The organism is Aquimarina pacifica (genome assembly GCF_000520955.1).
Classification (GTDB): domain Bacteria; phylum Bacteroidota; class Bacteroidia; order Flavobacteriales; family Flavobacteriaceae; genus Aquimarina; species Aquimarina pacifica.
In genome coordinates this window covers 1-57,671 of the sequence record NZ_JACC01000037.1, presented here as the reverse complement: position 1 = coordinate 57,671, position 57,671 = coordinate 1, and the positions used below count along the sequence as shown (strand labels likewise).

52 protein-coding genes and 3 tRNA genes (1 of these 55 running past the window's edge) are annotated in these 57,671 nt (G+C 33.1%); 36 read left to right on the top strand and 19 right to left on the bottom strand.

From position 1 onward, the window contains the following. The 3 genes from DZ60_RS0116860 to DZ60_RS0116850 form a co-directional block, all read right to left on the bottom strand. On the bottom strand, positions 1–968 hold the 5' portion of the coding sequence (locus DZ60_RS0116860) for an FMN-binding glutamate synthase family protein (RefSeq protein WP_025743203.1). Its footprint begins 616 nt before the window's first position; the window shows 968 of its 1,584 coding nt (coding positions 1–968); it begins with the start codon at positions 966–968; the stop codon falls past the left edge of the window. Positions 969–980: 12 nt separating this feature from the next. Next, positions 981–2,267: an amidohydrolase gene (locus DZ60_RS0116855; protein WP_025743202.1), complete on the bottom strand. Its 1,287-nt coding sequence runs from the start codon at positions 2,265–2,267 to the stop codon at positions 981–983. Positions 2,268–2,629: 362 nt separating this feature from the next. Then, positions 2,630–2,917, bottom strand: a complete 288-nt coding sequence (locus DZ60_RS0116850; protein ID WP_025743201.1) for a hypothetical protein — start codon at positions 2,915–2,917, stop codon at positions 2,630–2,632. Between the two features lie 347 nt (positions 2,918–3,264). Here DZ60_RS0116850 and DZ60_RS0116845 point away from each other — a divergent pair, with 347 nt between their 5' ends. Both DZ60_RS0116845 and DZ60_RS0116840 read left to right on the top strand, forming a co-directional pair. Further along, a complete protein-coding gene (locus tag DZ60_RS0116845) occupies positions 3,265–5,598 on the top strand; it encodes an ATP-dependent helicase (RefSeq protein ID WP_025743200.1) in 2,334 nt (777 codons plus the stop codon). A gap of 137 nt (positions 5,599–5,735) precedes the next feature. Further along, on the top strand, positions 5,736–6,359 hold the full coding sequence (locus DZ60_RS0116840; RefSeq protein WP_025743199.1) for an L-threonylcarbamoyladenylate synthase: 624 nt from the start codon (positions 5,736–5,738) through the stop codon (positions 6,357–6,359). Between the two features lie 46 nt (positions 6,360–6,405). Here DZ60_RS0116840 and DZ60_RS0116835 read toward each other — a convergent pair whose 3' ends face one another. The 3 genes from DZ60_RS0116835 to DZ60_RS0116825 are packed head-to-tail and all read right to left on the bottom strand — an operon-like array spanning position 6,406 to position 9,559. Further along, positions 6,406–7,176 (bottom strand): LytR/AlgR family response regulator transcription factor, encoded by a 771-nt coding sequence (locus tag DZ60_RS0116835; RefSeq protein ID WP_025743198.1) that lies wholly within the window; start codon positions 7,174–7,176, stop codon positions 6,406–6,408. 13 nt (positions 7,177–7,189) lie between these two features. Further along, on the bottom strand, positions 7,190–8,971 hold the full coding sequence (locus DZ60_RS0116830; RefSeq protein ID WP_025743197.1) for a tetratricopeptide repeat-containing sensor histidine kinase: 1,782 nt from the start codon (positions 8,969–8,971) through the stop codon (positions 7,190–7,192). 15 nt (positions 8,972–8,986) lie between these two features. After that, a complete protein-coding gene (locus tag DZ60_RS0116825) occupies positions 8,987–9,559 on the bottom strand; it encodes a hypothetical protein (RefSeq protein ID WP_025743196.1) in 573 nt (190 codons plus the stop codon). A 564-nt stretch (positions 9,560–10,123) separates the two neighbouring features. Here DZ60_RS0116825 and DZ60_RS0116820 point away from each other — a divergent pair. Together DZ60_RS0116820 and DZ60_RS0116815 are read left to right on the top strand one after the other, a co-directional pair. Then, entirely contained in the window at positions 10,124–10,840 is a 717-nt protein-coding gene (locus DZ60_RS0116820; RefSeq protein WP_025743195.1) for a hypothetical protein, read from the top strand. A gap of 204 nt (positions 10,841–11,044) precedes the next feature. Further along, positions 11,045–11,911 (top strand): trypsin-like serine peptidase, encoded by an 867-nt coding sequence (locus DZ60_RS0116815; protein WP_025743194.1) that lies wholly within the window; start codon positions 11,045–11,047, stop codon positions 11,909–11,911. 169 nt (positions 11,912–12,080) lie between these two features. Here DZ60_RS0116815 and DZ60_RS0116810 read toward each other — a convergent pair whose 3' ends face one another. Continuing rightward, positions 12,081–12,953: an AraC family transcriptional regulator gene (locus DZ60_RS0116810; protein ID WP_025743193.1), complete on the bottom strand. Its 873-nt coding sequence runs from the start codon at positions 12,951–12,953 to the stop codon at positions 12,081–12,083. A 236-nt stretch (positions 12,954–13,189) separates the two neighbouring features. Here DZ60_RS0116810 and DZ60_RS0116805 point away from each other — a divergent pair, with 236 nt between their 5' ends. Beyond that, a complete protein-coding gene (locus tag DZ60_RS0116805) occupies positions 13,190–13,777 on the top strand; it encodes a T9SS type A sorting domain-containing protein (protein WP_025743192.1) in 588 nt (195 codons plus the stop codon). A 108-nt stretch (positions 13,778–13,885) separates the two neighbouring features. Here the strand turns inward: DZ60_RS0116805 and DZ60_RS0116800 are convergent, their stop codons facing one another. From DZ60_RS0116800 to DZ60_RS0116780, 5 genes are read right to left on the bottom strand one after another with little or no spacing between them, the layout of a single operon-like run. After that, positions 13,886–14,995, bottom strand: coding sequence for an anhydro-N-acetylmuramic acid kinase (locus tag DZ60_RS0116800; RefSeq protein ID WP_025743191.1), 1,110 nt, complete (start codon positions 14,993–14,995; stop codon positions 13,886–13,888). Positions 14,996–14,997: 2 nt separating this feature from the next. Continuing rightward, positions 14,998–16,605 (bottom strand): glycoside hydrolase family 3 protein, encoded by a 1,608-nt coding sequence (locus tag DZ60_RS0116795; RefSeq protein WP_241448754.1) that lies wholly within the window; start codon positions 16,603–16,605, stop codon positions 14,998–15,000. Further along, positions 16,602–17,879 carry an MFS transporter gene (locus DZ60_RS0116790; protein WP_025743189.1) on the bottom strand — a complete coding sequence of 426 codons (1,278 nt, stop codon included), beginning with the start codon at positions 17,877–17,879 and terminating at the stop codon, positions 16,602–16,604. Before DZ60_RS0116790 ends, DZ60_RS0116795 begins: the two co-directional genes overlap by 4 nt. A 31-nt stretch (positions 17,880–17,910) precedes the next feature. Continuing rightward, the gene (locus tag DZ60_RS23290) at positions 17,911–18,384 is read right to left on the bottom strand and encodes a c-type cytochrome (protein ID WP_025743188.1); all 474 of its coding nucleotides are present in this window, start codon (positions 18,382–18,384) and stop codon (positions 17,911–17,913) included. Next, positions 18,381–19,502 (bottom strand): PQQ-dependent sugar dehydrogenase, encoded by a 1,122-nt coding sequence (locus DZ60_RS0116780; RefSeq protein WP_025743187.1) that lies wholly within the window; start codon positions 19,500–19,502, stop codon positions 18,381–18,383. The genes DZ60_RS23290 and DZ60_RS0116780 overlap by 4 nt, the downstream gene beginning before the upstream one ends. 182 nt (positions 19,503–19,684) lie before the next feature. Here DZ60_RS0116780 and DZ60_RS25305 point away from each other — a divergent pair, with 182 nt between their 5' ends. The 25 genes from DZ60_RS25305 (at position 19,685) to DZ60_RS25440 (ending at position 47,174) form a co-directional block, all read left to right on the top strand. Beyond that, positions 19,685–19,858 (top strand): hypothetical protein, encoded by a 174-nt coding sequence (locus DZ60_RS25305; RefSeq protein WP_161634439.1) that lies wholly within the window; start codon positions 19,685–19,687, stop codon positions 19,856–19,858. Between the two features lie 235 nt (positions 19,859–20,093). Beyond that, positions 20,094–20,261, top strand: coding sequence for a hypothetical protein (locus tag DZ60_RS25300; protein ID WP_161634438.1), 168 nt, complete (start codon positions 20,094–20,096; stop codon positions 20,259–20,261). Between the two features lie 100 nt (positions 20,262–20,361). After that, positions 20,362–22,473 (top strand): tetratricopeptide repeat-containing sensor histidine kinase, encoded by a 2,112-nt coding sequence (locus DZ60_RS0116765; protein WP_161634437.1) that lies wholly within the window; start codon positions 20,362–20,364, stop codon positions 22,471–22,473. Next, positions 22,460–23,110, top strand: a complete 651-nt coding sequence (locus tag DZ60_RS0116760; RefSeq protein ID WP_025743185.1) for a response regulator transcription factor — start codon at positions 22,460–22,462, stop codon at positions 23,108–23,110. Before DZ60_RS0116765 ends, DZ60_RS0116760 begins: the two co-directional genes overlap by 14 nt. A 623-nt stretch (positions 23,111–23,733) precedes the next feature. Next, positions 23,734–24,690, top strand: a complete 957-nt coding sequence (locus tag DZ60_RS0116750; RefSeq protein ID WP_025743184.1) for a caspase family protein — start codon at positions 23,734–23,736, stop codon at positions 24,688–24,690. A gap of 46 nt (positions 24,691–24,736) precedes the next feature. Then, positions 24,737–25,849 (top strand): toll/interleukin-1 receptor domain-containing protein, encoded by a 1,113-nt coding sequence (locus DZ60_RS0116745; RefSeq protein ID WP_025743183.1) that lies wholly within the window; start codon positions 24,737–24,739, stop codon positions 25,847–25,849. Further along, positions 25,846–26,199, top strand: coding sequence for a DUF6804 family protein (locus DZ60_RS0116740; protein ID WP_025743182.1), 354 nt, complete (start codon positions 25,846–25,848; stop codon positions 26,197–26,199). Before DZ60_RS0116745 ends, DZ60_RS0116740 begins: the two co-directional genes overlap by 4 nt. A 50-nt stretch (positions 26,200–26,249) precedes the next feature. Further along, entirely contained in the window at positions 26,250–27,509 is a 1,260-nt protein-coding gene (locus DZ60_RS0116735) for a hypothetical protein (RefSeq protein ID WP_025743181.1), read from the top strand. A 10-nt stretch (positions 27,510–27,519) separates the two neighbouring features. Then, positions 27,520–28,422 (top strand): hypothetical protein, encoded by a 903-nt coding sequence (locus DZ60_RS0116730; protein ID WP_025743180.1) that lies wholly within the window; start codon positions 27,520–27,522, stop codon positions 28,420–28,422. Positions 28,423–28,451: 29 nt separating this feature from the next. Beyond that, positions 28,452–29,876 (top strand): ion transporter, encoded by a 1,425-nt coding sequence (locus DZ60_RS0116725; protein ID WP_025743179.1) that lies wholly within the window; start codon positions 28,452–28,454, stop codon positions 29,874–29,876. Positions 29,877–30,201: 325 nt separating this feature from the next. Further along, positions 30,202–30,549, top strand: a complete 348-nt coding sequence (locus DZ60_RS0116720; protein WP_025743178.1) for a YegP family protein — start codon at positions 30,202–30,204, stop codon at positions 30,547–30,549. Positions 30,550–30,728: 179 nt separating this feature from the next. Then, on the top strand, positions 30,729–30,971 hold the full coding sequence (locus DZ60_RS0116715) for a DUF4236 domain-containing protein (protein WP_025743177.1): 243 nt from the start codon (positions 30,729–30,731) through the stop codon (positions 30,969–30,971). 20 nt (positions 30,972–30,991) lie between these two features. Beyond that, on the top strand, positions 30,992–31,339 hold the full coding sequence (locus tag DZ60_RS0116710; protein WP_025743176.1) for an excalibur calcium-binding domain-containing protein: 348 nt from the start codon (positions 30,992–30,994) through the stop codon (positions 31,337–31,339). 218 nt (positions 31,340–31,557) lie between these two features. Next, positions 31,558–33,330, top strand: a complete 1,773-nt coding sequence (locus DZ60_RS0116700) for a GmrSD restriction endonuclease domain-containing protein (protein WP_025743174.1) — start codon at positions 31,558–31,560, stop codon at positions 33,328–33,330. Positions 33,331–33,467: 137 nt separating this feature from the next. After that, positions 33,468–34,451, top strand: a complete 984-nt coding sequence (locus tag DZ60_RS0116695) for a tetratricopeptide repeat protein (protein WP_152537463.1) — start codon at positions 33,468–33,470, stop codon at positions 34,449–34,451. Between the two features lie 45 nt (positions 34,452–34,496). Then, positions 34,497–35,291, top strand: coding sequence for a hypothetical protein (locus tag DZ60_RS0116690; RefSeq protein ID WP_051477675.1), 795 nt, complete (start codon positions 34,497–34,499; stop codon positions 35,289–35,291). Then, positions 35,288–35,650: a hypothetical protein gene (locus DZ60_RS0116685; RefSeq protein ID WP_025743171.1), complete on the top strand. Its 363-nt coding sequence runs from the start codon at positions 35,288–35,290 to the stop codon at positions 35,648–35,650. Before DZ60_RS0116690 ends, DZ60_RS0116685 begins: the two co-directional genes overlap by 4 nt. 284 nt (positions 35,651–35,934) lie before the next feature. Then, entirely contained in the window at positions 35,935–36,762 is an 828-nt protein-coding gene (locus DZ60_RS0116680; RefSeq protein ID WP_025743170.1) for a PD-(D/E)XK nuclease domain-containing protein, read from the top strand. Beyond that, entirely contained in the window at positions 36,759–37,880 is a 1,122-nt protein-coding gene (locus DZ60_RS0116675) for a hypothetical protein (RefSeq protein ID WP_025743169.1), read from the top strand. The genes DZ60_RS0116680 and DZ60_RS0116675 overlap by 4 nt, the downstream gene beginning before the upstream one ends. A 383-nt stretch (positions 37,881–38,263) precedes the next feature. Beyond that, positions 38,264–38,755 carry a hypothetical protein gene (locus tag DZ60_RS0116670; protein WP_152537462.1) on the top strand — a complete coding sequence of 164 codons (492 nt, stop codon included), beginning with the start codon at positions 38,264–38,266 and terminating at the stop codon, positions 38,753–38,755. Between the two features lie 255 nt (positions 38,756–39,010). Further along, positions 39,011–39,466 (top strand): hypothetical protein, encoded by a 456-nt coding sequence (locus DZ60_RS0116665; RefSeq protein ID WP_025743167.1) that lies wholly within the window; start codon positions 39,011–39,013, stop codon positions 39,464–39,466. Positions 39,467–39,537: 71 nt separating this feature from the next. After that, positions 39,538–45,795 carry an FG-GAP-like repeat-containing protein gene (locus tag DZ60_RS0116660; RefSeq protein WP_025743166.1) on the top strand — a complete coding sequence of 2,086 codons (6,258 nt, stop codon included), beginning with the start codon at positions 39,538–39,540 and terminating at the stop codon, positions 45,793–45,795. A gap of 106 nt (positions 45,796–45,901) precedes the next feature. Further along, positions 45,902–46,291: an RDD family protein gene (locus tag DZ60_RS0116655; protein WP_025743165.1), complete on the top strand. Its 390-nt coding sequence runs from the start codon at positions 45,902–45,904 to the stop codon at positions 46,289–46,291. After that, on the top strand, positions 46,284–46,853 hold the full coding sequence (locus tag DZ60_RS0116650; RefSeq protein WP_025743164.1) for a hypothetical protein: 570 nt from the start codon (positions 46,284–46,286) through the stop codon (positions 46,851–46,853). The genes DZ60_RS0116655 and DZ60_RS0116650 overlap by 8 nt, the downstream gene beginning before the upstream one ends. Positions 46,854–46,898: 45 nt before the next feature. Further along, positions 46,899–47,174 carry a hypothetical protein gene (locus DZ60_RS25440; protein WP_025743163.1) on the top strand — a complete coding sequence of 92 codons (276 nt, stop codon included), beginning with the start codon at positions 46,899–46,901 and terminating at the stop codon, positions 47,172–47,174. A 311-nt stretch (positions 47,175–47,485) separates the two neighbouring features. Here the strand turns inward: DZ60_RS25440 and DZ60_RS0116640 are convergent. The 3 genes from DZ60_RS0116640 to DZ60_RS0116630 all read right to left on the bottom strand — a co-directional run bounded on the left by DZ60_RS0116640 (position 47,486) and on the right by DZ60_RS0116630 (position 47,782). Next, a tRNA-Arg gene (locus DZ60_RS0116640) sits at positions 47,486–47,559 on the bottom strand. A 15-nt stretch (positions 47,560–47,574) separates the two neighbouring features. Beyond that, positions 47,575–47,649: transfer RNA gene (locus DZ60_RS0116635), tRNA-Pro, on the bottom strand. A 49-nt stretch (positions 47,650–47,698) separates the two neighbouring features. After that, positions 47,699–47,782, bottom strand: a tRNA-Ser gene (locus DZ60_RS0116630). Between the two features lie 264 nt (positions 47,783–48,046). Here DZ60_RS0116630 and DZ60_RS0116625 point away from each other — a divergent pair. Both DZ60_RS0116625 and DZ60_RS0116620 read left to right on the top strand, forming a co-directional pair. Continuing rightward, complete coding sequence (locus DZ60_RS0116625; RefSeq protein WP_152537461.1) at positions 48,047–49,654, top strand: hypothetical protein; 1,608 nt, start codon at positions 48,047–48,049, stop codon at positions 49,652–49,654. Between the two features lie 199 nt (positions 49,655–49,853). Then, the gene (locus DZ60_RS0116620; protein ID WP_025743161.1) at positions 49,854–50,324 is read left to right on the top strand and encodes a hypothetical protein; all 471 of its coding nucleotides are present in this window, start codon (positions 49,854–49,856) and stop codon (positions 50,322–50,324) included. Between the two features lie 8 nt (positions 50,325–50,332). On the opposite strand, the gene DZ60_RS0116615 is transcribed toward DZ60_RS0116620, so the two are convergent. The 4 genes from DZ60_RS0116615 to DZ60_RS0116600 all read right to left on the bottom strand — a co-directional run bounded on the left by DZ60_RS0116615 (position 50,333) and on the right by DZ60_RS0116600 (position 53,944). Beyond that, positions 50,333–51,535 (bottom strand): THUMP-like domain-containing protein, encoded by a 1,203-nt coding sequence (locus DZ60_RS0116615; protein ID WP_025743160.1) that lies wholly within the window; start codon positions 51,533–51,535, stop codon positions 50,333–50,335. A 40-nt stretch (positions 51,536–51,575) separates the two neighbouring features. Beyond that, positions 51,576–52,664, bottom strand: a complete 1,089-nt coding sequence (locus tag DZ60_RS0116610; protein WP_025743159.1) for an AI-2E family transporter — start codon at positions 52,662–52,664, stop codon at positions 51,576–51,578. Positions 52,665–52,772: 108 nt separating this feature from the next. Then, positions 52,773–53,300 carry a TrmH family RNA methyltransferase gene (locus DZ60_RS0116605; RefSeq protein WP_025743158.1) on the bottom strand — a complete coding sequence of 176 codons (528 nt, stop codon included), beginning with the start codon at positions 53,298–53,300 and terminating at the stop codon, positions 52,773–52,775. Continuing rightward, positions 53,300–53,944 (bottom strand): DUF4159 domain-containing protein, encoded by a 645-nt coding sequence (locus DZ60_RS0116600; protein ID WP_025743157.1) that lies wholly within the window; start codon positions 53,942–53,944, stop codon positions 53,300–53,302. Before DZ60_RS0116600 ends, DZ60_RS0116605 begins: the two co-directional genes overlap by 1 nt. A 40-nt stretch (positions 53,945–53,984) precedes the next feature. On the opposite strand from DZ60_RS0116600, the gene DZ60_RS0116595 reads away from it, so the two are divergent. The 4 genes from DZ60_RS0116595 to DZ60_RS0116580 all read left to right on the top strand — a co-directional run bounded on the left by DZ60_RS0116595 (position 53,985) and on the right by DZ60_RS0116580 (position 57,618). Next, positions 53,985–54,713, top strand: a complete 729-nt coding sequence (locus DZ60_RS0116595; RefSeq protein ID WP_025743156.1) for a DUF1223 domain-containing protein — start codon at positions 53,985–53,987, stop codon at positions 54,711–54,713. A gap of 135 nt (positions 54,714–54,848) precedes the next feature. Continuing rightward, positions 54,849–56,075, top strand: coding sequence for an alpha/beta hydrolase-fold protein (locus DZ60_RS0116590; RefSeq protein ID WP_025743155.1), 1,227 nt, complete (start codon positions 54,849–54,851; stop codon positions 56,073–56,075). 212 nt (positions 56,076–56,287) lie between these two features. Further along, the gene (locus tag DZ60_RS0116585; protein WP_025743154.1) at positions 56,288–57,013 is read left to right on the top strand and encodes an SMI1/KNR4 family protein; all 726 of its coding nucleotides are present in this window, start codon (positions 56,288–56,290) and stop codon (positions 57,011–57,013) included. 98 nt (positions 57,014–57,111) lie between these two features. Then, a complete protein-coding gene (locus DZ60_RS0116580) occupies positions 57,112–57,618 on the top strand; it encodes a hypothetical protein (RefSeq protein ID WP_025743153.1) in 507 nt (168 codons plus the stop codon). The last annotated feature ends 53 nt before the right edge of the window (positions 57,619–57,671 follow it).

The following is a 57,671-nucleotide window of genomic DNA, read 5'->3' as shown; positions in this document are numbered from 1 at the left end:
TTCGTTTTTACCATGAGTTCTGCTAGTAGCTCCCACTGTTCTGTTTTCCCAATAGCCGCTTTGATACCTACGGGTAATCCGGTTTCGTTGGCAATATCTTCTATAAATTTTAAAAGTTCAGGAACAGTGCTAAAAGCTGTGTGCGTAGATGGAGAAAGTACATCTTTACCGATTTCGACACCTCTTATTTTTGCAATTTCTGGAGTAATCTTTGCTCCCGGTAATACACCTCCCTTACCTGGTTTTGCTCCTTGCGACAGTTTAATTTCTATGGCTTTAACAAAAGGATTTTGGGCAACTAGTTCTTTTAATTTTGTCATAGAAAAGTCACCATTTTCGTCTCGCACACCAAAATAACCAGTACCAAAATGAAAAATAACATCACCACCGTTACTGTGATAAGGAGATAGTCCTCCTTCTCCGGTATTATGATATGCATTTGATTTCTGGATCCCGACATTTAATGATTCTATGGCTCTTGCAGATAGCGAACCAAAACTCATTGCAGATACATTGATTATAGAACCTGGGCGATATGGTTTTTGACGTTTATTATAAAGTCCCATGACTTTTGCACAAGGAAGAAAATTTTTGTCTTTCTTATTAGGATGTTCAGACTTTAGTTTGAATGGAATGAGGCAATTTTTAATAAAAATATGCTGATGCAAGTAAATATCACAATCCGTCCCAAATCCTTCATAATTATTTTCATTTTTTGAAGAAGCATAGACCCAGCCTCTTTCAATTCTATTAAAAGGTAATTCTTCTCTGTTATTTGCTACAAAATATTGACGTATTTCGGGACCAATACTTTCGAACATATATCTAAGATGACCAACGATAGGAAAGTTATGACTAATTGTATGTTTATTGTTAAAAAAAACATCTCGTATAGCTATGGCAAGTAAAATAATAAGTACCCACATCCACCAAGATATAGCACCGAGAAAATCAAAAATAGTATTCATGGTTATTATATGTTATTGGGCATTCAGATAATCAATAGCTAGTTGGGACATTACTTTTACTCCTAAAAGCAAGCCACTTTCGTCTATATAGAATTCTGGAGTATGGTGCGAAGTAGTCGTCATTGCTTCTGGTGATTTTCCTCCTAGAAAGAAATAGAACCCAGGAACCACTTCTTGGAAATATGAAAAATCTTCTCCTCCTGTGGTTGCTTTTGATAAAATTACATTGTCTTTTCCTGCAATGCCCTGAATGGTAGGTAACATTTTTTGTACCAAATCCGGATCATTATATGTGATTGAAGTATTGTTTTGAAATTCTATTGTTGCTGTACCACCATAAGCTTCGGCTATGGCAGGAACCATTTCTCGCATTCGTTTTATCACCAAGGATTTCATTTCGGGATCTAAGGTTCGAACCGTACCGATCATTTCTGCACTTTCAGGAATAATATTGAAACGTACTCCACTTGTTATTTTGCCAACAGTAATTACTGCAGCTTCATTTACCAAGGGAGCTTCTCTACTGATAATAGTTTGTAACCCATCTATAATCTTTGCAGAAATAAGAATAGGATCTACTCCTGACCATGGAGCCGATCCATGAGTTTGCTTTCCTTTGACATTGATAACAAAACGTTCTACCGCTGCCATGGTTCCGCCTGGTTTATAACGAATTTTACCTACTTCGGTTCCTGAATTGATATGCAAACCAAAAATAGCATCGACATCTGGATTTTTTAGCACCCCTTCTTTGATCATTAATTTTGCTCCGCCTTCTTCTCCTGGAGGAGGGCCTTCTTCTGCAGGTTGAAAAATAAACTTGACAGTTCCATTAATTTTATCTTTATGCTTAGTAAGAATTTCGGCAACACCCATTAATATTGAAATATGGGTATCATGACCACAAGCATGGCTTACACCAACCTCTGTGTCAAGGAATGTTGTTTTAACAACCGACTTAAAGGGGATGTCAGTTCTCTCTGTTACAGGTAACGCATCTATATCTGCTCTAAGTGCAACTGTCTTTCCTTCTTTGTTTCCTTTAAGAATGGCAACAACTCCTGTTTTTGCAACGTTTTCAGTAACTTCTAACCCCAATTCTTTGAGGTGTTTAGCAATTTTTTTTGCAGTTTCAAATTCTCGATTAGAAAGTTCTGGGTTTTGATGAAAGTCTCTTCTCCACTCAATTACTTTGGTTTCTATTTTTTCGGATGAAGATTTAATTTCTGGATCAATTTTTTGAGAATAAATAGTGCAAAAAGTAAGCAATAATACAGATAAAATGATATGTGATTTCATATAGTAAGGCTATTATTTTTAGAAACTAAATTCAGTACCTAATCAAAGATATTTCTTTCGTTTCGAATAATGATAAATAAAATTATGTAAAAAAAGGGAGATAATACCATTTCTAATACGAAATCAAGGTATGAAATAGTTTCTTTTAGGTCTACATAGGGATATAAGGTAGATCTATTTTGAGTATATAATTTGATCCTGTTGTTTAGAAAAGTAGTATTAAAGATGATTTTGATTCAATCTTTTACACTTAGATAGGGACTAAAGAAAAAGGCGTATTCTGAAGGTAGAACACGCCAATTACAAAATTAAAAATCAACATATGCATAGTATAAATACTAAGACAATATTATAGTTGCAAACTAAAAAATACTTATAATTCTTTCTAAGGGTATAATAGTAGATTGCTTTAGTATAACTTCTTTGTCGGTTATTCCCCAAATAGTAGTTTCAACTTTTTTAAAGCCGCTATCATCTACAAAAATTATTCTTACTTTTTGATGTTCTAAATTACCAAGAGACAGAGCTCTTTGTAGTTCTAAGAACCGATCTATTTGATCCTTTTTTTTATCAAGCACGTCTTTTTTGGGGAACTTAAGAAATTTAATTTGTTCTTTTTGGATGATCTGCACATTCTTTTCTGGGGCCATAATGTCAAGTTTATTTATTTTTGGGGAAACAGGTTTTTCTCTGTATAATTGCTAATATAGTGTTTTTTAACGTGTAATTATGTATTTAATCTATTTTTTAACATAATAAATTGAAGATGTAGGAATTTTGTTAATATGCTAATTACTCGTTTTACAGTTTTTGTAAGCTAGTTTGTTAGGGTAATTATTATTCTGTTTTTTTTGGTTTTTTGCGCAATGTTATAGAGAAGAATGGTAGTATGTTTCTATAAAAGAAATAGTTAATAATTGGTTTAAAAGTATATAGACAATCATTTCCTAAAGCGTCTTTCTTTGCTTAAATTTCGAACGTATAAAAGAATGAAGATTTGGAAGAATATTTAGCAGGGTTAAATGATGCACAACGCGCTCCCGTTTTGCAAAAGGATGGTCCGATGATTGTGATTGCTGGTGCAGGTTCTGGAAAAACAAGGGTGCTGACCTTTCGTATTGCTTATTTAATGAATCAGGGAGTTGATGCTTTTAATATATTGTCTTTGACGTTTACCAACAAAGCTGCTCGTGAAATGAAAAAACGAATCGCAGGTATTGTTGGGGCAAGTGAAGCAAAGAATCTGTGGATGGGTACATTTCATTCTATTTTTGCTAAGATTTTAAGATTCGAGGCAGACAAGCTAGGATATCCTTCTAATTTTACAATATATGATACTCAAGACTCCCAGCGATTAATTGCTTCAATAATTAAAGAAATGGGGCTTGACAAGGATATCTATAAATATAAACAGGTATATTCTCGTATTTCTTCTTATAAGAATAGTCTTATTACTGTAAAGGCTTATTTTCAGAATGCAGAACTAGTCGAAGCAGATGCTATGGCAAAAAGGCCTAGATTAGGAGAGATTTATCAGCACTATGTTGACCGATGTTTTAAAGCTGGAGCAATGGATTTTGACGATTTGTTATTAAAAACAAATGAATTACTTAATCGTTTTCCCGAGGTTCTTGCGAAATATCAAAATCGATTTAGATACATATTGGTTGATGAGTATCAGGATACAAACCATTCTCAATATCTTATTGTTCGTGCACTTTCTGATAAGTTTCAAAATATTTGTGTTGTAGGGGATGATGCGCAAAGTATTTATGCTTTTAGAGGAGCAAATATTAATAATATTCTCAATTTCCAGAAAGACTATGACAATGTTCAGCAATATCGATTAGAACAAAATTATAGATCTACAAAAAATATTGTAGAAGCCGCAAACTCTATTATAGATAAAAATAAAACCAAACTAGACAAAGTGGTTTGGACCGCAAATGATGACGGACCAAAGATTTTGGTAAATAGATTGTTGACAGATGGAGATGAAGGTAGATATGTGGCAAGTTCAATTTTTGAAAATCAAATGCAATATCAACTTACTAATGGTGAGTTCGCAATATTGTATAGAACAAATGCGCAATCAAGAGCAATAGAAGATGCTCTACGAAAAAGAGATATAAAGTACAGAATTTATGGTGGATTGTCTTTTTATCAGAGAAAAGAAATTAAAGATGTACTAGCATATTTGCGATTGATTATAAATCCTAAAGATGAAGAAGCACTCAAAAGAGTAATTAATTATCCCGCAAGAGGTATTGGTGCAACAACTGTAGATAAATTGGTAGTTGCGGCAAATCATTATGATCGATCTATTTTTGAAGTAATTCAAAACTTAGATAGAATTAATCTAAAGATTAATAGTGGGACCAAGACACGATTAGAAAACTTTGTAATGATGATTAAAAGTTTTCAGGTGGCCAATCAAAGTTCTGATGCTTTTGTGCTTTCAGAATTGGTAGCAAAAAAAACAGGGTTACTTCAGGAATTAAAAAAAGATGGTACACCAGAAGGGATTGCTCGGATAGAAAATATAGAAGAGTTACTTAACGGAATAAGAGACTTCGTAGAGGGGCAGAAAGAAATAGCAGATGCAAAGGGATCTCTGGTAGAATTTCTTGAAGATGTAGCATTGGCAACAGACCTAGATCAAGATACAGGTGATGATGATAGAGTAGCCTTAATGACCATTCATTTGGCTAAGGGATTAGAGTTTCCGTACGTATATATAGTAGGAATGGAAGAAGATCTTTTTCCTTCAGGGATGAGTATGAATACGAGAAGTGAATTAGAAGAAGAGCGTCGTCTATTTTATGTAGCACTTACACGAGCAGAGAAACAAGCGTATTTGACCTACACACAATCTCGATATCGATGGGGGAAATTGGTCGATGCAGAACCTAGTAGGTTTATAGAAGAGATTGATGATAAATACTTAGAATATATAACACCAGTAGATACCTATCGTTATAAACCATTGGTTGATTCTGATATTTTTGGAGAGGTTGATAAGAGTAAATTACGACTTAAGAAACCAATAACTGGATCGCCACCATTGGCTCATAAACCTACCGAAGAGCAATTACGAAAATTAAGAAAGTTGCGACCCGCAAGTACCGGAAGTGCTGCAAAAGCTACAGGTGCAAATTTGTTTGATAATGACTTAATTCCGGGTACTATAGTAGAGCATATGAGATTTGGTAAAGGAAAGGTTCTACAGATCGAAGGAGTAGGGCAGGATAAGAAAGCAGAGATTAACTTTGAAATAGGAGGGATCAAAAAATTGCTTCTTCGTTTTGCAAAATTGAAAATAATAGGGTAGGAGTATTTGGTAGGATTTTTATTCTGAAGTTAAGTGATTAGAATATATAGAAACGGTACCATTTATGGTAAGAATATAATTAATTTACATAAGAGAGGGTACACTAAAAGTAATAGCTATCACTAAATGAGGATATCATGGCAGAATTTATAAAATTATACGATGAAAATCCGAATCCACGAGAAGTAAGAAGGGTGGTAGATTGTCTCCGTAACGGTGGATTAATTATCTATCCTACAGATACAGTATACGGATTGGGATGTGATATCACCAATAACAGGTCTTTAGAAAGAATTGCCCAGATTAAAGGGGTAAAGCTAGCTAAGGCTAACTTCTCTTTTATCTGCAAGGATTTAAGTAACCTTTCTGATTATGTAAAACAAATAGATAATGCGACCTTCAAATTACTTAAAAGAACACTACCAGGACCTTATACTTTTATTCTTCCCGGAAATAATAATTTGCCAACTGTTTTTAAAAAAAGGAAAACCGTAGGGATCAGAGTTCCTGACAATAGTATCTGCACAGCTATTGTAGAAGAATTGGGGAATCCGATTGTATCTACATCAATTCATGATGAAGATGAGGTGATAGAATACACAACGGACCCAGAATTGATTCTAGAAAAATGGGACCACCTAGTAGATATTGTTATAGATGGGGGCTATGGAGATAATATACCTTCTACAGTTATTGATCTTACAACCAATGGAGAGCCAGTATTGATTAGAGAAGGTAAAGGAACTTTGGATATTATTTAACTTTTATTTTATGAGTGCTTTGACTTCATACATAAAGGTGCTGATGTTAAATAGAATGAAATAAGTCAAACACTTTACTTTTATATGTTTTACTAACAGGGATTTTTCTATCTCCTATAAAAAGCATATTTCCTTCAAAACCGCGAATTAATTCAATATTTACCACATAGCTTCTATGTACTCTTAAAAACTGATGAACAGGAAGATGAGCTTCTATCTTTTTTAATACCATAGCGTACATAAATTGTTCTGATTTTGTATGCACAATACAATAATTATCATCTGCTTTTAGAAACTGAATTTCTTTTAGAGGTACTCTCTCAAAATGGTGATTTTTTTTGAGAAAAAGACTATCCTCAATGGGGTGTCCTGTTTGTAGTACTTTTTTTGCCTCTGTACTAGGGTATAAATTTTTCTTTTGATTTTTGTTTTTGAAATTAGACAAAGCCAATTGCATTGCAATACTTACCTGGCGATCATTAAAGGGTTTTAAAATATAACCGTAAGGATTAGTGACTTTTGCACGTTCTATAAATTGAGTGTTTGCATGGGATGTCAGAAAAATAAATGGGATTTGGTATTTTTTATTAATTATTTGGGCAAGTTCAATACCATCAAGCTCTCCGTTAAGTACAATATCTATTAAAATGATGTCTATATTGGGGTTCGTTGTGATCCCTTGTAATGCCTTTATTGCAGAAGGAGCAACTCCTATAACTTCGTAATTGATATCGGTAAGTCTATTTGCAATATCCTTTGCTATTAGTATTTCATCTTCAACGATAAAAACGTTTATTTTTTCTTTTTGATTTGTCATGATTTAGCCTCAATTAAACGATTTTCATATTCATTTCCCAATGTGTGCCACAATTGCTTTTTACTTTTTTTATAGTACCTTCAAGTTGCTCTATTAATGAGAAAATAAGTTTAATGCCAAAAGAGTCTTTTTGGGTGTTGCCTTTTTCAAACCCTATTCCATTATCGATTATCTGTACATCTAGAAGGTCTTTTTTTTGCTGTATTGTTAATTGAAGAACGGGGTGTTCAATATTTTTGTAAGCATATTTTAGAGAGTTGATCGTAAGTTCATTTATTATTAACGCAATAGGAATTGCCATATCGATATTTACGCTTATTTTTTCAATTTTTAGGATAGGGTTAAATGTAGCACCATATCCGTGAAAAAGTCCTAAAACTAATTCTTCTATATAGTCTTTTAGAATAATCCGGGTGTTGTGATCTTCTTGATAAAGTTTTCTATGTACTAGAGATAGTGCATCAACTCTGTGCCTACCAGAAAGAAGAGCTTCTTTAGAATGCCCAGATAGTTCGCGACTTTGTAGATTGAGCAGACTTGAAATCATCTGTAGATTGTTTTTTATTCTGTGATTGAGTTCTTTGAGAAGTAATGCCTTTTCTTGTTCTCGCTTAGTAATTATAGATTTTTGCTTGGATAAAGTTCTATTTACTTTTCTTATTTTCTTATTTGCTTTTGTTAAGAGATATGCAAATACTAAAACAATAGAGGTGACGATAAACAAAATGATAACCCATATTTTTTGTTTCTTATTCATAGAGTTTAATAATCCAATTTCTGATTCTCGCTTTTCAATTTCGTAGTTCGTTTTTAACTGTTCTATTTCTTGAATGTTTTCTTTGTTTAGAAGACTGTCCTGGTATACTTGATATATTTTATTATACTTTAATGCTTGTTTATACTTTTGCTGTGATTCATAAAACTTAGAGAGCAAAGCACTGAAGTCTCTTATTTGCTCTTTTAACCCTTCACGATTAGCGATGGTGAGTGCTTCTAAAAACTTTGTTTCAGCCTCATCCCATTTTTTTTCTTTTCTGTGCACTTCACCTAGTTCTGCTATATATACAGAAGTTGCGTACAAATCATTTAGTGGTGTAAGAATTTCGATGCTTTTGGTTAATTTTTCTTTAGCAGAAGTTAACTCGTTTTGAGTAGAATACACCATCCCTATATTACCTTGTGTATATCCTTCTATAAAATCATTTTTTAGTACTTTATTAAGTCTTAATGTTTCTGTAAACCAATACGCTGCACTATCTAGTTTTCCGAATAAACGATAGGCTTCTGCCAGATTATGAACGACACTTATATGATGCGTACTATAAATGTTTTTGCTATAGACATTTTTAGACTTTTTAAGGTATGTAATTCCTTTTTTATAATCTTTATAACTAAGAGAATTATTGGCTAACTGCGAATATGTGGCTCCTATTTTATCTATGGCATTCAGTGATTCGTAAATTTGTAATGCTTGTAGCGAAGCGCTAAATGATTGTTTGTTATTTCCTAGTTTGTGTTCTAGGTTACTAATTTCCTCTAGTGCCTCAGCTTGTAGAATTGGTTTTTTTATTTCTTTAGCCAATTGCATTGATTTTTTTGCATACTTAAGAGCTATATACAAATCATGATGATAAAGAGCAATATTTTTAAAGGTTTGTATTTGTTCTACAGTAGATAACTCTTTACTTTCACTTCGTTTAAGAAGACTGTCTATCTTTTTTGTGTATTGAGAAAAAGCGAGGGAGTGGCATACTAAAAAAGATAGAAACAATAATTTGTTTACTAAAAAATTCATAGGGTATTATTCTTTTTATGTAAGCTGATTAGAACTAATGTGTAATAAAGGATCAATGGTGAAATAGTACGTACGATCACTATACCCATGGTCTTCATTAATTCTAATTTTCATAGAAAATAAAATACTATAGGCTACATAAAGATTGGGAAGCTTATTATTGGTAGCCATAATGGTTTCATTTTTTTTTGTAGGAGAAATATACAAGGTGCTATCCGGGGCAGCATATAGGTTACCGATCTCAAAATTAAAAACCTCCTGCCAAAAATCAATTTCTATGATTTTCCTGTCATTAAATTTTCTACCAACATTTATAGCCTTTAGACAAATTAGATTAGGATTAAAATTTTTATCGTTGTTTTCAGATTTGTCTAATTCTAATTCTATTTTAATTTGGGTTTTACTAAGGAGAACAGGTAGTTTATTATCCATGAAATTTACAAAATCATCAATGACTATGGGGCTGTAAGGTGTGCCCAAACCTAAATAAGAAGATTGTACAGCATTTTTAATGTCTTCTAAATTAACGCTAATAAAACTCTCAATATCAGGCATTCCCAAAGTTTGTAATTGGAATTTAATTCGCATAATGTTTTTGATTAATATTTGATTAGTCTGTTAGGGGAGGGTGTACATGATAAAAGTACAATTTTTTCAATTAAAAAGTAGGTAGTGTTTTGCTATTCTTAACATAATAAAATGACTAGGTATTTCTATTTATCATGAAACATATTTGTCCTTAGATATATGTTTTTATAACAAGACGTGACAGTTGTTTTTCTTTTTTAAAACGGTATAGCTGTCAATTATACGGTGGTTTTTAATAAATATTGAAAGTTTATTAAAAACCAATACGGGTAAACACCTTACTCAGCAATATAAAACATTCACTCAGTAAATTAGTTCGTTCACTCATTTTTTTTCTTTCTCTCTAGATAACATAGCACCTTTGGTATATAATTATTTCACAAGCTTATTTATTAGGGATCTGTACTAGTGTTTTACTTGATATCTAAGACAAGATTGTGAGTGATATAGGGATTTGGCCGAATTCTAAATTAAAAAAGTCTTATAAAAAACATAAGCATTGGGGGAATCTGAAAAGCCAACTAAAATAGAGTAGGAACAAATTAATAATTAAAACAATTTATTATGGCAACTATATTTAAAATAGATTTTGACCTTACTTCGCAAGAACAAATAGATATTCTAGATTATTTACAAGCAAATAATTATAAGTTATTAGGATATAAAGGAGCATCGGGACCAGCTCAAGTGACAGAAGGTGTACCTGTATGGTTTGCAGAACCATTCATCGAAATGTTTGGAAACGTAGAGATTGATTATGAACCACTTTACAAAGTGTATGTTTATAATAAAGCGACTATAGGAGCCTACACAACCATCCAAATGCAGGCATTATCACCAGAAGTTCCTTTAGGAACCGCAGTAACCTTTAATGCAGATGGTAGTTGGTCAACGATACCTGATGGTGCGCCAGATGGTATTATTACACTACTTAATAACAGACCAGCAGGTACTGATAATATAACCGTAGGGTTGGCCTCAAAGGTAAACGGCGAATTTGCACCTTTTTGTGCTTTTACAGCAACACCTCAAGGATCTATTAGTATGGAACCTAATGAGACAGTATTATTATTTGCCGCACAAGATGATTTGGTTTCAGGATCAGTGGTAGGGAATACTACCGCCCCGGGTTGTACATTTGATTTTAACGCTTCAAGTACTCAATATGATTTACAATTACTTCCTAGTACTTTTGGTATTGATAATGCTCCAGGCGGAAGACCTGTTACTGTAACTGACTCTGGAACAGATTTAACGAAGCTGTTAACAACAGTTTCATAATATTTATTGACAGCAATAAACATCTGTGAGTAACCCGATTTATGTATTTAAATTGATATTTCTGACTGATTTTTTAGAGTTAATCAACCTTTCTAATCTCTTGTCAAATTCATAAATCGGGTTTAAAATACTAATCAATTGATATGTTCAATTGCGGGTGTTCCTTTAGAATTTATATTATAATATTTTAAAATTAAAGAAAACATGATTAAGACATCTTTTTATACGAACAAAAAAAAATCAGGCAAAAACGAAATAGAAGAATATTGGACAAAAGAGAGACGAGAAAAGGCAATACCAAAACCATCTCCAACCTTGCCAGATGATTTTAAAGAACCAGATTTTGATACTTCAAAAATCACAACTATCATAGAAGCTAATACATCTATTACTGACAATGATATTTATAAGGCAATAGATGTACCTATAGCAGTACCTGTAGAATATCCACAAAATTATCCTAACAGATGTAATGGTAAATTATATTTTACATGGAAGGGAGAGAATTATGTAGGTTCGGCAGGATCTGTATTTCTAGAAGTTCTTTTGACTGCAGCGCACAACATTTATGATGAAGGAGAGTGGTCAGATAATTTTCTTTATTTTCCTGGATATCCAGAATATACAGGTGTTCAGGTTAGCTGGGGGTGGTCTAAGGTTGCTATATTCGATGAGTGGAAAGATAATACTAATTTTGCGTATGATTACGCAATGATCCGCACCGACTCACCTATGACAAGTATAGGTACGATGCCCACAATATTAAATCTTCCTCCGCAGAATAGAACTTGGACCGCAATAGGGTACCCTGCAATATCTCCTTATTCGGGAGAACAAATGTATAAAACCACAGGAAGTTATGTGTCTGGGAGTACTATTATAACTATGAATAATAATGATATGACCCAAGGTTCAAGTGGCGGAAATTGGATTACCACTGTGAGTAGTGTAAACTATGTGAATGGTGTTCAAAGCACAAGAGGAAGTCAACCCAGCTATGCTAATTCTCCATATCTTAATCAAGAAGAGTATGATGCACTTCTTGATCGATTAAAAGAGTCTAGTGAATAATTTAAAGCAATTATATAAACAGATTGACCCCCAAGACTAGACTGATAATGCTAAAAGCTTCAAGAAATTGAAGCTTTTTTGTATTAGAATATATGTAACTAGAATAGAAGTTCTTTGGGATATCTGTTATATGCATGTTCTTTACTTACTAAAATGTATCAGGATATAGTTACGAAACAATATAATTCAACTCATTTCTATATTTACTAGGAGTTCTACCAGCAAATTGTTTAAATAACTTATTAAAATGAGAAAAATTACTAAAACCACTTTCATAACATATATCCGTAATACTGGTTTGTTTTTCATGAAGTAATTTTGCCGCGTGTACCAATCTATATTCGTTTACGAATTGTGTAAAAGTTTTACCTGTTATTTTTTTAAAGTATCTACAAAACCCGGGAACTGTCATACTAACCCTATCAGCTATTTCCTGAAGAGGAATTGGGCGTGTAAATTCTTGTTGTACAAAGTTAAAAATTAAATTAATCCTATTATTATCCTGCAATTCGGTTTCCATAACGAAACCTTCGGCATTTAGAATGGTATAATCTTTTGTTTTTTCCATTTCTTTTAGCACTTCTAGAATACCAATTAATTTTTCAAAAGGGTCTTTATTCTCCAAAGACTCTATTTGGGCTCCTATTCTTCTTTTTGTATCTCTATGAAAAGTAATTCCTTTTTTTGCTCGGTTTATAAGTGTACCGATAGTATTCATTTCAGGAATATCAAAAAAATCAGGGCCTAAGAAATCTGGCATCATTTGTATTACTGTTTCACGACTGTTTCCGGTCATACCATCAGTAAATCCACAATGCGGAAGGTTAGAACCAATGAGCATTAGAGCTCCTTTTCTATAATAAGACATATGACTTCCTATTTGTATTTTTCCGGTTCCCCCATTTACATACACAATTTCTAACTCCGGATGATAGTGCCATACAGGCGCTTTATTTCTATTTTCTTTTGAAAATGTTTGATAATTCATAGAACTACCAAACTCGGGTATAATTTTTTCTAAAGATGGTTTTGTGCTTTTCATAGAATATGGTATTACAAAGGTAATTTTACTACTAATCTTCTATTATTATTGTTAATTTATTGTCAAACTAAATAGAATAATGTGTTAAATTAATTTAACAAGATGTTTAAATAGTTTTATGGGGTTAATATAGCATATATATGTGTAAATTCTGTTGTATTTCTGTAATTATTTCTACGCTACATTTGTACCATCAAAAACATTAAAACCTAAAAGAATTTAAAAATTTAAAAGTTATGAAAAGAGTAATGAAACTTAGTTTAATAATATGCGCTATATTATTAAGCACCGTTACGAGAGCATCAGATGTTTTATCTGTGAAAATTGAGAACTCTTCTACCATTAATGTTACATTGTCGAATACTCTGAAAGGTCAAAAGTTGGCTCTTAAAGATTATTCTGGAATTACATTGTTTGATGTAACACTAAAGGCAATGCCTTCGTATAGAAGATTTTTTGATTTTAAGAGTATCAAAGATGGAATATACTTTATTGAATCAGAAACAGAGTATGATGTAAAAATTACTCCGGTAGTTAAAAACAATCATGGTGTTTCGTTAATAGACAATTCGACAGTAACTATTTTTAAGCCTGCATTACTTCTTAAGGGAGAAACTCTTAAAGTTGCAATGACAAGAGTAGAAAAAAGTCCATTAATTGTATCAATTTATGATAATAATGGAGCTTTGATTTTTGACGAGAAAGTAGAAGTAGGAGAACCGATTTTCAAAAGAACTTACAATCTTGCTGATTTGCCAAAAGGAGCATACGATGTTCATTTTAGCACCAATGACAGAGTATTTATAAAAGAAATAACACTCTAATTACAGTAATTAACAAAATACCGGTTGCCCCCTGAATATATTTTAATGAAAAAGAAAAAAGGACTGCTCGCAAGGGCAGTCTTTTTTATTTGTAAAGTGCTACCTTCATTATGCAATGGTAGTTTCCTTATTTTGTGGCATATATATAACTCCTGATGAAGAGTCTTTTTTTGCTCCTGTTACGGATCGTAAACAATTTATTTCATTACGATCTCTACATACTCCCATAAAAGCGAAAATTAGTGCTTCTTTAAAATCGATATGTTCTATTGACGGAATAACTACGGTTGAGGTACCAATTAATTTTTGTTGAAGTACCTCTATTAGAAAATCATTTTTTGCTCCACCACCAGTAATTAGTAAAGAAGTATTTGTTTTTCTTGTTTGCTTGATTGTATTTGTAATTTGATTAGCAATATGATGTACAGCGGTATGCAAAAGGTTTTCTGCAGTATCTTGAGATGTATTTATGATCGGCAGTATTGTGTCAGAAAACCATTCGTATCCCAAAGACTTAGGAAATGGCATTCTGTAATAGGGTAAATTATCTAGTGTGCTAAGCAAGGTTTTGTTGAGAGTTCCGGTTTTTGCAATCTTTCCTTGATCATCATATGTTTTACCTATTTTAGAGCATATGTAATTCAATAGCATATTAGCGGGAGAAATATCGTAAGCTATTCTTCTATTTTGATTGTCGAAAGAGATGTTACTAATACCTCCTAAATTAAGGCAAAAGTCGTAGTGTCCAAAAAGTTGCTGATCTCCTATTGGCACAAGAGGTGCACCTTGACCACCCAAGGCTACGTCATTGGTTCTAAAATCACAAATTACTTTATGATCACATGCATTGGCCAAATGTTGCCCTGATCCGATCTGCAGTGTAACGCCTATGTTTGGTTGATGAAAAACAGTGTGCCCGTGACTTGCAATAAAATCTAAGGTGGTGATTGCATTGTTTTGGATGAATTTTTTTACTTGATCCCCCAACCAGCTTCCGTATGTATTGTGTAACTTTAATAAGGTTACCGAATCAAGGTGGATAGCATTTTTAAGTTCATTTTGATATGCTATTGAGTATTCAATGCTTGTGGCTTTAATAATCTCAAAGGACCAGGCATCTTTATCGTTTATGAATCTGCAATAAGCAATATCTAACCCGTCAAGAGAAGTTCCTGACATTAGGCCGATTACATGATATTGATGCTTTGTTGTATTCATATTTATATTTGTGTTGAAAGATGTACCGGAGTCATCCCGACTGCTTGGTGTTGTCCTAAAAAATGTTGTGCTGCAACATTTTGAAATGTTTCAAAATCTTGATACCCCAAAACTATATTATCAATGTTCTTTGTTTCAAAAACCCTTATAGAATAAGGATTACCAAATACATAAAGCAATACATTTTTGGTTTTACCTATTTCAGAAAGTATGTTTTTTATTGATGAGGTAATACCAAATTGATTAATAGGTTTTATTTCTGGCGGAAATAAGGCTATTAGCACGTTATTGGTATGAGGTATTGATGAGGCACTTTGATCATAGGGGATCGTCAGAAATTGTTTGTTTTTTTTAATTTCCTCTAGAAATATGCAGGTTTCAGCATTTCCAATCATTATGGCTTCAAAAGGTTCTCTCATAAATTTTTTAAAACCTTCTAAGTTTAATTTGTAATGAGTCAGTGCACCTTTAGCAATATTTTGGTTAAGGGATGTGGTCTTGTCAAAGGTATACGTCGGGGTTGTCGATGGTTGTGTATTCGTTACTATATTTTGTTTTAGATGTTGGATTCTCAGTAAGCTTTCTTCAATTTGATGATCGGTCGCGTTTTTTTCGATCATGGCTATTCCTTCTTCTACATGTTCTGCAAAGCATAATATATCATTACCGGCATCAAAAGCTCGCCATTCTAGTTCTCCTTTTTTGGGATACAGTTTAGAGACACTATGCATATTTAATGCATCAGAAATTACAACACCATCAAAACCTAGTTCATTTCTCAGTAGATCTTTGATAACTTCTCTTGATAATGTGGCAGATATATGTTTTCCTTTAGTTAATGCGGGTACTGCCAAATGTCCTATTAGAATACTATCGATGCCTTCTACTATTGCTTTTCTAAAGGGGTATAATTCCTGATCTAATAATTCTTGTTTAGACTTGGTTAGTACAGGAAGCCCTAAGTGAGAATCTACTTCGGTATCTCCGTGACCCGGAAAATGTTTAAAACACCCTAGAATACCAGAAGCTTTTAACCCTTTGTAATATGTCAAAGATTTCTGGGTAATATGCTCTTTATCTTCGCCAAAAGAGCGGTATCCGATTACAGGATTATTAGGGTTTGTATTTATATCTGCAACTGGAGCCAAATTGAGATGGATCCCTATAGTTGCGAGGTCGTTCCCGGTTTGTTTTCCGACTTCAAAAATGAGTTGCGATTCGGTTTCGGGTACTGCACCTAATGTTATGGGGTATGGGTATTGAGGAGTGTTTTCTACCCGCATGGCAAGTCCCCATTCTGCATCAATACTTATCAGCAATGGGGTCGGTGCGATATCTTGATAATGTCGTATGAGTTCTGATAATCGTTTTGCGCTATGCTTATTATGTTCTATTTTTTTCTTTCCCTCAAAATTTGTAGCTGTACTTGCTCGACTATGAAAAAATGTAAGTCCACCAATTGAATGATTTTTTATAAGTAATTCTAGTTTTTTTATTTCGGTATCACTGTCGTTAATAAATGCTGCCGGAGAGAAAAACTGACCTATTTTTTCGGTTTTAGAAAGATCTAATAGATTCATGGTATTGCTATGAGAATTTTGTCCCATCATTCTTCTTTACTTTTATCTTTTTTGCCATAATCATCAGGATATTGCAGATATCTACTAAGAATAATAGCGGGAATTGCGGCAATTGCTACCCAGATAAAAAAACCAGTATATCCTATCTCCTCTTGAATAAAACCGCTGATCATACCTGGTAACATCATCCCTAAGGCCATGAATCCAGTAGCTATTGCATAATGAGATGTTTTAGATATTCCTTCGGCCACATAAATTAGAAACATTAGAAAAGCCGCAAATCCAAACCCATACCCAAATTGTTCAATAATTACAACGATCGTAGCAAACGTAATAGAGGTAGGTTGCCAGAAAGCGAGCAAGATATAGAATAGATTAGGAAGGTTGAGTGCCAGAATCATTGGGAGCATCCATTTTTTTAATCCCTGAACAGAAATAGCAATTCCTCCCAAAATGCCTCCTATGGTTAACGCAATAACTCCAAAAGTACCATAAATTGTACCTACTTGAGTTGTAGATAATGCTAGCCCTCCGGTTTCTGGAGTATCCAGTAAAAAGGGAGCAGCCATTTTTACCAATTGGGATTCGCCTAGACGATAGAGTAAAATAAAGGCGATTATCAGACCTATTTGTTTTTTCTGAAAAAAGGTAGCAAATACTTCAAAAAAACGAATAGATTTTGATGGGGTATGTGTCCGTTCTTCTACTTTTGGTGTTACAAGCAAGTTGATCGCAGTCAGCGTAATCATTAATAAAGCTGTACATATCATTGTTAGTGACCAAGCCTTTTGGTTGTCTCCATAGTATGTTTCTAGAAAACCTGCAAGTACAACAATTAGTCCTTGCCCAGTAATCATTGCCAAGCGATAAAATGTACTTCGAACTCCTAAGAAAAAGGACTGTTTCTTTTCTGACAGCGCAATTAAGTAATGTCCATCAGAGGCAATATCATTTGTAGCAGAGGCAAAGGCAGCAATCCAGAAACAGGCTAGACTTACTATAAAAAAATTGTTGGTAGGAATAGAAAAGCCCACTCCCAAAAACACAATCCCAATAAGAAGTTGCATGTACAAGAACCATTTGCGTTTTGTTCCTTTGATATCGACTATGGGGCTCCACAAAGGTTTTATTACCCAAGGTAAATATAGCCAACTTGTATACAGCCCAATATCAGCGTTACTAACACCTAATTTTTTGTACATAATAACAGAAAGGGTGATAATAATTACGTAGGGCAACCCTTCTGTAAAATACAGGGTAGGTACCCACGCCCATGCGTTTTTGTCGGTATTTGGTTTTGTCATGTATTATTCTTTAGGAGAAAAGGTTGGTGTACTACTTATTCGTTTTTTTTATAGCCGCTACTTCTTCTGTAGTAACCATCTTTTTTTGTGTATTTCCCCAAGAGTTCATAATATAATTCATGATATCTGCAATCTCTTCGTCTTCGAGACCTAAGGGAGTCATTGTATTGTTGTAGGTTTCTCCGTTTACTTTTATGGGGCCTTTAATCCCGAATTTGATAGCGTGTATAGTTTCTTCTTTTTTGTTGGTCAGCCAATCAGACCCTGCCAATGGCGGAAATACTTTTGGAGTTCCTTTTCCGTTGGTCATATGGCATTGCATACAGAAATCGGTATAGAGTTCAGCTCCTCTTGAGATACTTTTTGATAATGTCGTTTCCTGAGGTTTCTTGATCGTACAAATTGTATAGCGCTGTTTTGATTTTTTATGCTGTGCCAGTACAGTAATCGTAACGATAAGAAGTAATGCTACAGGGAGTACAATTTTTCTAGAGGGTGTTCTCATTTGGTTTTTGGGATTATTTTTACAATTCCAATATTTTCTATAGCTACATATATGAAGCCATCTGGCCCTTGCCTTACATTACGCACACGTCCCATGCCATCTACTATCTTTTGTCTTCGGGTTACTTGGTTATCGGTCAATTCTAATAATTCAAGGTATTGAAATTTTAGAGAGCCTACCAATAGATCATTTTTCCAATCTGGGTAAAGATCACTGGTTACAAAATCCATTCCGCTAGGTGCAATAGAAGGGACCCAATAATATACGGGTTGTTGCATTCCTTTTTTGTGGGTGATATCGGTAATGGATGTTCCACTGTAATTTATACCATAGGTTATGACTGGCCAGCCATAATTTGCTCCTTTTTTGATGGCATTAATCTCATCACCACCTTTTGGTCCGTGTTCATGCACCCAAATGGTTCCGTCAGGGTGTATTGCCATTCCTTGCGGATTGCGATGGCCATAAGAAAAAATTCCTTTTTTTGCTCCATTTTTTGATACAAAAGGATTATCGTCGGGAATACTACCATCATCATTAAGACGGTATATTTTACCACCATCTTTATTTATGTTCTGCGGGTTCACATCTCTATCTCCTCGATCACCAATCGAAAAATAAAGGTATCCCTCATTATCAAACTCTATTCGCGATCCAAAATGATGACCACGTGTTGAATTAGGTACGCCCTTATACAGTTCCTCTATTTGGGTAAGTGCATTACCCTTTAGTTTTGCTCTAATTAAGGCTGTGTTGCCTCCTTTTTCTTCACCTTCTTGAGAGGAATAGGTAATGTATAACCAGCCGTTCTCTTTGTAGTTTGGATGCACTTCGATATCTAACAATCCTCCTTGATACCGATTGTATACCTCGGGGGTGTTACCAATGGTTGTTTTATTTCCGTTTTTAAAATGGATCAACGTTCCACTTTTTTCGGTAATAAGCATACTTCCGTCTGGTAACCAGGTCATTCCCCATGGGATTTGTAAGTCAGGAACTACTACTTCTGTGGTATAGTTTTTAGGATCTTCTTCGATCGCAATATCATTAATTTTTTCTTGTGCACAGGATACCATGGTAAGAAAAGAAAAAGTGATTGTAAAAATAAAATGTTTCATCGGATAGCCTTTGTTTTCGAAAAATACAAAGAAATGTGCACAAACAAAATAAATTATGATGTTGCTTTAGAGTATACCAGTTTTCTTTACTGTATAGGTATTGAAATAACAATCTCGATTACCCCATATTTTATACAATTCTATCATATAATAATGGAATAAAAAGCTATAGCTATTAAATTTTGGGAACTAATACAGATTTTGAACTTTATATAAAAAGTTTGATTGATTATAACCTAAAAGAAGGAATCGATTCTGATTCGGAAAAAGAATACGAAGAATCTATAATTGAAGAAATAGTAAAATGCTCTGATATAAATGATGGGTTGATTATTAACTTAACTCTACTTCTTTAACTTTTCATACAAAAGGAATAACTTTAGCTGTACTAGTATATATTATAGTACATTATATATGTATCCCGATGCTCCTTTTAGAGCTACGTTTTTATATCAGTACATCCATTTTTTGATAGCCTCTCCATAAAATATCCATAGAATTGTGGATGCAATACACTGATTTCTTAGGATTGTTATAAAGGCTTATTTCATAGACATTTGTACTATTATTAATTTTCAAAAACAGTATATTATGAAAAACCAAAATCAATTCCCGGTAACCGATGAATTAAATGAGTTACTAATGCAAAACAAATCTATGACAGATACAGACAAAGACACACCAAAACCAGATGGACAAGGAACCCCAAGTGGTTCAGATGACGATAAAGATGAAGATGAAAAACCATATAAAGAGTAGGGGAATACCTTTGTTAAACGCAAAAGGCTTTCTTTATCTTTGGTGGTTAAAGAAAGCCTTCTACCCCAATCTTTCTTATGTCTTTAATCCTAACTCTGAAATGAAAAAAAAATCAATTTATTTACTGTTGATTTGTTATATATTCTATAGTGCTATTGCGCTTGGTCAGTCTCCTTATCAAGTTGATAGTATAAATTCTATTTTATCTGGGCAAAATGGTGCGGTATTGGCCAACAACTTAAATGAATTATCTTGGCAATACAGGAAAGTAAATGATTCTTTGGCTATGGTGTATGCACAAAAAGCAGAAAAAATAGCGGATTTTATACAAGATACCTTAGAGTTAGCAACGAGCTATATCCGACAAGGAACTTTACTATTAAATAATAAAAAATACAAAGAGACTGAGGTTAAGCTTAAGAAAGCACTCCAATTAGAACAACTGTCAGAAAATATCTCTGGTATAGCAAGAGCTAAAAACCAATTAGGTAAATTGTACAAGAAAAAAGGAGATTATGAGAAAGCACTACAGTACTATCAAGAGGCTTTAGACATCCATAAAACAAATGGAAATCAGGAGAAACTAGCTAGAGTATATAACAATATGGCAAGCCTATATGAAACTATGGATATGGCCAGACAAGCCATAAACTATTATCATAAAAGTATTGATGTGCGTGAAAACCTTGGTGATATACATCAACTTCTTAATTCCTATTATAATTTGGGGAATTTTTATAACCAATTAGGGATGTATCAAAATGCTTTAATGATGCTAGAGAAGAGTAAAAAATTATGTCATCAAAAAAAAGATGTTGTAAAACTTTCTTCGGTTTTTTTAGACATAGGATTTGCTTATCAATATCTACAACAAATAGATTCTGCCCGGGTATATTATGAAAAAAGTAGAGTCTTACACGAAAAATTAAATCTAAAAGGAAAATACAATGTTTATAATAGCTTAGGATTGGTATACTCAGAACAAGGAAATTTTGAAACAGCCAAAAACCTTTTTGACAAAAGTATCAACGCGGCTTTAAAAAGCAATGAACAAGAAAAACTTCTCCGTCCTTATTTTAATCTAGGGAATCTTTTTAGAAAAATGGACCAATCCCAAAAAGCATTAGCATATCATCAAAAAGCTCTTGCTTTATCTCGCCAATTTAAGGACAACCAGATGCGATTGAAAATTCTCATAAGTATAGCAGAAGTTTATGAACAACTGGGGAACTATAAAGAAGCTTCTTTGTATAACGAATCCCATATCGTATTAAGAGATAGCATGGATATACAAACACTTTCTATTGTAGATCTAGAAATTTCTAGAGAAAAAAGAAAAACATTAGAGTATCAAAATCAACTGATTAAAAACAAAAGTGAACAAAAAAATTTAATTATTATAGGTTTAATATCTGGTTGTATCTTATTATCAATATTATTTTTTATGTTTTTCCGAACTTATCGTCTCAAAAAAAGAAATGAAATTGTTCTACAAAACGAAAAGATTAACCAGTCCAAAATTGAGGAATTGCTAAAAAATCAGGAGCTCAAATCGATTCATGCGATGATCAATGGACAAGAAAAGGAAAGAAAACGTATTGCTCAGGATTTACATGACCGACTGGGTAGTATGCTTTCTGTAGTAAAAATTCATTATAAATCTGTAGAAGAAGATCTCGAAAAACTCAAAACAGATTCGAAATCCCAATATGAAAAAGCAAATCAACTATTAGACGAGGCATGCGTAGCAGTTCGAGAAATTTCGCATGATATGGTATCGGGAGTACTAACCAAATTTGGGCTTATCCCAGCATTGCAAGAACTAACAACCAATGTAGAGAATGCCTCTCAACTAAAAATAGAACTTATTAGTTTTGGTTTTGATCATCGGGTAAACAATGAGATCGAAATCAATATCTACAGAATCCTGCAGGAACTTATCGGTAATATTCTTAAACACGCCAGAGCAGAAGAAATTAGTATTCAGCTGCTTAAAAAAGAAGATTCGATTGCCATTACTGTAATTGATGATGGGATTGGCTTTGACCCCGATTATATCCAAAATTTTTCGGGGATGGGTATCAAAGGAATTCGCTCCAGGATTGAGAATATGAAAGGAAATTTGGACTTCGACTCTGGTAAAGGTAATGGTACCACAGTTACAATGTATATCCCGATTAATCGAGAAACGAAACACTATGACACTCTCTAAAAATATTCATGTATTGATAGTTGATGATCATCAAATTGTAATTGATGGCATACGAGCTTTGCTCAAAGGAAACCCACAGGTACATATTGCCGGAGAAGCTTTGCATGGACAAGACGCACTAAAAGTTTTAGTCTCTAAACCTGTAGATATTATTATTCTTGATATCAAAATGCCAATAATGGATGGTGTTGAACTTACTAGAATCGTCAAAGAAAAATACCCTACAATCAAAGTACTTATTCTCACGATGTATGACACCCCAGAATTTGTAAGACAAGCTATAGAGATTGATGCAGATGGCTATATTCTCAAAAACCGAGGAGCAGAAGAACTTGATGCTGCGCTAGAGGCATTAACAAATGATAAAGAATATTTTGGAGATGAAGCCAATAAAACCCTAAGAGCAGGAGTACGAAAAAGGCAAAACATGCAATATCAAGAAATTCCTATAACCAAAAGAGAGCTAGAAGTACTTCGATTAATCGCAGAGGGGAAAACAACTCCACAAATCGCAGATCAACTTTGTATTGCAAACAGTACTGTAGAAACCCACAAACGCAATTTGATTGAAAAGACCGGGGTAGAAAATGCAACAAAAGGGCTTATGAAGTTTGCGATCAAAAACGGATATGTATAATCTTGAAAATGATGTTAGCTCTAGAAAGTTTTCCAACTTTATTAAAAAAAAAGGTCAATCAGAATATAAATTACTTGATCAATAAGTAGTTTTCGTTTTGCTAGCTATACACACGTTATAAAATAGAAAACGTAATTACATGAAGTTAGAAGACTTTCCTCATATATGAATCATATAACTTAGTTACTCTAAACGTAGATGATAATCCTTATTTCTTGACTAATCATACAATCAACCTAGCTGATAATTAATGCCATTTTGTTAAGCAACCAACCTATTACATTAGATTAATAAATAAGATTTATTCAATAAGATATGTCATAAATTTTTATTGAAATGAAAATGTATAATTTCTGAACAGAACTATGTGCCGACATTATAACAATCCCTCTATAATTAATCGAATAACTGTTGCCAAAAACAAATCTCCCCAATTTTGAGGATAAAATCCCCACAATACTAAGGTTTTATAAACAATTATATCTCCTCAACTTTGTGAATAGTATTAGTTAATGTGTTTATAAACAAAACTTTAATCCAAAGGAACTGAGGTTGGTTTTATCATAGAAATGAGAGAATTCATTCTCTTTTTTAGTTCCTAAAAACAATTAAAATTCGTACCAATGAGAAGAGCATTAATCGTAGGCATTAATCATTATCGTAGCGCTCCGCTAAAAGGTTGTATCAATGATGCAAAAAAAATGCAAGAAGTTCTAGCAACCCATGTTGATCAATCTCCCAACTTTGATTGTAAACTGCTAATAAGCAAAGAAGACGGAGCATCCCCTATTACCACAGGAAAGTTAAAAAAGACCATTTTTGAATTATTTAGTCACGAGGCAGAAATTGCGATACTTTATTTTTCTGGGCATGGAGCCAGCAATGCAGTTGGGAGTTATTTGGTAACTCAAGATGCAACTTCATTCAATGAGGGGGTGTCCCTTCAAGAGATAATAACTATTGCCAATGCTTCTAAAACCAAAGAGGCTATCATTATTCTGGATGCATGTCATAGCGGACATATGGGTAATTATAAGGAGTTTGGAAATCGTAAGGCAGTACTTCGGGAGGGGGTTTCTATATTGACTGCTAGTAGAGATACACAGTATGCCATGGAGCGCTCTGGATCTGGTTTGTTTACCACGATACTTTACGAAGCGCTTAAAGGAGGAGCAGCTGATCTTCAGGGTAATATTACCGTTGCTGGGGTCTATTATTATACAGAACAATTATTAAACTCATGGGAGCAACGCCCCATTTTCAAAAGTCATATTGATCAAATGACACCACTGCGCTACAGCCGTCCCAAAGTCCCTTTAGCAATCCTAAGAAAATTACCCACGTACTTTGAGGAAAGGGATCAGCCACTAGGACTAAATCCTTTGTTTGAAGCTAGTCTTAAACCCAGAGATGAAGTTTATGAGGGGATTATGGCAGATCTCAGAGTATTTCACATCAATGGGTTGCTGCGCCCCGTGGGTACATCTTTTATGTACGACGCAGCACGAGATAGTAAAATGTGTAAACTTACTGCACTTGGTATGTTTTATTGGGATTTAGTCTCCAAAAAACGAATTTGAAAAATAAGGATATCTCCCTATTAACCTTTTAAAAAAAATCGAATTCATGAAAATTATCCAATATAGATATCAATTGATAAGTATTGTCGCAGGAATAGGTGTTTCGCAAACATTGTATTATTCTATAAAATCTACCAATGGATATACTGGAGCTCCTGCTATAACCAGTGCATTAAAAGACTTAGGTTTTAATATCAATATGGAATTAGGAATAAAATCATTAATCACTATTGGTATTCTGGCATTTATTATCTCTGAATACTTAATTCTCAATTATCACAAAAACAGGATTGAAGATGGTATTGCGCGAAAGAAGTTAAAAAATGTTAGGCACGTATTGGAATATATTGAAACGGCTAGTATCCCGGTACCTTTAAAAATGAAACTAAAAACAAATTTTATGACTACACAACCACTGGCACAAGAAATCTCGTTATACCTCTTTGCCAAATATGAGCCAAACGAGATTAGAGAAAAACTAAACCGCTATCGTATCAAGGTACCTGAAGATACATTGATCAAACGTTCCTTGATCACCAAGATACTGAACAAACAGAACATGGCAACCTTGCAAAATATACAACGTACCGAAAAAGTTGGAGTATCAATTATGCCACCAGAACCAGTTGTAGCATCACCAAAAAAAATCTTTATTAGCCATTCTAATAAAGATTTGGTATATGTTCAAGAAGTAATCTTAATTCTAGAGACTATTGGAATCAAGAGTGAGCATATATTTTGTAGTTCCTATGAAGGATATGGAAACCCTTTGGGTTCTGATTATTTAAGCCGATTAAAGCAGGAACTACAAGGTAACACTTTGGTATTGTTTATATTGTCTCAAAACTTTTTTGGGAGCAAAATGGGACTGTGTGAAATGGGGGCTACCTGGATTCTTACGCAGGATCAAATACCACTCTATATTCCTCCATTTAGGCCAGATGATGTAAAAGGTGTCTTTCCTACTATTGAAGGAATGTTTATCAATAAAAAGGAAAGATTTATTCAATTACGAGAACGACTAGAAAAAGAATTTAGCATCGAAAAAAAAGTTACACTCCTTAAATGGAATAGGCAAATAGAAAGTTCCTTGAAAAATATAAATCTTGCTATTGCTAATAACCTATCAGACCACACTTCAGAAAAAAAGACATCATGATACTAAAATACAGTTCATTATTATGTGTTTGTATGCTTTTTATTGGGGTGTTTCCATTACCGATAGAGTACTATACTCTGCTCAGAATTATGGTTACACTAGGTGCAATTCTGGCAAGCATTACATATAGTTCACAAAAAGAATATCTATGGCTGGCAGTATTTTTAATCATAGGAATACTATTCAACCCTTTTTTTCCCGTATACATGTATCAAAAATTAGATTGGATCTGGATTGATTTACTGGTAGCATTACTTTTTTTGATTGATTTTTTTCCAAAAAAGGGCAAAAAGGAAACATTAGATTCCAAGATTACCACCAAAGTCTACGACAGGGATAAAATATACTAATCTTTTTATCTATAAAAATACTTCAAACGTCTAACCGTAAAACAATATTTATGAAAATATTCAATAAACTCTTTCCTAGTGAACGAGAAATAATCCCTTCAGAAAATAGAACAGACACTATTACCATAGAAAAAGAGAATCAGCTTACGTTAGCCTATACAGATTCTAAAAGTTGTGAAGGCAGAATACAAAACCTAAAATCTTCTCTAGAAGCACTTTATGAAAAATATTTCACTCATGTGAAAAATGATGGTTATGAACAAGATAAGTTAAAACAACCTTATCAAACGGAACAAGAAACACTAAAAGAGAAAATTACGCAAAAGGATGAAGCAATTCATGCAACGCAAAAGAAAATAGAAAATACCCAATTAGAACTCCAAGAGTTACATCAAAAAGGAATAAGTACGATAGACAAATCAATGATTTGGGAAGAAACCAATTCGCAATCCAATATCAAATTATGGATTGGGATGTTTTTTTTAATTCCGTTAAGCTTTTATATTTTTATTTTCTATATATCCACTTCTTATTCTGCTTTTTTTAAAGTTTTTGATCCGCAGATTAGTCTTTTTAACAGTGTTTTTGAGGCAAATGCATTAAGTAAAGCTATGGATGATGGTCCACTCGAAGCGGGATTCGTTTTTTTGATTCCATTTGTTTTCTTTTCGCTTGGTTACTTGATCCATATGTTCTGGAGTCAAAAAAGAACACTGAGCTATATCAAAGTTATTGGATTATTGGTTCTTACTTTTTCCTTTGATGCTATTCTGGCCTACCTTATTGATAAAAAAGAATACGATTTTAATAAAACACCTTTATCACCAGAGTTCACAATTATGCACGCCATACAAGATCCTACATTTTGGCTGATCATCTTTGCTGGTTTTGTATCCTATTTGGTTTGGGGACTTGTTTTTGATATGGTGATGATCGAAAATTCAAAACGAGATATATTACAATTTTTTAGGAAAAACCTTAAGGAAAAAATTAAGCAGAAAAAGAAAGAAGTAGCGGCTATCAAAATTCAGCTAGAAGATCATGAGAAGGAAAAATCAGAATTTGATATTCGTGTCAAAGAGCTACAAGCTATTATAGAAGGATTTATTCTTCCTATTCAAAACTATAAAATGTTTTCTTCTTCTTATCTCAAAGGATGGCAAAAATATATTGCCGCAGAGTTACCGTTAGGGCAGGATGAAAAAACAAAACTATTACTCGATTGTCAAACTACTTATCAAGCTCATATTAAGGGTTTGGATTTAGAATCTGACGATTATCAAAACAAAGTTTTTACAAAAACATTATAATTCTATACTTATGAAGCCTTTAATTTTTAATACTCTTTTATACTTTATCCTGTTTACATCTTGTAAAACCGATGTTTTGACTTCTGCAACAATTCAAAACACCGAATTGCATTACGAATCGCAGCATTTCTCGCTTACAAAAAGCAATGATAGTTTGAATATTAGTATTCTATTAGATGTATCGGATAGGATAAACAAACCTTATCAAATTCAAAATGACCTTGCGCATATTCAAACAATAGCACAAATTTTTGAACATCACGTATTGAGTAAGAAAACGATACTACTCAATGATCATCTCCAACTATTTTTTGAACCTAATCCCTCACCGGAAATAGCTAATAAAGTTGCTTCACAATTAAAAGTTTCTGTTACCAGAATGACAATAGATTCGATTAAAACTATTTCAGAGAAGTATACAAGATTACCACCGATAGCATATAAAAGTGCGCAGCAAAACCCAGAAACGCAGAAAGGTGCTGATATCTGGCGTTTTTTTAAAGATAAAGTCTACGATTATTGCATAGAAAAACATCATAGAAATATATTGATTATTCTTACTGACGGATACCTATTTCACAAAGATGTGAATTATAGAAAAGGAAATAGAACCACTCGTATTAATCAGAAATTACTTAAAGCCCCCATTCTTAATAGACCAAACTGGAAAGATGAGGTAGAAAAAAACAATATGGGCATCCTTTGGGAGGGTCAATCCACTTTACAAAACCTAGAAGTCCTCATATTAGGTATCGATAAGCATAACACTACAAACCCGCATGCTGAGGATATTATCAAATATTATTGGGAACAATGGTTTAGAGAAATGGGGATTCAAAAATTCAAAATAAAAAGCTCTGATACTCCAGTTCATCTAGAAAAAGTGATATACGATTTTATACACAACGCCTAGATAATCACTAACAATAATATCGTACCGTTATGAAAGCTTTTTTATCCTATTGGTTATCTGATGATGACAATCCAAAAAAATATCTATTTGAGCTTTTTCTAGTCGGTATTGTTTTGATATCATTACTATTATTGTTTTTAGACAATATCCTAGACCCCTTGCCAAACTGGCTTGATATTTTGGATAATAGTATCGTTGTTATTTTTGTACTAGAATATTTGGCCAGATTTTATTTGTGTAGTGATTTTCGCTACGAGTGCAAAACAAGTGGATTATGGTTCGCTTTGCACCAAAAACTAAAATGGATGTGCCGGTGGTCTTCTATCATTGATTTTCTGGCTATAATTCCAGAAATCCAATATTTTAAAGTGATTAGAACGTTCAAGTATTTAAGGGTTATACGTGTCATTCGAGTTTTTAAAGCATTTAGTACCATAAGAGATATTCATAAATTACTGATCATTCTGCGAGGAATGCGAGAAGAGAATCGTGTTTTTTATGTCTTTTTTGGTGTTACCACTGGCTTATTATTACTTACAGCATTAGGGTTATACCTATCAGAACATACCACAGGAAATATAACTTTTGCTTCCTATACCGATAGTTTAGTCTATGCATTAAAGACAGTAGAACTACTAGATGATACCCCAACAACAGTATTTGGCAAACTACTCTCTGGCATACTCTTACTTTTTAATATTGCCGTATTTGGCTTTTTTGTTTCAATCATTTCAAATAAAATTAAACTTATTATGGATATTATTACCTCAGGAAAAATTCAAAAACTTAATCTGATTAATCATACGATCATTTGTGGATATACCAAGTCTTCACAAAATGTTATTGATGACTTATTGCAAAACAAACAAAATCACAATCAAATTGTGCTAATCACGACCAAAGCAGTAAAAGATATTTCTGGATTGATCTATATGAATGCTGATTATACGGCAAGTCAAAACCTAGAAAAAGTGAATGTAAAAAAGGCACAACAAGTTATTGTTTTTGCAGAAGCCAAACCTACAGATACTACTCGCGATACAGATTTAAGAACAGTAATGACTATATTCCAAATCGAAAAAATGGCACCTCAAGTTCATACTATTGCAGAAATTAATGATTCAGAGAATGCAGAAATTATTAAAGACAAAATTAACGGTGATGAAATTATTTATAAGGAATTGATTGATGCTAGAATTATTAGTAATTGTATCAAAACTCCTCATATATCATCTTTGTTTTATGCTCTTTTTGACCATCAGGAAACTCACTTAAAAAGTACTTCTCTGTCCAGATTTAATATCGATCAACCTACAGATATAAAAACCTTAAAGAAACTATTTATAGATATTGATAAAACTTTTTTGGGCATAATAGATGCTCAAAATAAAGCATATCTGTCTCCCAGAAATACAGTTGTTGTTGATTCTGATTATCGTTTAATTTATATATAAATTAGATATTTTCTTCTTAGGTTTTTAACATATAAGATGTGGGGATTGATCTAAAAAAGTTTTTGGTCTATATCATCAAAAAACAAAAAAGATCATTCAGAAAATCATTGGCTCCCCGAACTTTTGTCAACAATTTTTTTGTTGACTTTTTTGTTTTTTGACAAATCATTTTACCCTAGCATAGAGATAAAAAATTGTATAGAAAGATTCGTTTAAAAATCCCCAATATTGTGGAGTAAATATCCAGAATTTTACCCATTGTGCTGTAGTATGATATATCCGAATTTTGTATTAAATCTTAGTTATTAATTTAATTCTAAACACCATGGGTAATCCAAAATTTAAAATCGAAGATAGTCGTAATCTTCAGTACTATTTTAATCTATATGCTGCTAATGGTCAAGTAATTTTGACCAGTGAGATGTATACAACAAAGCAAGCATGTAAAAACGGAATAAATTCTGTGAAAATTAATGCAGAATTTGATTCTCGTTATGAACGAAAGCGATCCAAAGATGAACAATATTATTTTGTGCTAAAAGCAGGTAACGGAGAGCCTATAGGAAAAAGTGAGTTGTATACAACTCAACATAATTGCGAAAACGGGATTGCATCTGTAAAGAAAAATGCTCCAATAGCCAAAGTTGTAGATACTACGGGGATTGTGTCATAATTGAAGTCTTTGCCCTTTTATGTATTAAACCATTGGGTCACTTCAATTAGATTAATATTTTAATTAGGTGACTCGATTTGGTTTAGCAGATATATGATGATCATTAGAATACAGGGCTTCATTTTATACAATTTTCTCCCAATTCAATACAAACAGTATACCTTAACAATAATACAACCATGTCATTTAAATTTTACAAAAGAATCAAACTAAGTAAAGGGTTAGGCATTAATATTAGTAAATCTGGTATATCTACCAGCTACAGAAATAAATTTGGCTCTATTGGATCCAAGGGGTACTCTCTTAAAACCGGAATTCCTGGATTATCCTACAGGAAGTCTTTTGCCAAAAGAAAAGGTTGCTTGTTATGGGTACTCATCCTTATTGGGATTGAAATAAGTGTAATTGTCGTTATCTCATAACTTAATCAACTTAAAACCTTATGAAAAACAAATACAATATTATACTTTTTATCACACTAGTATCTTTTCAGAATTCTTGTACATCTTTTGACGATGTTATTTCTAATGATCCGTCATGCATTGATACCAATTGTTCTGATTATGGTTCTCAGCAAGCTGCCCAAGCCGCATTTGATGCTGACCCCGATTGTCACAATGATTTAGATCGTGATAATGATGGCATTGCATGTGAACAAAATTATTATGAAACGAACACAAGTAATTGCCCAACAACTGCAAATTGCGGTTGCTCTAACAAGAACAAAGATGTATGTATTAGGGACTCTTGCTGTCAATGGATTGTAGGAGATGGTTGTAGATGTAAATAATAATTTAAGATATAAATTATTACCAGTAAACTTATTTCTTATGAGGTATTGTCTTTCTAAGTTTTGTAATAAAGTTTTAATTCTCTTTGCGGATTACCGTAAAGGATTGTTAAAAAGTGTAATTATTTTAGTTGAGTTGAAAACGTTAACAGTAATAGGGGTAACTATATATTGTTGTTGGCACCAATTAGAGAAACACCTGAGACAAAAACAAAAATATGGGAATAATTAAAAAATTAGACATAAGACCTGAAAGTGTTGAATCTATATATCAATACTACAGAAACAAAACACTTTTAGTTAATAGAAAATATCAACGTAAACTAGTTTGGACTGTAGAAGAAAAAGAAAAATTTATTGATAGTATTTATAAAGGCTTACCAATTCCTTTAATTTTAGTTGCATTAACAAAATACAAGGCAAGTGATGTTTATGAAATTATTGATGGAATGCAGCGCTTAAATGCAGTTGTGTCTTTTATCGAAAATGAGGTACACCTTGAAGGTAAATTTTTTAATTTGGAAACTTTAGCTATAACAAAGAATTTAAAAGATACTGGCAAATTAAAGCAAAGAGAGCCAAAAATGTCTATTGAAAATTGTTTGGAAATAACATCATACCAACTTCCTTTTTCAATATCTAAATATGATGACGAAACTGAAATTGAAGAAATATTCAGAAGAATTAATTCTTATGGAAAAACACTTTCTAGTCACGAACTTAGACAAGCTGGTTCTTATGGAATATTTCCCGAAATGGTTAGAGAACTTGCAGAAAACATAAGAAAAGACGTATCGCCTTCTAATAAAATATTATTGGGTAATATGAGAAAAATTAGTCTTAATAATAAAGGAATAAAAACAGGAATTGATTTAAGAACCATATTTTGGTACAATCAATATATATTAACCGAAAATAACCTTAGAGCATCGAGAGATGAAGAACTTATTGCTCATTTATTAATCGCCATCATTTTAGACTATGAAATAAATATTAGCTCAACATCCTTAGATAGAGCTTATGGTTTAAGCGATGATGATTATGAAAATATTGATACACACGCGTTGATTGCAAAATATGGTGGAAAAGAATTCTTAAGTTCTCAATTTGAAGCAATTTTTGTGGAAATACGAAACACTTTAGCAACTGGTAATGATAATTTTAGAGAACTACTCTTCAAAAAAAATAGTAGATATATTAATAATGCATTTCAAACCATATTTTTAGTATTCCATAAATTATTAGTTAAACAAGAACTGAAAATTGATAATTATGCTAATTTAAATAAGGAATTAAGTGGTTTAGGAGACAGGTTAATATCACCAATAGTCGACAATATTAGACACAGAGCAGAAAGAAAAAGATGTATAAATGCTATTTGTGGTGTTATTAATAAACATTTTTCTAAACGAAATGAAACAGACCCAATATTGAGTAATGGAGTCATAAAACTAGAAACATTACTTGCAGCTTCAAAAACAGAAAATACCTCGTATGATTTTAAACAAGGTATTTTCCAAATGGACAAGACAAATAAAGACATAAAGCATAAAATCATTAAAACACTTTGTTCTTTTGTTAACCTTGGTCGTAACGCTGTTGGATACATTGTCATAGGAGTTGCTGATACCTCACATATGTCGACACAATTCGAGAAATATTATAACTCTAAACCTTTGAAGGTTAATGGATTTTACATTACTGGTATTGATGATGAATCTAAAAAGCGCTATAAAAATCTTGATGAATATCGTACAAAGTTGGAACAGTTTATTAAGAATGCTGACATTCAACCTGAATACTATAAAACCCAAATATTAAAGAACATCGACTTATTTAGTTATAATGATAAATCCATTATGATTTTGAAAATTCAAACTGAAAAAGACCCTATTAAATTTGAGGGTAAATTCTATCATAGACAAGGAACATCAACGGAAGAAATTAAGGCTTCCGAAGAAAGAAATTTATGGGAATTGTTTTTAAATTAACTGGTGCCAACAACGTGTATAAAACATAGATATTACAGGATTTCCGAGAGGTTTTTACATATTTACAAAGTACGCTAAATTTTTTATTTGGTTATATTTAGAAAAGAAAATTAAACATAAAAACAAAAATTCGGCTCGTGATAAATCCGAAAAGTTATCGCTTATTTTTAGTGCTACTTTTCATATATGGAGCAGTTAGCACACACATGAAAAAAAACTATATCTTAACATTTACACTTCTGGTTTTTATTCAATTTGGATTTACCCAAAATTATGAAATTGTTAGAGAAACACAGAAATTGGTTGATAGCCGAGATATTTATCTAAATAGTGGAACTCGTGCTCAATTTGGAGGAAAATCAAGGACTTACATCAAGTTTGATTTGCCGAAAAATACTGTGCAATGGTATTATAGTTTTACCACAACAAAAGGACAAAGTGGAACATCAAATTTGAATTTAGCTGTACAATTGACTGGAATGGTTGCTGATCCAAGTGGAATTACTTCAAGTTCGCTTTCGGGGATAAACATACCTCAAGGAGTTGCAACAGTAGACTTTTATCTTCTCGACCGAACAAATTTACAGCTATTTATCAATAAAAATGGTTACAAGCATTATCCAGAAGGTATGGCAGAAAATACAAAACAAGCTGTTGTTAAAGTAGATGATATAAAAAGCGGAAGTTGGTATTTGGGTATAATAAATCCAAGTTCATTAAACGGAATTAATCTTAATGTAGAAATTGTTGCCATTACAGAAACAAAAAAGCTAATTACTAAATCTGATACTCAACAAAAAGCTGAATTATATGGTGGTTTAGGTTGGACTAATTTCGAGAACGGCGATTATGAAAAGTGTATTGAATATTGCGACAAGGCAAACGCAGAGTATAAATTAGGTTGGGTGTTCGCAAATAAAGGGTTAGCACAACTGATGACTGACAAGGAAAGTGAGGCAATGGAAACATACATTGAGGCGATTACCCTAATTAAAAAACAACCGAATCCAACTTATATTTTTGGCGAAATGATTAATGATATTGACAATGCGAAAAAGATAAAACCAGGCTTGAATGGAGCGGATGAAATTAAACAATTGATTGAAATGCAAAGTGGATAAATACATGTGCTAACAAGGTGTAAGAAAACATAGAGCGGTTTAGGCTTGTCAAAAGACCTATGTTTATATGCTAAGTCGCCAAATTTAAAAATATGGCTTTTAAAAGAAGAAAAATTAAAAACAAAATATAAAAATTTAACTCGTGTTAAATCCGAAAAGTTAGCATCTTTTAAAATACTAATTTTCATACATATGGCTGTTACAACAGATTTGAGAGAAACTTTAGAACATATCAAAAAACCGTCAACTGAATTGATTGATAAATATATTAAACTATTCAATAATGATTTGGGGTATAAATGCACAGATGATGCGATTAACAAACTTTTCTCTGTATTTCCCAATAACAATGAGGTTGAGTATATTCTTCTAAAAATTAGTGTGATTAATGATTTGTATAGCACAAACATTTTCGCAACTTTCAAAATGGCCGAACATATCCAAAAATTAGATATTGACAGAATGCTGAGAGTTGGAAACCTTGACGTTGTGAGCCAAATAGCAACGGGACATGGCATTAGAAGAAAGAAAACAAACACCGAACTGAATCTATACTCATTTGCAACAAAATATTGTAGTAAGCACAATCAAGATATCTATGCGATTTATGATAGCTTCGTTGAAAAAATACTTATCGCTTTTAAAAGAAAATTCAAGTTCTCTGATTTTAAACGAACCGATTTAAAAGACTTTAGGAAATTTAAAAGAATTTTAGACGAATTTATAAAACACTTTGATTTGCAAAATCATAGTCTAAGAGAAATTGACAATTTTTTGTGGATTTATGGTAAAGAGAAGTTTCCACCAAGTTATGCAAGATTAAACACTCAAAATAAATGACAACAACATCAATTAAATCACAAATTACCTTACATATCAAAAAATCAATGGGTTCAAATAATCCACGATTCAATGGATGGTATGTTGGAATTACAAACAGTACGGAAAGAAGAAAAGCCGAACATAGAATAAACACTTTAGAAATTAAGTTCTGGAAAACCTTCGAAGCGGAATCTATGAAAAACGCAAACGAAGTTGAATCTTATTTCAGCAAAAAAGGAACTTCAAACAGAGCATCGGCCAATGGAGCTATAAAGAGTTCAAAATTTGTTTATGTTTTCAAAAAGCCAGTTTCAAAACCGACTGGACTAAATGGACCTTTTACAGAAAAAAACTTGATCGACAAACTATTCGAATAAATAAAGTGAGGTAACAACACTTGTGCGATATTGCGGAGTTTTGGTAGATCAAAAGGTCATTGCCTATTCGACTTTAGAATGGGAAATTAAAACGAAAAGTAAATGTTGTAAGTAAATTGACATACATATTGGTGGTGTGTTTCTACAAAGGAGTTATACATATAGGTAGGGGCTCAGGGTATTCAAAAATTAATAATTAATGAAATATGAAAAAATCAATTGAAGATTCAGTTTAAAAATGAGATTAGAGAGGATAATTTTAGTAATAATAATTCATTTTTTTAATGAATAGAATATTAGAAATAGAGAATTACATTAATAAGTTTGTTAATTCTAGAAAATCAAATTTTAGAATTTTTTTAGATGATGTAGAAAAATTTCGACAGCATTCTTCTGGGATATATCGCTTAAAAAGAGGAGATGAATTATTGGGGATGCTCTACAGGATAGATAATGCCTTTGATATTTTGCAAGGTTCTTTGATTCCCGAAAATTTCATTTCACCAAATGAACTATTTAATTACTTAGCTGATTTAAAAAAGGATATTTTAAATTTTTCAGAAACTATTATCGAGAACTATGAATATGTTAAGGTTATCAAAATTCATGAATTCGAAAATAGGGAAATAGAAAAAGTATTTAAAGCACTAGAAGTAATGATTGATTATGTGTGCGATATTTATGACATTAACAATGACATACTTCCAATACATAGGTTAAAGAAATCTCTGATCCATGAAGAATTGGATGATTTTGTAGAAATAGTTAATGGGCTTTTGGCAAACATCTCATATTTAATTTCAAAAAATAAAGAAGGGTATTTACACTCTAACATTATTTTACTTTTTAAACTTCTTGGGTTCGATGTGGTTTCAGAAGATTCAACGAATCTAGGTCGAATTGATGTGACGATTAAATTTAGTAATATAATTTATATTATAGAGTTTAAACGTAGAGGTGAACCTTGTGAAGCAATAAAACAAATAAAGCAACAAAAATATTATGAGAAATTTGAAGATGAACAGAAAAAAATAATTTTGGTAGGAATAATCTTCGACGGTAAAAATAGAAGAATCGAAAAATTTCTAAAAGAAAATCTAAAGTCAAAATGATATATAAATTCACTCACTTTTTTTCGTTTTCCTATCCGGTAATTGTTGACGTCGAATGCCTTAAAAGAATCGAGTTTTTTGAACTAGATGGTTTTAAATTTAAATTACATCCTCCATACAGAACTTATCCCTATAATTATGATTTTACCCCTTTACCATTGAACTATAAATTACCATCTGGGAAAGAAATCAATCTGGGTGAATGTGATAGAGCAGCCATTTATCCCGTATTCAATAAAGCTGAAGGCACTATCTTAGGGTATACACTTCAGAAAAGACATTCTTATGAACTTAAAGATCACGGGAAAATCTCATTTCCAAATATGAAATACCCTGACAAACTTCCAAAGTATTATCCAATGGATACCATTAGGATAGACGCCGATGACGATTTTGATAAGTATTCCCCAAGATTTACTCAAGACTTTATTAATCATCTTAGAGTATTTTCTGGACAGTGGTGGTTAGGTCAAAGTAATTTAAGTGCTAATGGTTTTAATATAAAAGGTGAGCTAAACAACACAGGGTATATCTTTAACTCTCAATACCTAACGCCATTATACCCTATAATGAGAGGTGACAAAGGTAAACCTATCGATTCAGATATATGGAACAAATCTATTAACGCTTTAATCAATAAAGAAGATCCAGATGTTGTCATTACCTTAATTCTAAATGCTAGGTTTCATTCATCTAGAAATGATTTTAGAAACGTAGTTCTTGATTTATCACATGCTTTAGATATCTCATTCAATAAACTTTGTCTAGATTATTGGGTTTCTCAAGGTAGAAAAGAGGACAAATTTGAGAGGTATTTGTTTGTTAAATATTACCGAAAGGATAAAAAAGGAAAAATCTATTATACTCATATCCCAAATCTTTTAGATGAATTTATTTTTGAAGTTTTTCAACGAAGTTATAAGAAAGAGTATCCCAAAGAGCATAAGCTATTAATAAGTTTTTGGAATGAGAGACGTAATCCAATATCTCACGGAAAATCGATTAAAATAGTTGAAGCTAGAGAAGCTTTAGAATTAGTTGAATTAATTGAAGTTACAGTTGAGTGGATAAATTCATTGTCTTGTAACCTTCCTACACTGCCACGAGCGTCTCACTAGTAGTAATATAAGGCAATGACAACATACAACAAATACAGCCATAAGTAAGGAAACTATAGCCGTCTTAATCTTATTATTACTCCTATTTGTAAATCTGAACTTAATAATAATTATTTATCGAATTTAGAGGTGTCCTAAAATGGGGAAGGTTACAATTGTACAAGCTTATCAAAGAATTTAAGGAAATATAAAGTTGGAATATCTATTTATTTATTAAAAACATCGAGTGTCTGACATCACGCCAGTACTTCAGAAATCCCCGTGTACTAGTCAAAATTTTCTAAGGTATGATTCCCTTTGGCAGTCAGGTGCTCGAATGTTTTTATGGATAAATAATGGCATTGTATGGTCCTAGATTACAGGTTAATAAAATAAAAAGAGATATGAGTTTCAGTGTTCAAGAACAAAGAGTATTACAAAATGTAGTCAGGCAGTTTGACGGAATGGCAAAGATAGAGGTATTAGATATTTTGTATAAAATCGAAACATTGTTAATAGACTTTAGTAGTCCCTTACATTTTGATAAGATTAGGGCAGATATAGAAAAGTCTTTGATCAAAATAGAATTTTCAGAAGGACGTAATCGTGGAGACTGTAGCTTAGAAGATTCATGTCAATTTATGAGTATATATGTAGCGAGCTCTTTATTTCCAGAGTCTATTGTTAAGGAAAGTTTATACTTTGTTGTTAATGGACAGTATGAATTAATTGCTTTCAATAACAGAAATGTCGAAGAAAGTTTTGCTAATATGCATTTGACCTCAATTATACATGAGTTTCTAAAAAACAATAATGTTACCAAAAGAAACCCTTTAACCAAACGATTACTACTTCTGGAACTATTAGATCAAGTGACTATTAGAGCGGATATATGAAATAGGATATCTGTTTTTACACCTAGATTTTATAATCAATGCTTAAATAAAATTCAAAAAAAAATAACATTCTGTTGTAACAAATCTAACACAACAGACATAAACATATAGTGCTGTTTTTTTGAATGTAAGGAATTTTAATACATGCACTTTTTTAGAAAAATATTTCAGAGTTTCAAAAAATGAAACAACTCTGTTTTAACATTGTAATGGAATTACGAGGAATACATTTTTAACCTTTTAAAACGAAAACAAATGAAAAAATCAAACGTATTGGGCTTATTTGTGCTAGCGCTGTTATTATTTCCGGTAGTATGCCAGTCTCAAACCACCGTACTATCTTATAGCTATGATACAGCAGGGAATCAGCATATGTGGAGTCTAAGTGAAGAAGAAGAGGAAGAAGAGGAAGAAGAAGAGGAAGAAGAGGAAATACCCATTGAAGAAATTATTGCCGAAAAGTTTGTGGTACATCCGAACCCGACAGATGGAATGGTAATGATAGAGTGGCTTCCAGAAATGACCCAATACGTTGAAGAGATTAAAATATACAATATGAGTTATAATAGCATAAGAACTGTTCGTGATATTGAGGATAATTGGGCTTTTGCGGATATTACAGGCAAAACACCGGGGCTTTATATTGTGATTATTTGGTTGTCTCATGAAGAAGTAACTTCTGTAGAAAAGAAAATTTTATTGATGTACTAGCACTTCTTTTTAAATGTGCTTCCTATAGAGGAAAACAACACTCACCATTTATTTTTTAAAACTTAGATAAAATGAAAATCAATTATATATATATACTCATTATTACCCTCTTTGTAAAGGGTACAAGTTTATTTGCACAAGACCAAATTGATCTCAACCCTGTAGATGATTTTACTTATGAAGAAATCGATACAAAAACAGATGAAACAACAACAACCTTAATAGAGTCGACTGTTCAAAACTCAACCGAAACTGCTATAAAGGCTAGTAGCTCTGGCATTGGTGAAACAGAAGGCGCCCTATCGGTTTCGCTTACAGGTGGAGCTACTTACACAGTGCCTATAGCGGTACCACCCGGTATTGTGGGGGTCGAACCTAATTTAGCCCTTGTATATAATAGCCAAGCAGGAAATGGCACCGCTGGTTGGGGATGGAATGTCTCAGGAGCCTCTACTATAAAGCGAATCCCCCTAACCGAATACCATGACGGGGATATTGATGGGGTTGATTTTGATAGTACCGATAGATTTGCATTAGATGGGCAACGTCTCATTTTAAAAAGTGGCGTCTATGGGACTGATGGTGCAGAATATCAAACGGAGCAGTATTCTAATCTAAAAATCACATCGTATGGACAGTCTCCTATGGGAGCTTCTTCTGGACCCGCATATTTTGAGGTAAAATACCCAGATGGTTCTAGTGCATTATATGGAAGAACAACAGAGTCTCGATCTAGATTAGAATATGCTATAACATATCGACAAAATCCACAAGGAATTCGCATCTCATATAGTTATTCTACCAATGGAAACACATTATATCTTAAAAGTGTAAAATATGGGGCGAGAAATACAGGAACTCCGATAAACGAGGTTAATTTTAGCTATACGAATAGAGCAAGAGCCGAAAAATCATATGTAGGAGGCTATCCTTTTACTAGAAGTCTACTACTTAATAAGATTCAAGTAAAGGGAAATGGTACAGCATATCGCAATTATGAATTAAATCATCAACAAAATGCGTTAGATTATCAAACGTTAACTAGTATTCAGGAAAAAACAGGAGATAATACTTTAGCGCATAGCCCAATTAATTTTACTTATCAAGGGAGTACCTCTTCATTAACTCATTCATTAATCACTTCTGATCTTGCCGTCGCCAATATCGAACAGCGAAATTCCTCTACTGTTACATTGGATTTGACAGGAGATGGTAAGATGGATTTTTTGGTATATCCTAATACCAAAGATAAATTTTGGATTTTTAAAGATCAGGATTATAGTAGGGCGTATCAGGTAAATTCAGGTACTTTTGAAGATATTTTACCCAGTACCTTTTTAAATCATCAAAACAAGATTATACCCGGAACGGGATTAACTGTAATACATCATACAGAAAATAACAAAGTAGAATTTAAAGCCTACTCCGAAGATCCTTACAGTTTAACTCAGTTATATTACGATTATAAAAAAACATGGAGTCCACCGACCTATATTACAGATCTGTCCTGTACCAATGAGAATCAAGAGACTATTGTGCCACAAGAATATCTATCGGGAGATTTTAACGGAGATGGGTTAACCGATATTGTGGCAGTTTCCAAAAAGTATGAAACTAAGAGCTGTGCAGCGGTAATTTTCAATTGTAAATGCCAAACCACAAGTACAAATGATACATCAAGATTGTACTTTATTGACATGGATCGTAGAAAAACCTCTGGATACGTTACTGATTATGGTCCACTGCGGGATTCCTACGAAGATGGGGATCGATTAGTTGCCTCTGACTTTAATGGAGATGGTAAAACGGATATCATACATTTCACTTCGGGAGCGGTTTATGTTTACTCTTTGCATAACAACAGTAATATTATACAACTAATGACAACATTAGTTGACTCTAGAATTAGTAATGATAAACCAAAACTGGTAGGAGACTATAATGGAGATGGCAAAGCAGATTTTATAGTACCCCAAACAAATGGATTAGAAACATTTTATTTGTTTACCTCTAAGGGCACCTCTTTTACTGCAACTACAGGAAGTTCTCCGATCTCTTTTTATGAGACATATTCTGTTGGCGATACAGCCCATGCATATAATTATATTCCTGTTGATATGGATGGGGATGGAAAAACAGATATAGTAAAACATTATGCCAAAACATATAACAGTTCTAGCGGTTTACAACGAGTGAGAGTATATCATAATTTAGGGAATTCTTCAGGGAGTGATAGTATTAATTTTGAATTGGCAGGTGATATTACCATACAAGGCAATGTAGAGCATTATCCCGTTCCCATATTTTTACCCTCTGATCAGCCTAACTTTAATTTTGAGTTTGCAACAATAAGCAATAAGAAGGTCCATTCATTTAGATATAACTGGGACAATAAAGAAGCGACTGCTTTGGGTAGTATTTCTAGCAATGGAGTGAATTATAAGATCAATTATAATAATCTGGATACAGCCAATAACACCTATGCCTCAGAAGTCAGCCAGATATATCCATATGTAGATATTTTTACATCGCCCTCGACCAAATTGGTAAGTAGTATAGAGCGACAAGTAGCAAACACCCCCACCATAAAACAGGATTTCTATTACAAAGGGGCTGTTTCTCATCTTACTGGACTTGGGTTTCGTGGATTTCGCTATCAAAGTCGCAGTAATTGGCATACTGATAACAGTGATCGCATATATACCAATACTACCCACGATATTGAGTTGAGGGGAGCGGTGATAGACAAATACCAAACTCCCTATACACAACGTTTTGGGATGATCCCCTCTGATTATATCTACCATATCAAGAATGATTATGAGCGTAGTATAGCATCGAACAAGGTTTTTAAATTGAAGCTAACTACAACAACAGATCAAAATAGACTGTTAGGCACTGCCAATACAACGAGCTACCAATATAATACCTATAACAACATTTCTACCAAAACAATCAATTATTCAGGTCATGGGAGTGTTGTTACTAATTTTTCTTATACTAATTCCTTGTCTAACAGTGATTACTATATTGGTAGACTGGCATCTACAATTGTAACCTCTACCATTGACGGTGATAAGTTCACGACCACAGAAAAATACAAATATACCAACGGACTAGTAACCAGTGTAGAAGATATTGGAAACGGTACAGCATCTAATTTTGAAACTTTTGAATATGATGCCTTTGGTAATATTGTTAAAACGACGAGTACTCCCAATGGAGAAACAAGTAGAACCTCCTCTGCCAAATACGATTCTAGCGGTCGTTTTATGATTGAGTCTACCGATATAGAAGGATTAACCACCTCTTTTACCTATAATATGAGTACGGGAATGTTGTTAACGGCTACAAACCCTTTTGATCAGACCACTAGCTACACCTATGATAAATGGAATCGTGTAGCGACAATAACGGATTTTTTGGGTAACGTAGATAAAACTACGTACACAGAATCAAGCAATCAATATGTAATAACCAACATATATAGTGATGGTGCAAGTACTGAGACGAAATTTGATCAATTGCACCGCAAAGTATATGATAGCCAAAAGAGCCTAAATGGTAATTGGGTGCGCGTTAGTTATGAGTATGACAAATTTGATCGTATAGCACAACAAAGTGAACCGCATTTTGGTAATGCTCCTACACAATGGAATACGACGCTATATGATTTTTATGGTAGAGTAAGTTCACAACAACTATATACGGGCAAAAACATATCCTATAGCTATAACAATCTGATCACTACAGTAAACGATGGAACCAAAACTGTAAGTACTACCAAAGATGCTATGGGTAATGTTATCAAGACTGATGATCCGGGAGGCCCAATTTACTTTACTTACTACGGTAATGGAGCTTTAGAATCTTCGAATTATAGAGGTAGACTTCAAAAAATTGAGCAAGATGGTTGGGGGCGTAAAACTAAACTTACTGACCCATCTGCCGGAGAATATACCTATACTTATAATGGATACGGAGAAGTGATTGAAGAAACCACACCAAAAGGGAGTACCACGTATACCTATCTACCAACAGGAAGGGTGTCACAATCCATTATGAAAGGTGATCTCACCAATATGACGACAAGCTATACATATGACTCAGCTACAAAACAATTAACTACAGTAAGTGCGGTTGATGCTTTTAATAGTAGTACATATATGTATACGTATGCCTATGATAGTTATTTGCGACCAAGTCTAATAACAGAAAATGCCAACGGTGCTATATATTCTAAAGCCCTTACATATGACACCTATTCTAGACTAAAATCTGAGATGTATACGGCTCAAGTTGATGGGATCACAAGTACGAGTGATATGGCATATTCCTATGATGGCTTTGGCAACTTAATTCAGTCTAGTGATTCTAAAATTACTACGATGACTGCTCGGGGGCAAGTAACCAAAATGATACTAGGAGATAGTGAGTATGTTCATACAAAATCATATGATCCATACGGGTACCTACAATCCGAAGCTGTAGGAGTTAATGGTAATGATGAGTACGATATCACGAATGATTATCAATTTAATACAGTACGTGGTACACTAACAAGTCGAAAAAGAACTTCGCAACTATCTAGCGAAGGGTTGACCCATAATTATGAAGAAACCTTTAGCTATGATAACCTAGATAGACTGACTGCTATCGATGGTCCTCACTCAGAAACTAAAACGTATGAAGAAGCAGGGCGAATTATGAGTAACTCTAACATTGGGGATTATTTGTATAAGACCGGAGATCCTAATTTTCAGCTTCAGAACATCACCCTAAATGCTAATGGCGAGGAACATTTTAGGAATAGAGCAATGCAGGAAATCACATACAATATGTTCAAAAATCCTGTAGACATTAATGAACCCGGAAAAGGCAGGGTAAGCTTTGCCTATGGTCCTATGGGTAATAGAGTTGATGCTTGGTATGGAGGCGAAGAATCCGAAAAGACGGAGCGACGATATCATAAACGCTATTCGACTATTATCCCTGCCGAAGTGATACAAGACACCGAGGATAATAGCTATAAAGTTGTTTTTTATAGAGGTGGTGATGCCTATAGTGCACCATTTGCAAAAATCGAAACATTTAAGAATAACCAGAGTGAAAGTGATCAGCTTTTCTATCTGCAACGTGATTATCTAGGTTCTATAGAAAATATCATGTTGAAGAGTGATACTAGCGAAGGAGAGCAGTATACCTTGGTAGAAAGCCGTCGTTTTGGAGCATGGGGAACCATAGACTCCTTCTGGTCTAAGGATGAAGATAATACCTTTAGTTATGCAACCGCAATCTTAGATAGAGGATACACCGGACATGAGCATTTCTTTGATATTGATTTGATCCATATGAACGGTAGAATGTATGACCCACATTTAGCAAGGTTTTTATCACCAGATAATTATATACAAAGCCCATATAACAGTCAAAACTATAACCGATATAGTTATGTATTAAATAACCCATTGATGTATAATGACCCTAGTGGAGAACTTTTGGTTGAAGCAGGATTAGGAGCTTACTTTCTAGCAGGGGCTATTATGGGTGGATCAGTTCTTTCTGGGAATTGGGATAACTGGGGTATTGGTGATTTCTTTGATGGATTATTTGGTGGTGGTAAAAGTAGTGAACCACAGGTCATAAAAAGCTCACAAAATTATGCCAGTGCCGACCCTATGATTGCACCCAACCCGGGGATTGGATCGATTTTTACAAATGATTCTCTAAATTGGGAAGGGTTTGCTCGAGGTGTATGGGATTCTTTAAGTTTTAGATATTCGGGAGGTATTGGTACAGTAGGTCTTGAAGCTAAAGCAACTAAATATTTTCAGTTCAAGTTAGGCGCTGAAATTATAAAGTTTGATTATTATACCGGTAGAGATCGAGTAAAATTAGGTATAGGTAACCTAAAGGCAAACTTTCAATTTGGAGAAAAGAAAGATGGTTTGTTAAACCTCGATGCTTCTATTTCAGCAGCAGGACTAAGGTATAATAATGTGTTGACAAATTTAATGGAGTTAGAATCCCCAGATTTTGAAAGATTTGAATTTTTGAAAGGAAAGGCGTTTTTAACAGGGGGTATTTATAATGAGCGTTTTATGGTTGGAGGAGAAGGTACTGTATTAAGAAATTCTGCAAAAAATGGATGGTCCGCTTGGGACGGGAGACCAATTCTAGGTTTTGCATATAAAGACACTGGAGGGGTTCCAGATTTGTTTGATGAAACTGATATCGCTTTGGGTCTTAAAACTCCTATTGGTAAATTCGCAGTTGGATTGAATTTTCTTAAATTTGAAAAAGCTTGGCACACATTAATGAATAAATAATTTTTTAAAAATCTCGTTTTGAGCAGTTTTATTGTAATAACAATTTTATCATGTTCAAAACGAGATAATATTCCTAAATTGTGAATACACTGAAAATAAATACAGGATGGATAACAATAAAATTAAAAGATTAGTCGCAACTATTATAGATTTACACGTTTATGTATTAATCATCGGAGTTTATGCACTATTCATGAATGGTTTAGATATATATAATGAAAATGGTGTTTCAATTGATCCAAGGGTCGGCTTCGGTGTTTTTTATGGATACTATATTTTGTCAGAATTCTTTTTTAAAACCACACTAGGCAAAAAAGTGTTTAAAATTAAGGTTAACTACGGTAAAAAGAACTTAAAAGGTTTTATCAAAGTAGTTTTGAGAAATTTTTTGAATTTATTTGAATTATTAATTCCTTTCCTCTATTTGATTCCTGTTCTAATTTGGAATAAAAAAACAGGAGAATTGATTAGTAAAACTGACTTGGCGTATGAATAAATTTACTTTTTCTGAGAAAGCTTATTTTATTCATGAAAAATATCAATTTATCCTGAATGAAGAAATTTCATCTGTAATAGTGAAAAAAAAAACTTTCTCACTTAGAGAAGAAATTAACATTTTCATTAATGGGAAAAAGAATACCATTAAGAATACGAAGAATGGTTTATCTGAAGCTAAATATCAAGGTGCTTTTGGGAATGAAGAAGTTGATATCACAATAAAGTCCAAAGAGATAAATATTAATTATAAAGGTATTGTTTTTGATTTTATATATCAGGAAGATTTGATCACAGGTGTCTTCATTGACGAAAAAAATATTGGTATTATTAGACAAAGGTCATTCACAAAATTTGGGTTAGAAAATTACTTTGGATTAGTAGATAACAGTGTAGCTACTAGGGTTTTATTAGTATTCCTTGTTTTGTTTAATATACGATATGCTGAAGATAATAGTCTTATGCATAAATACCTAGGATTCAAAGGGCTAGACTCTAGGCTAAAATGCAGTCCAGAACTAGAGCTAGAACTAAAATCATTAATGAAAGAAATTAAGAATTAGGTTTTAGAATCAGGCATGTTTGATTTATAAAACCTCTATTTAACTATGAAACTAGTAGAATTAATAGACTATTTTAGAAACGATAATTCTTTTGAGAGTTTTTGTGAGATGAAATCTCTTGATGTAGATTCTGAGGTTATTGAAGTTTATATGGAGAAACCTTTTGATTTAAGTAACGACTTGGTTTTTTTTGAAATAGAGAAAACCGAAGGAAATATTGAGTATATCTATAATAGCACAAAGTTTTTTAACCTATTTGATTTTTATTACTTTTTAGATGTTATGGAAAAGAATCAAATAATGCGGATAATAAATCATTAACAAATACAGAGATAGCAGAAAAATTATTGAACTACGCAATTCATGATGCATAGTTTATAAAAATTCTCATCAGATGTTTAAAAAATAAAAAGCAGTTACGGGTTTATTCCTGTAACTGCTTTTATTTTGATATGTTATAGATTAAATGAAAGGAAGCATAATAATTGCGTTTTCATCTAAGCTATAAACTCTAATCTTAAATATTTTTAGAAGTAAAATCGAGCAACTTTTGGGCAATTTTTTATTTTTAAATTTTTGAGAACATGTTGTAAAACAAGAAAACCTACTGAAAATCAGTAGGTTTTTTCTTGTGAGCCCGATAGGATTCGAACCTATGACCGCCTCCTTAGAAGGGAGGTGCTCTATCCAGCTGAGCTACGAGCCCGTAGCAATAAAAAAGTCGGGGTGGCAGGATTCGAACCTGCGACCTCCGCGTCCCAAACGCGGCGCGATAACCGGGCTACGCTACACCCCGATAACAGCAAATGCTGAAATCTAAATAATTACTTTTTTCTAAAAAAAAGCGGAGAGACGGGGATTCGAACCCCGGCAACACTTACGCGTTGACAGATTAGCAATCTGCTCCATTACCACTCTGGCACCTCTCCTAAATTAAATCAGAACGTCGCATTTAGTATTTCAAATGCGGATGCAAATGTAGCTCTTATGTCACTACAATGCAACATTTTTTTTGTATAATTTTATATTTGATTTATATGTATTTTTAAAATGCTGTAAATCAGTTTTTTTTATAAATAAAAAAAAGGAACAACTTTTGATTATCTGAGAAAGATAGACCTTAATTACTTCTTTTATATATTTGTATACGAATGACCTAATTATGTTATATTGACCCATAAAATAAGATCTCTATGAATAAAAGATGCCTATTGATGATTGTACTGCTCATTTGCTGTAGTACTTCTACATTTGCTCAAAAACCAATTCTTCTTGAAGATTTCACTTTTAAAATAGGTGAGAAGTATAAGAGAATCCGTAACCTTAACAATTACCAAATTGCATCTGGTAATAGATTAGTATCTATTAAGAAAACTAGAAGTGGGATGGTCATACAAAGATATTCTCTAGATGATCTTAAAGAAGATGTTAAAAAGAGACAAACGGTAGAGGATAAAGGGAGTTTTGAAACGGTGATGAAACTGGGAGGCAAAGCAGTATCCTTTTATTCAATTAACGATAGAGCATATGCCCAGAAAATTTCGCTCACGGGTACTGTTATCGAGAAACCTATCCAATTGGTTAATGACAAAGAAAATATAGATAATGATTTCGGATTTAAAAGCACCTATGGGTTTGATGCTGGTGGTCGGATCAATAAATTTGCATTCAAAAAATCTCCTGATGGTAAACAATTACTTGTATTGCATCGTGTTAAAACTGGGGCTGATAAACCTGATAAGATAGGTATATCGGTATATAGTGATGCGCTCAATCTGTTATGGAAAAGAAAAGTAACACTGCCGTATCCGTCTAATAAAATTCAGTATGAAGATTTTATAATAGGTAATGACGGTAATTTTTATATGACTGCTTCTGTTTTTAATGCAGAGTCAAAAGATAAAAATAAGTTAGACGAAATGTATCGCACAGAAGTCTTTAGAATAACTAATAAAGATAAAGGGGTAGGAGTAATAAAAAGTAAGATTGATATCAATGGTAAAGTAATTACAGAATCTGTTATAGGAACAGATGCTTCAGGAAAAGTACGTGTTTCTGGATATTATGCCGAGTCAGATAACAAATTAGAAACATCTGGAGTGTATTCGGCTATTTTAACAGATAAAGGGATTATTGGTACGATCTTAAAAAGTGATATTCCTCAAGAAAAAATAGAGGAGTTGGCTGTAAAAAGACAAACTCGAATTGATGAAGGTACCCAGAAAGAAAAGGACCTAAAAGACCTTGAGAAATTAAGAATAAATGATGTTGTTTTTAACACAGACGGAAGCTCTATTTTATTTGGTGAGCAACGTTATGTAGAGTCATTTACGGCTTCAAGCTCTTCTGGTTCGCGAACTACCTATGATTATTTTTATAGAGATATTTTTGTTTTTAAGTTATCTGCAAATGGTGCTTTAGAATGGATGCATAAACTACCAAAATACCAAAGAGGGGTGGTAGGAAAAAGAAGTATGTCGTATCTTAATTTTAAAAATGCAGGTAAGCATTATTTGTTTTTTATCGATGATTTTACAAACCTAAAGAGGTCATTTGATGAGACACCTGCGAAGTATTTTGATGGTAAAAAAGAGTTTATTTACCTTACTTCTTATGTTATAGATGATACCACAGGAGAGGTAACCAAAGAAGCCATTCTTACCGGAAGCGATATACGTAACTGTCGTCTAGATGTGATTGGACTTACAAAAGCGGCTACCTTGCCTAATAAAGATATTGTATTAGAAGCTTTTGATGGTAAAAAGAATAATCTTTTGCTTAAAATTTCGTTGGCAAAATAGTGTATGAATTATTTTTGATTTTGCGATTTAAAAAGTAGTGAAGAATAGGGTGTTTTGTTTTAACAAATTTTAACGTGAGAAAGACAGGAAAAAATCTGAAATTGGCAGCGTTACTGATTTTAGTTCTAAGTGATAATTCATAGACTTCAGTTCATAAAGATTAAGTTAAGACAAATAATCAATATCTAATAGAATAGTAATGAAGATTTTATTTTTGGTGATTGCCTTATTCTATGTACCTCTTGATGAGGTTACAATAGTCGAGATACGTAATTCATATAAAATTTGTAACGAATCCAAGGAGAATGCAGAAGCGTTTTATGAATTGACAGAGAAAGCCTTAGAGAAAGAAGGAGCAATTTACAAGGGATATCACGGCGCTGCATTGGCTCTAAAGGCTTCATTTTCATGGAACCCCATAAGTAAACTTTCATATTTTAATAAAGGAAGAAAATTGATAGATACCGCAATTCAATTTGACCCTGAAGATATAGAGCTTAGACTAATTCGGTTAAGTATACAATCCAATGTACCCAAAATTGTTGGGTATTATCACAATATTGAAGAAGATAGAAACTTTATCGTAGCAAATATAGACAAGGTCGAAGATGCAGAGCTAAAACTGTATATAGAAAACTTTATGGCTTATTCTGACGTGTTTATTCAGTAAACGAAGGGCTAGTTCGTTACCTTAGGGTTTATTTTTTGACAATGAAGTACTATTTTTTTATTTGCACTGTTGGTTGTAAAGAATAGGTAAACATCCCCGCCATCCTTTATCTTTAATTTTTTTCTTAGCACGGCTACTGTCTCAGGAAAGTTACGAGTGGTAATATTGGCTTTATTGATACCTAGAGAAGCTATTGTTTTTTTTTGGTACGGATAAGTAGTAATGATTTCAAAACTTCTGCCAGGGAAATCTATAAAAGAATCAGAGGTATATAAATGAGAATGTGCATGAAGTTTTTCGAGCTTATATGCCTTCGAGATACTTAGGAAGCCACCGCTTTTTAGAATTGCAGAATTGGGTTCGTAGAGATATTTTTTTGGCATTCCCAAAGAGAGTGACTCATTAGGTTCTTGGTTGCGCATAAAAGAAAATTCTTGAGATTTTTCTTTTAAGATGTTGATAGTGTGAATTCGAATATCATCATTGTTTAGATTTTTATCAAGAATCCACAATAATTCTTTAACCTCGTTCTGTACAGCAACTACATGAATTTCTTTGATATTACGTAATACTTTACAGCCACTATGAATGTCTAGTAGCGGAGAAGTTTTGATTAATATTTGATTGGTTTTGCCAAAAAAAGAGGCAAGATGCACAGGTACATTAGGAATACAATCCTCAAGAAAGAACACTTTTCCTTTTTGATCATTCCTTCTAGAAGGGTCTATATATATCCAATCAACCGAATTTTGATTTTCTAAAATTGTAAGACCGTCACCTTGTTTTGTATCTATGTTTTTACTGTCTAAAATGCCAAAATTATGCGCTGCGATTGTACTTAATTCGTTGTTCAATTCGCAATGGATAACAGTACCTATTTTTTTTGAAAAGTAATAGTCATCGATCCCGAAACCACCTGTAAGATCAATGAGTGTATCTCCTTGCACAAGAAGACTCTTGTATAAGGCCGTAATTTCTGAAGAAGTTTGTTCTAGGTTAAGTGTAGGGGGGTAGTATATTCCTTTTTTCGAATACCAGGCAGGGAGTTTTGTTTTGGCTTTGCGTCTTCCTAAAATTTGTTGTGCTAATTCTTGAGACGTAATGCCTTCAAAAGGACTTTTACTTAGGATAATTGTATTTATGTCTGTTTGATTATCTGATTTTTTAATGATAAAATCCTGAACGTCTGTATGTAATATTTTGGTATTCAATGATTTTTTTGGTGTTTGATGTTTGGGGTGTCTGTAGTATTTAGAGATCTTTGGTGAGTTTTTTTACGATTTTATATTCTGATAAAAACTCTTGTGCTATCACTTTGATAGCTGTATAAGAAGGAACGGCAACAATAAGTCCTCCTATGCCGAACAGCAATCCAAAAATTAGAATGGCAAGAAAGATTTCTAATGGATGAGATTTTACACTATTACCAAAAATTAGCGGTTGATTAAGGAAGTTATCGATCAACTGAATAATTAGGTACCCAATAAGAATATATGTTAATTTCGGTAAAATTACAGCCTGAAAATCAAACCCGAGATTACTTGTTGTTGCAAGTATAAGCACTAAAATTCCACCAAATAGAGGACCCACATAGGGTATCAGGTTAAAAATTGCTGCGATCAGTGCCACAGCAATGGCATTGTTTACACCGAAGATGAGTAAAAGTATTGTATACAAGGTGAATAGGATAATGACTTGTAATAATAAGCCCACAAAATAGCGAGAAAGTAAGTCTTTAATTTTTGTGAATGCTCGCATAAATTTGTTTTCATCCTCTTTTTTTGCAAAAACCAATAAGCTATTTTCTAGAAGTAGGCTATCTTTTAGTAAGAAAAAAGAAATAAATAAAACAGAGAATAATCCTATCAAAACCGCGCCAAAACCACTCAAAAAGGAATTGATAGCATTAGGAATAACTTTTAGATCAAAAAATTGCATAAGATCTGTTTGTTTCAAAAGAGAGACAACATTCAGCTTATCTACATTAAGATAATTAGTTACCTCTTCATTTAATCTATCTAGGTCATCACTAAGCTCATTAATGTTAATTTCGCCTATAAGTTGTCCTTGTTCACTAACAATTGGTATAAACAACATAAAAATGCTTAAAAATAAACCGATGGTAATAAACAGTGTTGTAATCACCGCTACCGTATTATTGAATTTTAGTTTTCTTTTTAGGAAAAGGACAAATGGCCGCCCCATTAGCGAAATAACACTGGCAAATGCAATATATACCAGTACAGACTGTATTTTGTAAAAGAACCATAACAAGGCGAGAATACCAATAATAACTGCTACGGCTCTTAGGATACCGAAGGAAATTGTTTTTGAGTTCATAGTAATGTCTTTTTATGAATCTAAAAATAAATAAATCTGATAGCGTGGTAAATATAGGAAGAACGTAATTGATCTTTTAGTAAAATAAGAACCAAATTATACATGCTATTATTTCGTGATAAGATGATTAGCATATTGAGAAGTGATTTCATAAAGAGCAATTGCCGTCGCCGTCGCCACATTCATACTGCTGTTTTTGCCAAACATATTGATATGTAAATGTTGTTTTGACAATTCTAGGATTTGATCAGAAACTCCTGAATTTTCTTCCCCTATGACTAATGCAATTTTTTCTTTAGGATTAAGTACATATTCTGAGGTAGGAATGCTGGTATCGGTGATCTCTAACGCCAGAATTGTATACCCTTCAGATTTTAATTGTGCTATCGCTATACTACTATCATCAACTTGGTGGTAGACCATGTTTTTTTCGGTTGCGCGCGCTGTTCGTTGCATGCGTTTACTAATAACCGTAATATCCTCTCCACAAAAATAAATTTGTTTGATACCAAAACTATCCGCGATTCTAAAAAGGCTTCCGATATTGGCAGGTGAGTTTACCCGATCACAAACAAGCGTTATAGGAAACTGTTTTTTTATAAACTCGGTATTTTGATGATGTAATTGTTCTGCCATTAATTCTCAAAAGCATATTTGATAATATTTGCACCCATTTTAAGTGCTATAAGTCGAATGTCCTCAGGATCATTATGCACTTCTGGGTTTTCCCACCCATCGCCCAAATCACTTTCGAAGGTAAAAAGCAAAATCACTCGGTTTTCGTGAATGATACCAAGGGCTTGAGGACGTTTGCCATCATGTTCGTGTATTTTGGGTAATCCTTTAGGAAACTGATAAGAAGAAGAAAAAATGGGGTGTGTACTGGGGAGTTCTACCAATTCTTTATCAGGAAAAACTTTGATCAATTCTTTGCGAATATAGGGCTCCATACCATAATTATCATCAATATGTAAGAACCCACCACTAAGCAAATAATTTTGTAAATTTTGAGCATCTTGATCAGTAAAAAAAACATTACCATGCCCAGTCATGTGTACATATGGGTATTGAAATATATCGATACTCTCAGGTTTTACTGTTTTGGGTTTCCTACTAATAGAGGTATTGATGTTCTGATTGCAAAACTGAATAAGATTAGGGATAGCCGTTGGATTACTGTACCAATCACCACCACCTTTGTATTGTAAAATGGCAATATCCTGTCCATGTATTGTTATGGTAATCAAAAAAAACAGTAGCACTTGTGTAAGCTTACCCATAATAATCGTCTAAAAAATAAAGCCTAAAAGTACTAAAATTATGAAGATGATCCGTTGGTTTCTGCTGCTAATACTGCTAACTTTTTATACAAAAGTATTTGCCCAGAAGGATGCTGTCTCTTTGGTGGTATTAGAATTATTTACTTCGCAGGGGTGCAGTAGCTGTCCTGCAGCAGATATATTACTAAATGATATAAGTAAAGAATATCGTGATCAAAATGTATATGTGCTTTCTTATCATGTTGATTATTGGAATCGCCTGGGGTGGAAGGACCCATTTAGTGCTCCAAAATTTAGTGAGTATCAAAGAGCATACGCAATACAATTTGAGAGTGAATCAATCTATACACCGCAATTGGTAATTAATGGCAATATGCATGTAGTAGGGTCGAATAGGGCTAAAGTTAAAGCCGGAATACAAAAAAATGCACAACCAAGAATTACGGATACAATTAAACTTATAGCTATTGATAAAGAAGAAGCTACTTATAAAATACAATATGAAACTGAGGGGCGTGTGAGCTTTGATCGAATTACCTGGGTTCTTACTGTAGCAGAACGAAGTACTGAAGTATCAAGAGGAGAGAATAGAGGTCGCAGTTTAAGAAACAACCATATTGTTGTCAATAGGGCAGTGTCATATGCACGTTCAGGAGAATTGGTAATAGCTATACCGGATTGGGTAAAGCGTGACGATCGTCTTTCTGTATTTGGTTACACGCAGGATCAAAGATTACAAGTAACAGGAGCGGTTCAAAAAACAATCTAGGTTACTTTATATGATATTGATTGGTATTAAATAAATACGTCACAAAAGAGGATTAGTAGAATCATATTCGATTGTAAATGATTGTAATTACAAAGTGCTTATATTTGGTTGTTAGCACTAATTGCGACAAACAATATGGAAAAAGTCTTTTACGCGATTATCCTACTATTTACAACCAACCATATTGTGGGTCAGGGTTTGGATGATTCGATACTTCTAAAGTCAGCTGTTCTACAAGACCAGCGAGAAATCAAAATTTTCTTACCAAGCAGTTATGAAGATGGCTCAAAAACCTATCCAGTAGTTTATGTTTTAGATGCACAACGTTACTTTTTAAATGGAGTTGTATTTCAGCAAAATCTTACTTGGCAGGAAATTGCACCAGAATTTATTGTGGTTGGCATTAGTACAGACCCAATTAAAAGACGAAATTTATTCTATAAGGAATCCAGCAAATTCATTCGGTTTTTGGAAAAGGAACTTATTCCTAAGATTGAAACCGAATACAGAACAACCAATGAACGAATTTATTTTGGTTGGGAAATGGCAGGAGGACTTGGTGTTCAGATTCTTGCTGATAAAACCGACCTATTTCAAGGCTATCTTTTGTCAAGTCCAACACATATTTCTAAATACCGTCTAAAATCGGTAAGTGAAATGTTAGAAAACAGCCCTAAACAGCAATTAGCAGTTTATTCAGTACTAGGAACTGTTGAAAATTGGGCCATAGAATCAATGTTCTCGCTAGATTCTATTTTTCAAAAGCATCCAACTGAAAACATACAATGGAAATACAATCTTTCTGACAATGAGAATCACTATACTACGCCACTTACAACAATAAACGAGGGTCTGAAACTATTTTTTAACGATTATGGACCTATTCGATTTTTCTCAGTAAATGAATTTGAAGAGTTCGGTGGAATTGCAAAATTGAAAGAACATTATGCAAACAGAGCAGACAGATATGAAATATCAAATGATATTCACAATGACACAAAACATTATCTTTTAGTACAGACTCATAATGAAAATAACTTCAACCTTTTTGATGCTATCATAAGAGAGTTCGATGGAAAAAGTTTCATTAAGGACTACTACAGACAACCTAGATGGTTCAAAAGATTTTATGGCTTTTACTTTGATAATAACAAAATAGAAGATGCACTTGAAATTCTGAATTTAGGTCTTGATAAATTTCCTAATGCTTCAATGCTACACTTTGAAAAGGCAAATCATTACAGGGCTCTTGGGAATGTTCAAGAATCTGAACTTTGGTATAAAAAGACCATCAAGATTGCTAAAAACCAAAATGAGTCAGAACTAGAAGATTATATCTCAAAATGGAAGAAAAACAACTAGTGCTAACACGGTGTATAAAACATAGCTAATAAAGGCTAAACCGAAAGGTTTGTGCATATTTAGAAAGTCCGCCAAGTTTTTAATTTGGCTTTAAAACTGAGAAGTTAAATCAAAATATAAAAAATTGGCTCTGTGTTAATCCGAAAAATTAGCGTCTTTTGTACGCTACGTTCCATACACAAGTCCGTTAGCAGTTATTAGAGAAAAACTATATGACAAATCTTGAAATAATTAGGAAACTCAAAGAATCCACTTTTACAGATGAAGATGGAGACAAGTATCAACTTGAATTTCAAGACGGATTGACCGATTCAGAAATTGATCGATTAAAGGAACAATTTCCAAGTAAAAATATTGACCCTGAAATAATTGAGATACTAAAAGAGACTAAAGGTTGGGACGGCTATGGACCTGAAATGGTTTATTTCGATTCCATTGGCCAATTCGGATTTTGGGAATTATCTGCAAATTCTCTAACTCTTGGACACGATGGATTTGGAAACCACTGGATTCTAGATTTGGGCGAAGACGGAAAAGCTAATAGAGTATTTTTTGCTTGTCATGATCCAGCAGTATTTGTAGTTCATTCACAAAACCTAAATGAATATTTAAGTCATCTTTTGGAATTTTACGAAAGCCCAGACAAATGTCACTTGAATGAAATACATGATAAAACAGTGATGACCATTTGGAGTGAAAACAGATTATGTATATCCAAGACTGAATTTGAAAGTCGAAATCCTGAATTTAAAGACTTCCTTAATAAATTTGACGGAGACGAATGGACTATCGCTGATATACGAGAAGGAAAAAACAAAGATGGTTTTGCTTGGGGAAAGTTTGGTGTAAATCAATTTACAGAAAGACATCCAACCGAATTAGTTTGGGTAATTAAGAATAAGAAAAAAGGAATCTTATCCAGACTATTCGGAAAATAAAAATAACAAACCGCTAACAATTTGTATAGTTCATATGCTCCCTACGGGAAGCAAACCGCAACATACAAGTGACGTAATACAACATAAAATACTTCAAAATGAATAGAATATTGATTTCATTTGTGTTTATACTCTTCTCATCAAATATCTATTCTCAAGATAATTATTTGAAATTACCAAGAACAGAAACTAATTGTCCCACAATTATCATCGAAAAAGATATTATTGCGAATGAAAATGCAATCGGAACAACAAAAGAATTGATTACCGAAATAAGTGTTTTGAAGGATAAACCAAATCGGAAAGACCACAAATTCTTTAATCTTACTGAAAATGGAATTGTCTTTGTCAGTTTAAAGAAAAAAATCGCTTATAAGAAACAATCTGAACTAAATGACTTTTTCGGAATTGAGAAAAATAACGAAGTTTATATAAATGGCTACTTAATAGAAAGTTCTGATTATAAAATTGCAACTGAAAGTATTATAGAAGTTGAATTAGTTGAACCTAATTCTGAAAATAAATTAAAAAGCAAAACAATTAACATCTGGACTTTAACAAAAGAAGAACGGACAAATGGTTGCGAAAAACAGAACGTAAATTAAAAAGGGGGGTACAACACTATACATATGCCATAACAGCTAAGTAATGAAGCTAA

Bases quoted from the DNA above. Each gene is read 5' to 3' on its own strand.
- DZ60_RS0116660 (WP_025743166.1), top strand. From the start codon at position 39,538: ATGAAAATCAATTATATATATATACTCATTATTACCCTCTTTGTAAAG.
- DZ60_RS0116725 (WP_025743179.1), top strand. From the start codon at position 28,452: ATGAAAGCTTTTTTATCCTATTGGTTATCTGATGATGACAATCCAAAA.
- DZ60_RS25300 (WP_161634438.1), top strand. From the start codon at position 20,094: ATGAAAAACCAAAATCAATTCCCGGTAACCGATGAATTAAATGAGTTA.
- DZ60_RS0116780 (WP_025743187.1), bottom strand. From the start codon at position 19,502: ATGAAACATTTTATTTTTACAATCACTTTTTCTTTTCTTACCATGGTA.
- DZ60_RS0116665 (WP_025743167.1), top strand. From the start codon at position 39,011: ATGAAAAAATCAAACGTATTGGGCTTATTTGTGCTAGCGCTGTTATTA.
- DZ60_RS0116675 (WP_025743169.1), top strand. From the start codon at position 36,759: ATGATATATAAATTCACTCACTTTTTTTCGTTTTCCTATCCGGTAATT.
- DZ60_RS0116655 (WP_025743165.1), top strand. From the start codon at position 45,902: ATGGATAACAATAAAATTAAAAGATTAGTCGCAACTATTATAGATTTA.
- DZ60_RS0116790 (WP_025743189.1), bottom strand. From the start codon at position 17,879: ATGACAAAACCAAATACCGACAAAAACGCATGGGCGTGGGTACCTACC.
- DZ60_RS0116650 (WP_025743164.1), top strand. From the start codon at position 46,284: ATGAATAAATTTACTTTTTCTGAGAAAGCTTATTTTATTCATGAAAAA.
- DZ60_RS0116750 (WP_025743184.1), top strand. From the start codon at position 23,734: ATGAGAAGAGCATTAATCGTAGGCATTAATCATTATCGTAGCGCTCCG.
- DZ60_RS0116815 (WP_025743194.1), top strand. From the start codon at position 11,045: ATGATTAAGACATCTTTTTATACGAACAAAAAAAAATCAGGCAAAAAC.
- DZ60_RS23290 (WP_025743188.1), bottom strand. From the start codon at position 18,384: ATGAGAACACCCTCTAGAAAAATTGTACTCCCTGTAGCATTACTTCTT.
- DZ60_RS0116850 (WP_025743201.1), bottom strand. From the start codon at position 2,917: ATGGCCCCAGAAAAGAATGTGCAGATCATCCAAAAAGAACAAATTAAA.
- DZ60_RS0116680 (WP_025743170.1), top strand. From the start codon at position 35,935: ATGAATAGAATATTAGAAATAGAGAATTACATTAATAAGTTTGTTAAT.
- DZ60_RS0116600 (WP_025743157.1), bottom strand. From the start codon at position 53,944: ATGGGTAAGCTTACACAAGTGCTACTGTTTTTTTTGATTACCATAACA.
- DZ60_RS0116710 (WP_025743176.1), top strand. From the start codon at position 30,992: ATGAAAAACAAATACAATATTATACTTTTTATCACACTAGTATCTTTT.
- DZ60_RS0116830 (WP_025743197.1), bottom strand. From the start codon at position 8,971: ATGAATTTTTTAGTAAACAAATTATTGTTTCTATCTTTTTTAGTATGC.
- DZ60_RS0116715 (WP_025743177.1), top strand. From the start codon at position 30,729: ATGTCATTTAAATTTTACAAAAGAATCAAACTAAGTAAAGGGTTAGGC.
- DZ60_RS0116760 (WP_025743185.1), top strand. From the start codon at position 22,460: ATGACACTCTCTAAAAATATTCATGTATTGATAGTTGATGATCATCAA.
- DZ60_RS0116625 (WP_152537461.1), top strand. From the start codon at position 48,047: ATGAATAAAAGATGCCTATTGATGATTGTACTGCTCATTTGCTGTAGT.
- DZ60_RS0116580 (WP_025743153.1), top strand. From the start codon at position 57,112: ATGAATAGAATATTGATTTCATTTGTGTTTATACTCTTCTCATCAAAT.
- DZ60_RS0116730 (WP_025743180.1), top strand. From the start codon at position 27,520: ATGAAGCCTTTAATTTTTAATACTCTTTTATACTTTATCCTGTTTACA.
- DZ60_RS0116800 (WP_025743191.1), bottom strand. From the start codon at position 14,995: ATGAATACAACAAAGCATCAATATCATGTAATCGGCCTAATGTCAGGA.
- DZ60_RS0116745 (WP_025743183.1), top strand. From the start codon at position 24,737: ATGAAAATTATCCAATATAGATATCAATTGATAAGTATTGTCGCAGGA.
- DZ60_RS0116810 (WP_025743193.1), bottom strand. From the start codon at position 12,953: ATGAAAAGCACAAAACCATCTTTAGAAAAAATTATACCCGAGTTTGGT.
- DZ60_RS0116805 (WP_025743192.1), top strand. From the start codon at position 13,190: ATGAAAAGAGTAATGAAACTTAGTTTAATAATATGCGCTATATTATTA.
- DZ60_RS0116590 (WP_025743155.1), top strand. From the start codon at position 54,849: ATGGAAAAAGTCTTTTACGCGATTATCCTACTATTTACAACCAACCAT.
- DZ60_RS0116620 (WP_025743161.1), top strand. From the start codon at position 49,854: ATGAAGATTTTATTTTTGGTGATTGCCTTATTCTATGTACCTCTTGAT.
- DZ60_RS0116795 (WP_241448754.1), bottom strand. From the start codon at position 16,605: ATGATGGGACAAAATTCTCATAGCAATACCATGAATCTATTAGATCTT.
- DZ60_RS0116735 (WP_025743181.1), top strand. From the start codon at position 26,250: ATGAAAATATTCAATAAACTCTTTCCTAGTGAACGAGAAATAATCCCT.
- DZ60_RS0116765 (WP_161634437.1), top strand. From the start codon at position 20,362: ATGAAAAAAAAATCAATTTATTTACTGTTGATTTGTTATATATTCTAT.
- DZ60_RS0116595 (WP_025743156.1), top strand. From the start codon at position 53,985: ATGAAGATGATCCGTTGGTTTCTGCTGCTAATACTGCTAACTTTTTAT.
- DZ60_RS0116855 (WP_025743202.1), bottom strand. From the start codon at position 2,267: ATGAAATCACATATCATTTTATCTGTATTATTGCTTACTTTTTGCACT.
- DZ60_RS0116585 (WP_025743154.1), top strand. From the start codon at position 56,288: ATGACAAATCTTGAAATAATTAGGAAACTCAAAGAATCCACTTTTACA.
- DZ60_RS0116825 (WP_025743196.1), bottom strand. From the start codon at position 9,559: ATGCGAATTAAATTCCAATTACAAACTTTGGGAATGCCTGATATTGAG.
- DZ60_RS0116670 (WP_152537462.1), top strand. From the start codon at position 38,264: ATGAGTTTCAGTGTTCAAGAACAAAGAGTATTACAAAATGTAGTCAGG.
- DZ60_RS0116720 (WP_025743178.1), top strand. From the start codon at position 30,202: ATGGGTAATCCAAAATTTAAAATCGAAGATAGTCGTAATCTTCAGTAC.
- DZ60_RS0116740 (WP_025743182.1), top strand. From the start codon at position 25,846: ATGATACTAAAATACAGTTCATTATTATGTGTTTGTATGCTTTTTATT.
- DZ60_RS0116820 (WP_025743195.1), top strand. From the start codon at position 10,124: ATGGCAACTATATTTAAAATAGATTTTGACCTTACTTCGCAAGAACAA.
- DZ60_RS25440 (WP_025743163.1), top strand. From the start codon at position 46,899: ATGAAACTAGTAGAATTAATAGACTATTTTAGAAACGATAATTCTTTT.
- DZ60_RS0116685 (WP_025743171.1), top strand. From the start codon at position 35,288: ATGACAACAACATCAATTAAATCACAAATTACCTTACATATCAAAAAA.
- DZ60_RS0116840 (WP_025743199.1), top strand. From the start codon at position 5,736: ATGGCAGAATTTATAAAATTATACGATGAAAATCCGAATCCACGAGAA.
- DZ60_RS0116700 (WP_025743174.1), top strand. From the start codon at position 31,558: ATGGGAATAATTAAAAAATTAGACATAAGACCTGAAAGTGTTGAATCT.
- DZ60_RS0116605 (WP_025743158.1), bottom strand. From the start codon at position 53,300: ATGGCAGAACAATTACATCATCAAAATACCGAGTTTATAAAAAAACAG.
- DZ60_RS0116835 (WP_025743198.1), bottom strand. From the start codon at position 7,176: ATGACAAATCAAAAAGAAAAAATAAACGTTTTTATCGTTGAAGATGAA.
- DZ60_RS0116610 (WP_025743159.1), bottom strand. From the start codon at position 52,664: ATGAACTCAAAAACAATTTCCTTCGGTATCCTAAGAGCCGTAGCAGTT.